This window comes from Geomonas silvestris (assembly GCF_014193515.1).
Classification (GTDB): Bacteria; Desulfobacterota; Desulfuromonadia; order Geobacterales; family Geobacteraceae; genus Geomonas; species Geomonas silvestris.
This window is the reverse complement of record NZ_BLXX01000001.1, coordinates 518497-576167: the sequence shown is the minus strand read 5'-3', so window position 1 is coordinate 576167 and position 57671 is coordinate 518497. Positions and strand designations below refer to the sequence as shown.

Here is a 57671-nt window from a genome sequence, read left to right as displayed (position 1 = left end):
TGCTTACGCCTCGATGTACTACGTCCAGTACTGCCAGGATAACCCGACCGATGAAAACTCCTGGATCGATGGTGTGCAAGGCGACAGTTGTCGTAACCTCGAAATCTCAGGTTTGAAGCCTGGGGAGGTCTACCATTTCAGGGTCCGTTGCTACGGCGGCGGCCATTACAGCCCCTGGTCCCAGATCGTAACCCTCCGGATTCTGTGATTAGCTATTCGAACCTCTCTCCTCGATTTGGGGGGAGAGGTTCTCCCCTAGATCGTCAAGACGCCTCGCTTGGTTGACCGACTCATGGTCACGTAAGAATGCCACCTCCCACCCAAGTTCACCTCCCACCGAAAAGAAGACTTTTCTCCAAAAGAAAGATCAATGTCCCGCCGAACATTTTCATCTTCTTTCTAAAAGATCCACTTTTTTGCCGAGGTGTCACTGTTGCGGAAAAGGCATCACCTTTCTGGCGTATCCATGCCATCGTTCATGCAAAGTAACCACAGCTTGCGGAAAGTTGTCACTTCTCAAGGAATGTTCCAACTTCTGCAGGGAAAGTTCCAACTTCTGCAGGAAAGTTCCAACTTCTGCAGGAAAGTTCCAACTTCTGCAGGAAAGTTCCAACTTCTGCAGGGAAAGTTGCAACTTCTGCGGGAAAGTTCCAACTTCTGCAGGGAAAGTTGCAACTTCTGCGGGAAAGTTCCAACTTCTGCAGGAAAGTTTCAACTTCCGCAGGGAAAGTTCCAACTTCTGCAGAAAAGTTGCCACTTCTGCAGGGAGAGTTCCAACTTCTGCGGGAAAGTTCCAACTTCTGCAGGAAAGTTGCAACTTCTGCAGGGAAAGTTTCAACTTCTGCGGGAAAGTTCCAACTTCTGCAGGGAAAGTTGCAACTTCTGCGGGAAAGTTCCAACTTCTGCAGGAAAGTTTCAACTTCTGCAGGAAAGTTGCAACTTCTGCAGGGAAAGTTGCAACTTCTGCAGGGAAAGTTGCCACTTCCGCAGGGAAAGTTCCAACTTCTGCAGGAAAGTTTCCAACTTTTGAGAGAGTGTTGCAACTTCTGAGGGAAAGTAGTCACATCCTGATGAAAAGTTGCCACTTCTGGGCGGACGTCGTCACTTTCTGCTGGAAAGTTGTAATTTGTTTGAAAAAGTTGCTACTTCTTCGGAGAAGATGCCACCATTCCAGTGAATGGTGATACGTTTTGCCCAAAAGCTATTGACGTCTCGCAGAAAGTTAGCAGATTTTGAGGAAAGTTGTTTATATTCACCAAAAGGTGACAACTTTTGCTGAAATGTGTTCACTGCTCCAGGAAAGATGGCTTCTTCCGTACCGGCCCGATCCGATTCGCCTTCGAAACGTGGTAATACCACCCAAAGATCTGCCGGTTCCTGAGCCAGTCGGGGAAACTCCGCGCTCCTCAGTGGGGTCGCCCGCGGCGGAAGCTTGCCCTCCCGGAAGAAATCGTATAGGGTGGGAGCACGATGCATCATTCCCGCCATTTCAAATCCAGGAGTTTCCTGCTGCCACTGATCGTGGCGCTGACGGTCTTTTTCGTCGCGCAGGGGATAAACCTTCCCGCTTGGAGCGGTGCGTCGGATTTAACCTCCGGGCCCTCGCTGGTTGCCAAACATGCCGAAAGCGCGGCAGTCTTCAAGACCTCCCATAAATCCGCCCACTTCAAACTCGGTAAAGCCTCCACCTCGTTCCTGATTCCCGTCGCGCCGCCGTGCGCCGACTCCCGGTTCCTGCTGGTCCGCGGCGCCGGTCTCCGCAACGACTCTTTCCGTTCCATCTCCCTCGCGTCTCTCCCGGCGCGCGCACCGCCAGCCTAACCGACCCGACTCCCACATCCTGCTTGGTCCGGCGCTGCAACTCTTCGCTGTTCCTGCCGCCGAGGCAACGCTCTATGGTCCTTACCGAGAGTGACGGTCCAGCTCGCGCTGTGATCTGCTCTTCGGCATGCGCAGCGCTGCCGGCCGAGCTCCCTTAATCCCCCTTCTCCCGGCTAATGTCGGTGCACCGGGCCGGGTCTCGTGCGCCCGTGCCCCAAAGGAGACTCATTGTGGAACTTCTCAAAAACACAGCGATTGACTTCATCGGAAAGAGGAAGATCAGTTTCCTCATCTCTGCTATCATAACCATCATAGGTTTAATCGGCGTCGTCCAGATCGCCAGGAACGCCGCCAACATGGGAATCGACTTCTCCGGCGGGACCTCGGTACAATTAAGCTTCCAGGCGCCCGTTCCGCTGGACCAGGCGCGGGCGCTTCTGGGGCGCAGCGGCATCCCCGAGGCCCAGCTGCAGGAGATCGCCGACGGAAACCGGCTGCTCATCAAGGTAGGGAAGGCGCGGCACGAAAGCGGCAACCTCGCCGAACAGATCACGGGGGCGTTCCAGAAGGAGTTCCCGCAGAACGCCTTCGTGGTGGAGAGCTCCAATGAGATTGGACCCGCCATCGGGGACAAGCTGAAAGGGGACACGCTGAAGGCGGTGGGGTTCGCGATGCTGGGGATCGTCGCCTACATCGCCTGGCGCTTCGACGGCAAGTTCGGCATCGGCGCCATCGTCGCCACGCTGCACGACGTCCTGGCCATGGTCGCGCTCTTCTTCGTGCTCGACAAGGAGGTAAACCTCCTGTTCGTGACTGCCGTCCTGACCATCGCCGGCTACTCGCTCACCGACACGGTGGTGGTGTTCGACCGGATCAGGGAGAGCATGCAGCGCACGCATGACCAGCCGCTTGCGGAGGTCTTCAACCGCAGCATCAACGAGGTGCTGCCGCGCACGGTGATCACCTCCCTCACCACCTTCCTGGCGGCCATTTCGCTTTTGCTGTTCGGCGGCGAGGTGATCCACGACTTCGCCCTGGCCCTGGTCACCGGGGTGGTCATCGCCACCTACTCCTCGATCTTCATCGCCGCGCCGATCGTCGCGGAGCTGGAGACCCGCATGGGGAAGCGCACCACCCAGCAGAGGGAGGTGAACGGGATAGATGCATGACCTCAACCTGGTCATGACCGTCACCGGCGGGCTGAGCGCGGCGCTTGTCTTTGGCTACCGAGAATCTATAACTGGTCCATAGAACCATCTATGCCGATCTACTTTGTAGGGGCGAATAATCATTCGCCCCTACAAAGCATCTATCCATACTGGTTGCGGAATATCAGCGGAATTTTTTCTAGATGACCAGCGCAGATCATGTACAATGCTCTGGTAATTTACCGGAGGGATTCACTATGAAACAGACAGTAGCAGCCGTTCTTCTGTCAGTCGTCGTCTTTGCCGCTGGCTGCGCAACTACTGCACCGACTGCGAAAGATCCGTTTACTACGCTGCCGCAGCAGTACAGCCAGTTCGACATGAAACTCGCCTGGGAAACCAAGGTCTCCGACGACGGCGTCCTCGTTTCCGGGGTGATCCGCAGCACGCGCTGGCTCTTTGCCGAGGGGCTCACGGTCTGGGTGTCGGTGGTGGGACCGGACGGCAAGGTGGCTGCCAGCGACGGAGCGTTGATCGCCCCCAGCGTCCTGAACCTGGGCGACCAGGGGAGCTTCGATATCCTGCTCCCCGTGCGTCCGCAGCCCGGCTCGCACCTGACATTTATCTACCGCTACAACGGAGTCGACGACATCGAAGGCTCGGCCTTCTGGATCCAGAGTTTCGACGCCAAGTTGTAACGGGGGGGATGTCAATTGCTTGCGAAAAGGAGTATCCTATAATTCGGATATATGTTCGGCTGGTGCGGCACTTAGCACGGCCTGAGAAGAAAAGGACCGTTTACCTCTGACAGGGCGAGGTGGTCCGTATGGCGCGACCACCTCGAGTATGAACCCCCGCATCTTCGAAACGAAGAGGGCGGGCAGAAGAGGAGAGGGAGGTTAGCCATGAATACCGTCGGCAATATGTATCACGACATGATTCACATGCTCCACCTGGACGAGAAGGGGGTGCATGAGCATCACCAGACACACGTGACGGAAGCTGTAGTACTCTTCGGGCGGGTATTTTTCTCCGCCATCTTCCTATTCTCGGCACCGCGTCACTTCAGCAGCGGGACCATCGATTATGCCGTAGCGCAGGGAGTACCGCTTGCCTCGCTCCTGGTGCCGCTGTCCGGCATCATCGCCTTCGTCGGAGCCCTGAGCGTACTCTTCGGGTACCATGCGAGGATCGGCGGCTGGCTCCTGGTGCTGTTCCTGGTGCCGGTCACGCTGATGATGCACGCGTTCTGGAAGGTGGACGATCCGGTGATGGCGCAGACCCAGATGGTCATGTTTATGAAGAACCTGGCTATGCTGGGTGGGGCGCTGCTTATTACCCAGTTCGGATCGGGACCTTTGAGTCTTGACTCGCGACACCATCAGGATATTTTCTGACTACAGAGGCGATTCCCCCTGTCCCTCCCTTTTTCAACGGGGGGGACGTAGGGGCGTTGCAGCGCTTCGTGGCAACTGAGTGCAGGCTTTCGGCATCTAGCAGCGCCACCAAATAGCAACGCGACCAACAATGAGGGGGCAGGCACACATGGCGCCTGCCCCCTTGGCATTTTACGGTTTGACCGGTCTTACCTGGTGGCTAACCTACGTCTCCTACCTAAGCGGCCCGTCTTCACCCCTCTGCTGTACACCTCCGTTCACCACAATCTCAGGGTTTCGGCTTCGGCGGTGCATGCTGCCGAGTCCGGCGCCATCCCCTTTTTAACCAACTCTTCCACCTCTTTTCTCGCCAGCGCCAGGTCTTTTTGGAATTCATCGTTTGCGTGCAGCCGCGCAACTACGCTGGCTCCCATGATGCGGCCTTGGGCTACGTCGCTTTGCCAGTGCACGTTGCAGACGATACGGCTCTCTCCGAAGGCAAGTCCGCGCCGCAGGATGACATCGCTGCGCTGGGGCGCGACCTCGCTAAGGATCAGGGCCCAGGCCCATCCGATGGCGGAGTGGCCGGATGGATAGGATCCGCTCCCTTTAAGGAACCGCTCGATGTCGGGAGTGCACATGGGCTGGTGGTTGACCAGGAAAGGACGGGGGCGGTTGTACTGCGCCTTGGCGGCGTCGTTCGCATTGGCGGCGTCGGCAAGGGACCTGTGCAAGAGCGTGTAGAGGTGCGGGGTCTGTTTTTCGCTTACCGGGACGTTCAAGGCGCAGGAAAAGGTGTCGGCAGCAGCGGGGAAACTCAGGTCCGCATCGCGGATGGCCAACTCCCAACGCTTGCCGCCTTTAAGCGGCATGGCGTTGAGACTCACTGCTTCGTCTGCGGTCAGGGTGGCGGAGTCTTTGCCGGGAGGAGCGGGAAGCAGCAGCCTGCTGTCGGGCAGCGGGACCATCCCCTGCTGAATGTACCCCACGGTGACGTCGGGAGGGCCTGCGGCAAAGGCCGGGGTGAAGGAAACGATCGCAATCAGCGAGAGGGCCAACAGGGTCTTGCTCATCTTTGCTTCTCCTAGTACGTTGCCGGCGCTGAAAATCGGCCGCGCGGCGACTACCATTGCATGACGATTTTGCCGACGGCGCTCCCCTGTTCCAGGGCCTGGTGCGCGCTGCGCAGGTTGTCTTCGTTGGCGGTCAAGGTCTTGCTGCGCGTGGATTTCACCCTGCCGGTGTCGACCATGGCGGCCACTTTGCGCAGGATGTCGCCCTGGGTTTCCAGGTGGTAGCCGAACACCGACTTGCTGAACATGAACTCCCAGTGCACCGAGAGCGCTTTCCACTTGAAGGGGACGATGTCGAGGGTTGCCGGATCGTCGATGACCATGAGGTGACCGAACGGGCGGAGCAGTTCGGGGAGCACCGCGAGGTAGTCGGCGGTGTGCGTGGTGCTGAAGATGACGTCGAGCCCGGGGCCTCCGCCGGGGAGTCCTTCCTTGAGGTCGCGCCCGATGACGCGGTCGGCTCCCATCTTTTTCACCCAGGCGATGGTCTCGGGCCGGGTTGCCGTGGCGATGACGGTCGCCTGGGTTTCCGCTTTCAACAACTGGATCGCGATGGAGCCGACGCCGCCCGCACCGCCGATGATGAGCGCCTTGGTGGCCCCGGTGTAGTGGACGCCGCGTTCGAGAAGCGCCTCGTAGGCCGTCAGTGCCGTCAGCGGGAGTGCGGCCGCGTCGGCAAAATCGAGCAGCGCAGGTTTTTGTGCCGCGAGTCGATGGTCGACCGTTTGGAGTTCCGCGTAGCTTCCCGGGCGGTTCAGGTCGCCGGCATAGTAGACCTCGTCGCCGACGCTGAAGTCGCGCACCTCGCTACCGACCGCCTCGACGACGCCTGCGGCATCCCAGCCAAGGATCACCGGGGCGTCCTCCGCATGGCGGCTTTGGCGGATCTTGTAGTCGACGGGGTTGCAGGAAAAGGCTTTTACCCGCACCAGGAGATCGAGCGGGCCGGGTTTCGGATCGGGGAGGTCCTGCTGATTCAGTGCGAACTCGTTGAGAGGATGGGCCTTCTGATAGACAAAAGCTTTCATCTTTGTGCTCCTTTCTGGGTCAAAAGGTAGGGTGTGAGGGAAAAGTAGACTATAACACCAAAAAGCTATTACCACAGAGGCGCACAGAGGCACACAGGGGAAAAACGAGAGGCGGGGAGAACCTCAGACACAATCTTTACCACAGAGGTGCACGGAGGGGAAAACGAGGAAGGCGAAACCGGGGAAAACTACAGAGGTCGGTTTTTTCCTCGGTGTACCTCTCGTTTTTCCCCCCGTGGTACTCTGTGGTTAGCGTTTATGGTTTAAGTTTTTTCCTCTGTGTGCCTCTGTGTCCTCTATGGTCATGCTCTTTTAAGGTTGCAGGTTTGTTGGTGTGGTCTAATCTATATCTGTTTTTCATTTTACTCCAGGGGCGGACGTGGACCTGGGCGTGAAAGAGGGGGGGCGTTGGCAACGTATCGAGATCTGCGGGGAAGGGTAATGTTTGTGCGACGGTTCCTGACACTGTCGGTGTTGGCGCTCTGCGCGGGATGCGCCTCGGTCAACGGATGGTGGCAGGGGCGGGGTGCGCACCGCGAGCCTGAGAAGAAATCTCAGCCAGCGGAGCTGAAACAACCTGCGCAGGGAGAGCCGGCCGGGCCGCCCAAGGCGGTCAAGAAGGCCCCTGCGGGTAAAACCGGGACGGCAACCGCGGACCAGGTGCTCTTTCGGCGCGCGCTCCTCGCCTTGAAGCCCAGCCGCGAGACGGTCGTCTCGAAAAGGGGGCGCCAGCTTTTGACCCGTCTGAAGAGGGAGTACCCGGCGAGCCCCTGGAGCGCGGAGGCCGCGCCCATCCTGGAACTTATCGAGATAGCGGACGAACTCTCGCGCGAGAACCGGGAGCTCAAGGCCACCAACGACTCCCTGAGCGCCGAGGTCGAGGAGCTGAACGGCAATATAGAAAAGATGAAGCGGCTCGACATGGAGTTGGAGAAGGCGCGCTGAGGGGGCAGGGGGATCTTCCCTTTAGCAGGGGAAGCCGGAGGGTGTCATGGATAGTGCCAAGATCAGGATACGGGTGGGGAACGAGATCAGTACCCTTGCCTCGGAGCTGGCGAACCGCTGGGACAAGGTCGATATGGACCCGGAGAGCAAGCGGCACCGGTATCTCTCGGCCCAGGTGGCGATCTGCGAGTTCATCGGCAGCACCATGTTGGAACGCACGGACAACTGGGACTGGGTGGAGCCGGTGCTGCGCCGCTACCTCGATGTGACGCTTCTCGAATACCGGGAGGCCAGGGAGGCAGGGAACTACGAATCGGCGTTGGTGAGGTTGGGCCGGATACGCTTTCTGCAAATGGCCAGCCGCAGGATTGCCGACACCCGGCGCATGCAGCTCTTTGCCAATGAAAGAAAAGAATGCCTGTCGGATTACCGGGACCTGGTCGCCCGGGAACTGCAATGCTTCCTTGGAGAGTACAACGGCACCATCCAAAGGCTCGAGGCAGAGGCGGGGGGGGATAACGACATCCGTCAACTCATGGCGCTGGCGCCCGTCTACCTCATCAGGGATATCTCGAAGAAGCTCAGGACGCTGGAGGATGTGAAAACCTTCGACGAATCGCTTACCGACTACATCGAGACGGAGACGGAGCGCTACTGCGAGGCCCGGGCAAGCGGCGACCGACGCTCGGCTTGGGCCATGCTGGCGCGGCTCAGGTTCACCAAGACCCTGATACGGCGCCTCGCCAACCCGCAGCGCAGGGAATGGCTCGCGCTCCTGGAGACCGCGCCGCCGACCAGGCACTGACGGGAAGTTACCTCGACTCCCGTTTCTCCTCTTCGAGGATCCTCCTCACGTTGGAAATGAGCAGGCCGGCGATCAGCAGAAAGAGGGTGTCCTCGACGCTGTTCGAATAGCCAAGGGTTTTGTTGCTGTAGGTGAAGTAGTCGGAGATGCCGCGCGCCAGACCGGAGGCAAGTGCTGTGAATACTACGCCTAAGTCTTCGGCAAACCAACCGCTGACGGCGACGGGGACCGCGTAGAAGATCAGCATGGAGTAATCGGCGACCAGGTAATCGAGGTAGCCAAGAACAGCTATTACCAGGAGCAGGACCCCGATAAGAAACCATTTCGGCAGTTTGTCCAACAGCTGAACGATAGTCATGGTTGGGTGTCCTCGAAGGTTCGCTGCGTTGCGTCGGCGGTTTCTCCGGTGAGGGAGTGCCGCTTTTTTATTGGGTTATTCCGGGTTTATCGGATGGTTCTAGAGGCAAATCCCCCCTGTCCCCCCTTCGCAAAGGGGGGACGTGCGAGCGCTTCTGGCAGCTGAAGATCGGGCAGGTGATCTTGGATGGCGCATCTCGCAAACTTATCGATGACCCTTTGAGAAAAGGGTAGCGCTGAGGCTCACCTTTCCCCCCACTTGAAAAAGGTCCATCCAACAATTTCGGGAAGCCTCAAAAAGGTAGCTGCCCGCCGCCTGCCGGTGCACCCGCGTCCCACCCTTTGCGAAGGGGGGACAGGGGGGATTTCCCTTGTGGGTACCGCTGCCCCGAAACAGCCCGCTACCTGGCGTTTTTGCCGGCGCGGGCTGCCTGCCTCAGCTCTTCACTTGCCTGCTCCAGTAACGCTTTTGCCCTCTCGGCATGACCTTCCGCGTCCCACTGGTCGGCCTTCTCGGCCGCTACGACCTTTTCGTGCGCCTTGAGGCTCAGTCGATAGGCATTGGCGAGGTTCGGACGCTGCGCCTGGATGCTCTCCACGGACACCTCTGCCGCAAAACCGATTCTGGCACTACAAAGCAGGAACAGGGCAACTAGCGATAAACGTACTGGTTTCATCTCGTCCTCCGTCTGGTAAACGCTCTGCACCGGTAAATACTCGACAATTGTGGAAACAATATGAAAGGCAAGAAGAGGTAAGATTTGAGCTTTCCCAACGTAACCGGTCCGAGTTAGCAGGACTTCCTGTCCGGCATACTGTTATTGTTTACGTTAACGAAAAAGAAAGAAGTGTCAGGTGTGGCAGAGAGAGCAAGTAAATGTAGGAATAAAAACTCAAAGAGAGTAAGAAGCTCCCTCAGATACTGTAATAAATTGTAACCCCATTTCTGCGCGCGGTCTGCTATAGTGCGGACGACTTCGCAGCACTCCCCCCGCTTTCCCAGCCGAGTGACCGCCAGATTACCTTTTGCACGTGAGATGAGCCGATGACAAATGCCGATAACGTTCGTGTCCTGTTGGTCGAAACCGACGAGGATGCCTTGGAAATCTTCCAAAAGACCATTGAACGCTCTTTTCCCGATATCGTTTGCCAGGTCGCTTCGAATCCCGCAGATGCGGAACGGCTTTTCAGCACCCACCGCTACGAGATCGTGATCTGCGATTTGCTCCTGCCGACCACCTGCGGCAGGCGCCTGCTCGGCCACGCCCGCTTGCAACCGGAACAGCCGGTGATCTTCATCTCGGGGGAGGTTGCCGCCAAACGGCGCCTGCCGCACCCGGAGGTGCAGAAACTCAATCTGTGCCAGGTGCCGGGGACGCCGATTGTACTCAAGGATTTCATCGCGACTGTCGAAGAGGCGCTGGTGTCGGTACGACGCCCGGCCAGCAGTGTGGACAACTGAAAAACGGGACCCGCGGCGGAGTGGGTTCTCGCATATCGAGCAGAGCTGTTCCACCGGAGGGGACCTGAAGAAATCCGCAGCACAGGTTGCGGTTGATTTGGAGGAAATTGAATGGAGTATTTGGAATGGCAGGATTCTTTCAGCGTCAAGGTTAAGGAACTCGACGATCAGCACAAGAACCTGGTCAAGATGATCAACACGCTGCACAACGCGCTGCAGGCCAACCGCGGACGCGATCTGCAGAAGGAGATCATCATCTCGATGGTGGATTACGCCGCCATCCACTTCGAGACGGAGGAGCGCTACATGCGCCGCTTCCTCTACCCGGGTTTCAACGCCCACAAGCAGGAGCACGAGAAGTTCACCGAGAAGGCGCTGGAGTTGAAGCGGCGCGTGGAGGGGGACGGCTTCGTCCTCACCCTCGAGATCGCCAGCTTTTTGAGGACCTGGCTGCAAAACCACATCCTCAAGTCGGACCAGCACTACGCCGCCCACTTCGCCTTCCTGGACGGGAGCATCTCGTTTGACGGCAGGGGCTAGGGACCAGGAGCCGGGAGCTTCTGGTTCGTGGCAGATGGAGAATGGGAAAGAGATTCCCCCAGGTCGTATAACAAGAAGCGGCGCTTCAGAGTGTTCTGAAGCGCCGCTTTTCTTTTTTACCGGACGTTAGACCCGCTTCCTTCTAGCGCAGGTCGAAGCGGTCCAGGTTCATGACCTTGTTCCAGGCGGCAACGAAATCGTCCTGGAACTTCGCGAGGGAATCCTGGCAGGCGTAGACTTCGGCAAGGGCGCGCAGCTGGGAATTGGAACCGAAGATCAGGTCGACGCGGGTGGCGGTCCACTTCATCTCGCCGCTGCTGCGGTCGCGCCCCTCGAAGAGTTCCCCGGATTCGGAAACCGGCTGCCAACTGGTACCCGTGTCGAGCAGGTTGACGAAGAAGTCGTTGGTGAGCCTGCCGGGGCGCTTGGTGAAGACGCCGTGGGGAGACTGCCCCACGTTGGCATCGAGTACGCGCAGCCCGCCGACAAGAGCGGTCGTCTCGGGAGCGGTAAGGGTCAACAGCTGCGCCCGATCCACCAGGAGCTCTTCGCCGGTAACGGAGAAGGTCGCTCGCTGGTAGTTGCGGAAGCCGTCGGCAACCGGCTCGAGCGGCGCAAAGGAGGGGACGTCGGTCTGCTGCTGGCTCGCATCGCTGCGCCCCGGGGTGAAGGGGACGGAGATCTCGCGACCTGCGTTGCGTGCGGCCTGTTCCACGGCGGAGCACCCCCCAAGGACGATGAGGTCGGAGAGGGATACTTTTTTGCCCCCGCTTTGCGCGCCGTTGAAGCGCTCCTGGATCCCTTCGAGGGTCTCCAGGACCGTTTTTAACTGGTCCGGCTGGTTTACCGCCCAATCTTTCTGCGGGGCGAGCCGGATGCGCGCGCCGTTTGCCCCGCCGCGCTTGTCGGAGCCGCGGAAGGTGGAGGCGGAGGCCCAGGCGGTAACCACCAGCTGGGGGATGGTGAGCCCGGAGGCGAGGATCTCGGCCTTGAGCTTGTCGATGTCGGCCCTATCGATGAGCGCGTGGGTCACCGGCGGGAGCGGATCCTGCCAGATGAGCTCCTCCTTGGGGACCAGCGGCCCCAGGTAGCGCGAGCGGGGCCCCATGTCGCGGTGGGTCAGCTTGAACCAGGCCCGGGCGAAGGCGTCGGCGAGTTCCTCGGGATGCTGGTGGAAGCGCCGGGCGATCGGCGCGTAGATCGGATCGAACTTGAGCGCCAGGTCGCTGGTGAGCATCATCGGCGCATGGCGCCGGGAAGGATCGTGGGCGTCGGGCACGGTGGTCCGGGCTGCGGGATCCTTGGGAATCCACTGGTGGGCGCCGGCGGGACTCTTGGTGAGCTCCCAGTCGTAACCGAACAGGACGTCGAAATAGCCGTTGTCCCAGGAGGTCGGGTTGGTGGTCCAGGCCCCCTCCAGGCCGCTGGTGATGGTGTGCGCCCCCTTGCCGGTGCCGAAGCTGCTCTTCCATCCCAGGCACTGATCCTCGATGGGGGCGCCTTCGGGTTCCGGTCCGACGTGGGTCGCGGGGCCCGCGCCGTGGCATTTGCCGAAGGTGTGTCCGCCCGCGATGAGGGCGACGGTTTCCTCGTCGCTCATCGCCATGCGCGCGAAGGTGTCGCGGATGTCTTTCGCCGAGGCGAGCGGGTCGGGGTTGCCGTTGGGGCCCTCGGGGTTTACGTAGATGAGTCCCATCTGCACGGCGGCCAGGGGATTTTCCAGGAGCCGGTCCGGTGCGTAGCGCTTGTCCCCGAGCCAGGTGTCCTCGGCGCCCCAGTAGATGTCCTCGGGGGGCTCCCAGATGTCGGCGCGCCCGCCGGCGAACCCGAAGGTCTTGAACCCCATCGATTCCAGGGCGCAGTTGCCGGCGAAGATCAAGAGGTCGGCCCAGGAGAGCTTCCTGCCGTACTTCTGCTTGACGGGCCACAACAAAAGGCGCGCCTTGTCGAGGTTCGCGTTGTCGGGCCAGCTGTTCAGGGGGGCGAAACGCTGGGTCCCGGCCCCCGCACCGCCGCGCCCGTCGCCGATGCGGTAGGTTCCCGCGCTGTGCCAGGCCATGCGGATGAAAAGCGGGCCGTAGTGGCCGTAGTCCGCCGGCCACCACTCCTGCGAGGTGGTCATCAGCTCGAAGATGTCTCGTTTGACTGCATCGAGGTCGAGGGTCTGAAACTCCTTGGCGTAGTCGAAGTCCTCGGCCATCGGATTGGACAGGGAAGAGTGCTGGTGCAAAATCTTGAGGTTCAACTGGTTGGGCCACCAGTCACGATTAGTTCTTCCGCCGGCTCTGTTGCGTTCGTTGCCCGTAACAGGACACTTGTTGCTGGTATCCATATGTCGGCTCCTTATGTCGGTTGGAAAGTGAACGGCTATGAGTTGACAAGTATATCGCGCCATGGACACTTGTCTAAGTCCGCTCTTTGTGACAGTTAGGTTAATTCCTGATAGGGTGGCTGCGGGCTGGTAAGAGTTCTGTGACAGCCCGTGCCGCCTTCTGTGAGCATGCCGCGTTTGTGTTATCATGGCACTGTTCAACTAGGCGTGCAGGAATGCCGCGGAGATACGGAGCACAAGGGAGAACTGCGGAAAGCCTGAGGCCGGTTCGGCTGGGGGCAGCGCCCACTGCAAGGCGGATGGACGAGCGGGAGCGCCGGGCGAACGGGGGAGGGGTAGATGGCGGATGAGGTGAAGACGCACCACGATTGGGACCAGGTGGAGCACAAGACGCTCTTTACGATCTATTTCGCGAGCCAACTGGACGAGGCGAACTGCGAATCGATCGAGGTGCTGGCAGAGAGCGTCGAGCGGGTGGACCAGCGCAGCATACGGGCCGACGGGACGCTAGTCCGCTTTGCCGGCGATATCGTCGAGATTACGTCGGTTATTTGAGCAAAGGGGGCATTACTGTAATCGGATCCTCAGGGGGGGGAAGTAGAGGCTCGCCAATGGTGCAGCTTGGCTTCCTGCTGATACGAAGGCGCATCCCCGCTGTCTCCCTTCTCCACGCTTCACCCGGTAGGCCCGGGACGGCAGCTACCGAGCTCCGGACTATGGCGGTACGCCTCGTTTAATGTGACAGCCCGTTTTGGCCCTCAAAGATTCGGGTCGTTCCTCATGTTTTCCTGTGCCTTTTCACACATTTTCCTCTTGCCCGGCACCGGGCCCCCCCACCGACGGCGAGCTTCGCCGAAAACCCAAAAGTATACAGGTATACACCTTTGCACCGGAAAAAGGCTTCCTGTATCATCGCCACTCATCGGTCCGGGACCGGCGCGGGAGTTCCCGCCATCTGCCGGACAAGGCAGGCTTTTAGCCCCGGATCGCCACCTAAAACCACAACCGGAGACCGAGGTTCATGATCGTCAGGGAGCGCCCCAGCGGGCTCAGGCTATTTTTCGTGATCAGGGGGTCGGTGCTGCCGCGCATCGTCTGGCCGTTGTGCATTACGGTCTTGCTCGCCGTCATCGGCACCGTCACCGACGGGACGCTCTTCGGCCTCAAGATCACCATGACGCCGATCCCCTTCACCCTGATCGGGCTGGCGCTCGCCATCTTCCTCGGGTTTCGAAACTCCACCAGTTACGACCGCTACTGGGAGGGGCGCAAACTGTGGGGCGAGCTCATCGTGGTGTGCCGCAGCACGACGCGCCAGATCCTCACCTTCATCTCTTCGGACCGCGCCGGATCGAGCGAGTGGCCCCCCTACGATCCCGAGGACCGGCGCATCACCATGGTGTACCGGCTGATCGCCTTCAGCCACGCCCTTAGGCACCACCTGAGGGGGACCGATCCCTCCGAGGAGATCCGCCAGTACCTGCCTGAGGAGGAAGTGGCCCAGCTGCTTGCCTCGCACAACCGCCCCCAGTACCTCCTGCAGTGCATGGCCCAGGACCTGCGCAGCTGCATCGAGAACAAGCAGCTCTACGACTACTTCGCAGCCGGCATCGACCAGAACCTGACCATGCTGGCGACCGTGGTCGCCGGGTGCGAGCGGATCAACAACACCCCGATCCCGTTCACCTACAACCTGCTGCTGCACCGGACCGCGTACCTTTACTGCTTCCTGCTCCCCTTCGGCCTGGTGGATTCCATCGGCTTCATGACCCCGCTCGTGGTCGGGATCGTCTCCTTCACCTTCTTCGGCCTCGATGCGCTGGGGGACGAGATCGAGGACCCCTTCGGCGTGCGTCCCAACAACCTCGCCCTCGCCTCGATGTGCCGCACCATCGAGCGGGACCTGCGGGCGGCCCTGGGCGAGGAGCAGCTCCCCGAGGTGCTGCAGCCGATGGGGTACGTGCTGCAGTAGCATCCGGGTTTACCGGACTGTTTATGCTCCGGGGAAAACGCCCGGCACCGATTGATCCTCATCGCTTCGCATGCATGCTCCTCCCGCAACGCGGCGCACCCATCTGGCACAGGCGATACCGCAAACGAGGCAGAGCGTTGCCGAATTGCGGCAGGACTCTTCCTGGCGCATGGCGCAATGCCAGAAACGACGGGATCTTTCTTGGTGGCACTGGCTGTGCAGATACACATTCAGCGTTAGGTGAACAGGAAGGTACCTTATGATGAAGAAAATTATCGCCACGATCCTGGGGGTCCTCGCCGCCGTGCTTTTGGCGGCACTGGTTTCGGCGTAACAAGGCAACGGCAGGAAAAACGCGGCGGGTGGCTCACGGTGCGACGGGCGGCGCCGCGAGAGGCTGCCCCACGGGGGAGACCCCAAAGGACGGATGAGATGATCGAGCAGGTGGAACGGATAGTGGCCGATTACGAGGCGAGGGGGCGCGAGCCGCAACGGGTTCTCGAGGTGATCGCCTGCCTGAGCCACGATGCCGAGGACGATGCGGAAGCCGGCACCGGGTTGTTCCAGACGATCGCCCAGATCGTGGCGGGGTGGGAGCAGGGTGCCCGCTCGGCGCTCGAAGCCCTGGAAACCATCGCCGCCTTGATCCGGCAGGAACAGCAGCCCGCCATGTGAGAAGCGCGCTGACCGCGCGGCGCGCCGGCTGCGACCCCGGCGCCCGCCGCGGCTTGCCTGGAACTTGGACAAGGAAAAGGCCGGACCTCATGACGGGGTCCAGCCTTTTTTGCGGCCGGGTTTCGGCGGGCGGAAGGCCTGCAACGTCAGCTCAAAAGCGCCTCGACCCGCCTGGCGAAGCTGCTGATGGCGAAGGGCTTCTGGATCAGGGGGAACCCCGCTTCGGGCCCGTCGGGATGGGGGATCTCCTCCCGGGCGTAGCCGGACATGAAGAGCACCTTCAGGGCGGGATGGCTCTTTTTCAGCGCCGCGTGCAGTTCGGGGCCGGTCATGTTGGGCATGATCACGTCGGTCACCAGCAGGTCGAGCGGCTCCCCCTTGGCAAGCCAGAGCGCCTGGGTCGGCTCGTCGGCCACCAGCACCTGGAAACCGCGCCGGGTCAGGAGCTCCTGAACCAGGGTGCGCACCATGCTGTTGTCCTCGACCAGCAGGATCCTGCGCCGTTTGACGTCGGGGAGCGTCAGCTCCAGGCTGGCGAGCCGCTCGTCCGCCGGGAGCCCGCGCGCCTCCGGGAAGTAACAGGTGAAAGCGGCGCCGCGGCCGGGCTCGCTCTGCACCAGGACGGTGCCGCCGTGCTGCCGGACGATGCCGAAGACGGTGGAGAGCCCAAGGCCGGTCTCTTTGCCTTGCCCCTTGGTGGTGAAGAAGGGCTCGAAGATGTGCGCCAGGGTCTCCCGGTCCATGCCGCAGCCGCTGTCGCTGAAGGCCAGGGTGAGGTAGCGTCCCGGGGCGAGGTCCGGGTTTTTCTCGGCGAACTTCTCGTCGATCTCGACGTGCGCGGTCTCGATGGCGACCACGCCGTGCCCGCCGATGGCATCCTGGGCGTTCACCGCGAGGTTCATGATCACCTGTTCGAGTTGGTGCCGGTCGCCCTGCAGGGGGCAGGGGGTGCCGGAGAGGGTGATCCTGAGCTCGACGCTCTCCCGGATCGCCTGGCGCAGGATCCCGGTGAAGTCGTCGACCACCCGGTTCAGGTCGACGGTCCTGAACTCCAGCACCTGCTTCCTGCTGAAGCTCAAAAGCTGCTGCACCAGTCCCCTGGCGCGGTCGGCTGCCTTGAGGATCTGGTCCAGGCGCTCCTCGGCCTGCCTGGTCGGGTGCTCCAGCTTGAGAAGCTCCGCGTAGCCGATGATGGGTGTGAGCAGGTTGTTGAAGTCGTGGGCCACCCCTCCGGCCAGCCGCCCAACCGACTCCATTTTCTGGGCCTGGAGCAGCTGCTCGCTCAACTGGTCCTTCTCGGCCTCCGCAGCCTTGCGCTCGCTGACGTCGATGGCCACCCCGATGCTACCCATGAAGGCGCCCCGCTCGTCTTTGATCGGGCTGTACCAGGTCTCGAACGCCTTGTCGCCGACGGCGTTCTCGATGGAGAAGGTCTCGCCGGTCAGGGCGCGCTCGAGGCCGGCTACGATGAGGGGATAGTCGCGGTAGCTCTCCAGGGCCGATTGCCCCACCACCTGTCCCGGCAGGAGCCCCAGCGCCGAGAGCCCCTTCCCCTCGGAGAGGGTGAACACCCCGAAGCGGTCGACGGCGTAGAGGATGACCGGGGCGTTGCTGAGAAAGGTGTGCAGCCGCTCCTGGCTGAGGCGCTCGCGGGAGAGCGTCTCGTTGATGGCGTTTCCCAGGATGTCGAATTCGCGCAACCCGGTGGGGGGGACCCGCTCCCCGGCGCTCACGCAGGCGATGATGCGGGTGAGGGGGGCGACCAGGTTCCTCTTGAAGACCAGGACGATGCCGAAACTGGCGAGCGCCCAGCCGAGTGCGGCCAGGGAGATGAAGGTGAGGGCCCCGTTGCGGGCGCTGGGGTGGAAGCTGAGCCACTCCGAGACGATCGGGGGGAAAAACCCGCTCAGGGTGCGTACCAAGGCGAAAGACGTCACGATGATGACCAGGCAGGGGGCCATGAGTCTGAAGCCAATGCTCTTCGTGTCTATGCCCATCGGTCAGCCTTGTAGGTGCGACGCGTCGGTGAGTGTAAGAATTATACTGATGACGGGCGGGGAAGGGAAGGAATTTTTGCTGCACCAGGGTATTCCCTTACAAGGGGATGGTTACTGTGTTAGCATGGGCTGCGCCCGGCTGTTCAATCACCTCTTCCGGAAAAAATGAGTTCATGACCGGTTTCGACCTGCACAACGCAAAGCTCGTAGAGATATTCAAGCTGTTCCTGCTTCCGGTGGGCGGGGGGATCCCCGCGGGGGTGCTTGTGGCCCGCGATAGCGGGGTGGCCTGGCCGGTCACCGCCGCGACCTACCTGGTCTCCGACCTGGTCCTGGCGCTCGCCTTCGAGCCCGTCTTGCGGCTTTTCGCCCTCATCTTCGGCAGGATCCGCCCCCTGTCCCGCTTCGCCGCGGCCCTCAAGGCCGCCAACGCCCGCAGCGCGACCCAGTTGACCGGCACGAGTAGCGGTCCGCTCGCCCTGGTCCTGGTCTCCTTCGGGGTGGACCCGATGACCGGGCGCAGCACGGCTTTGGCGGCCGGGCACGGCTTCCTGGCGGGGTGGGCCTTCGCCATCGCGGGGGACCTGCTCTACTTCGCGGTCATCGCGCTGACCACGCTGAAGCTGAACCGCTACGTGAAGGACCCCGCCACCACCGTCGGGCTGGTGCTCGCCGCGATGCTGCTCGTCCCCATGCTGGTGCGCCGCCTCCGGCGCCCTGCCGGCTCCCCCGCGTTTCGCCCCTAGCCCTTTCACGCGCGCTACCCAGCCGTCGCATCGATCACCAGGTTCACCGCCTCCTTCAGCTTCAGGAAGTCGTAGGGCTTCGCAAGGTAGCCGTCTACCCGGGAAAGGGAGAGGCGCGAGGCGACGTCCACCTCGCCGAAGCCGGTGGTGATCAGGATGGGGAGCCCCGGGGCGAGCCGCTTCAGCTCGTCCACCATCTGGTAGCCGTCCATGACCGGCATGCCGAGGTCGGTGATCACCAGCCTGAAGGGCCCTTCCCGGTGCCGGAAACGGCTGAGTCCCTCCTCCCCGTTGGCCGCCTGAACCACCTCGAAACCGAGCTTCCCCAGCATGGTGGCCGCCAAGGCCCGCACCATCGCCTCGTCCTCCACCAAAAGCACCCGGCCGCTCCCCTGCCAGCGGCTGGCGGTTTCGAGTTGCCGTCCCCCCTGCGCCGCCCGGTCGGCCTCCTCGGGGGCGGGGAGGTAGATGCGGAAGCAGGTCCCGCCCCCCGGGGTACTCGCGAGGTCGAGCGCTCCGCCGTGGGCGTTGATGATGCCGAGCACCGCCGACATCCCGAGCCCCCGGCCCGAGAACTTGGTGCTGAAAAACGGCTCGAAGACCCTGAGCCGGGTCGCTTCGTCCATGCCGCAGCCGTCGTCGGCCACCTCGAGACAGAGGTAGAAGCCGGCGGGGATCTCCTTCCCCAGGTGGTCGCAGCGCGCCTCCTCCTGGGTCAGCGCGGCGCGGTTCAGGGTGACCCGGATCTCACCCTGGCGGGCGCCGATCGCCTCGGAGGCGTTGATGATCAGGTTCATGAGCACCTGCCTGAGCTGGCCTGAGTCTGCGACCAGCACCAGGGGGGCCCTGGGGCGGTCGAGCCGGAGCGCGACGTTCTGGGGGAGGGTGGCCTTGAGCATCCGGACCATCTCGTCGACCAGGGTGGTGAGGTCGACGTGGCTCATGGCGAACTGGGTCTTGCCGGCGTAGGCGAGCATCTGCCGGCAGAGTTCGGCGGCGCGCTCGGTGGCGTTGACGATCTCGGGAAGGTAGTCCGGGACGCGCTCCGGCTCGACCGCCAACAGCGAACAGTACCCCGAGATGATGGCGAGGATGTTGTTGAAGTCGTGGGCCACCCCGCCGGCCAGCACCCCCAGGCTCTCCAGTTTCTGGGCCTGCTGGAACTGCCTCTCCAGGGTGCGGCGCTCCTCCTCGTGGCGCTTGCGCTCGGTGATGTCGCGGTGAAAGCAGATGAGCCGGTGCTCGCCGTCGCACTCCAGGAGGCTCGCCGAGACCTCCAGGGAGAAGGTGTGCCCGTCGCGGTGGTAGTGCTCCACCTCGAAGGTCAGGTGCTCCCCGGCCGAAAGGCGCCCGATCCGCTCCGGGGCCCCCGCGAGGGAGGCGGGGGTGTCCAGGGTGCCAAGCTGCATCCCCGCCATCTCCTCGCACCGGTAGCCGTGCATGTCCGCGAAGGCCTGGTTCACCTCGAGGATGATCCCCCCGGTGGTCATCATGAAGACCCCTTCGCCGGCTTCGGAGAAGAGGGCGCGGTAGAGCCGTTCGCTGCGCTGCTGGGCGAGCACCGAGCTGCGGCGGTCCTCCTCGATGGCGAGGGCCGCGGCGACGATGCTGGCAAAGGAGAGGTCGGCCGGGGTGGGGCGGAACTCGTGGTCGAAAAGGGCACAAAGGACGCCGACGGTGCGGTCTCCCCAGCAGACCGGGACCCCGAGGTAGCTCGTGATGCCGGCCGCCAGCTGCTCCCTGAAGCCGGCGGCGAAGGGGGACGCGGCGAGGTCCGCGATGACCACGGGCTCGGCCGAGCCGGAGCGGATCACCTGGTAGCAGACGGTCCCTTCGGGGCTGCGCCGGCCGGAGAACGCCCCAGGGAGGTTCCAGCGCCCCACCGAGTGAAGCTCCCCCTGCTCGAGGAGGTTGAAGAGGGCGCAGCGGGCCCCGAGGATGCGCCCGGCCACCTCGGTGAGGATGTTTATGTTGGCGTTGAAGTCCGGCCCAAAGCGCAGGAAGCTGTCGGTCAGAAGCTGGAGCCGTTCGGCGTAGAGCTGCTGCTCGGTGATGTCGATCCCCAGTCCCACCACCCCCAGCACCTCGCCGTCGTCGGACCTGACCTGCCCCTTGGTGACCGAGAGGAGGTGCTCCCTGCCGTCGCTGAAGGGGAAGCTCTCCCGGAAGGTGCTGGGGCCCTGCTGGCCCAGGCAGGCTTCATCGGAGACGGAGCAGTTGGCGGCGACCCGGGCCGGGAGGACCTCGGTGAAGTGGCCGGCCTCCAAAAGGCGCTCCTCGGCGATACCGATCTGGCGGCAGAAGGTCTTGTTCACGAAGCGGAAGCGCCCCGCGACGTCCTTGTACCAGATGGCGATGGGGGCGTTGTCGAGGACCGCCTGCAGGTTGCGGCTCTTCTCCAGCATGCGCTCCTCGAGGAGCAGCCGGTCGGTCACGTCCTCGGCAGTCTCGATGACGCTCAATACCTCCCCCCGCGCGTCGAGGACCGGGGTGGCGATCATGCTGAAGTGGCGGATCCCCTCCGGTGTGGGGGTCGCGGTGGTGGCGTGGTGCGACTGGCCGTCCTCGAGAACCTTCACGACGGGGCAGTAGGAGCAGGGGGCATCGAGCGGCGGCGAGTTGAAGCTCTGGTAGCAGAGGGGGCGCTCTCCCGGGTCTACCTGCGGGAACCAGGAGCGGATGGTCGGGTTCATGGAGACGACCCTGAGCGAGCTGTCGATGACGGTGAGACCGATCCCGGTGTGGGCGACGATGGAGGCATAGACCCCGTCGCGGGTGCGCTCTTCGGCCGCGGGGGTGAAAAGGGCGAAGAGGCGCCCCTCCCTCTGGCCGGCGCGCCTTAGGTGCACCGAAAACGGGGTGTGCCCGCCGTCCCGGGGAAGCGTCGCTGCGAACTCGCTCCACTGGTCGCCGGGCGCCGTCAGGAAGGCCTGCCAGGCGGCCGGATCGGCAAAACTCACCAGGTCGGTCAGCCGGGGCGCCGTACGGGTCGCACCGAGCTGGAAGAGTTCCACTCCCTGCCGGTTTATTTCGACCAGCTCGAGTGTCGCTGCATCGACCAGGGCAAGCGGGGAGGGGTGGCAGAAAAAGAGCTCGCGGAAGCTGTGCTCCTCCCCGTCTGGGGGGGCGCTGCGCGGGGCGTCGAGGGGGTGGGTGGGTGCCGCAACGAAGTTCTCGGGCATGGCTTACTTCCTCACCTGGGGAAACGGAAACCGGTCTCCGCAGTATAGGGATCTGTCGGACGTTGTCTAGCGAAATACTGTCAGTTTATTCTCATAAGAAGCTGGGCAGAGCGCCCCTCTCCGGTCCCGGAACCCCCCGGAACCGGTGCTGCAGCGGGGGGCGGAGGGCCCCCGGGGGCGGATCTCCCGCGAGCCCTGGCTCAAGCTTTTACGCTGCGCTGCCGAACAGGGTTCGACGGGGGCGGTGCCCGGTTCCTACAGGGAATCTCGGGGACCCGGGGGGGGGATGTCGGAATGCGTGCCTGGGGGCTCCCGGAATTTAAGGGAGGGGGTGCCGCGAAAAGCCGGGGCTTTGGTCGGACGGCGCCTTCGTGCCGCGCGGCAGGCCGCTCTCGACCCAGGCCGGGCGCGTCTTTGAGGCCTTGAGGAGGGGGAAACGGTCCCCTTTCTTTGTGGTTAATTGTCAACAGCAAGTTTCTTTAAAGGTTGCTATAAAATGGCAGGCCTGACGGGAGGGTAAGTGACCATAGAAGAAGCTTTTGGTGCGGTGATCCGCAGGCTGCGCAGGGAGCGCAATCTGTCGCAAGAACAGTTGTCCCTGGCGAGTTTTCTGGACCGCACGTTCATTTCGCATATCGAGGGGGGGAAGCAGCAGCCGAGCATGGTCTCCCTCTTCGCCCTGGCGGGGGCCTTGAACGTCCTGCCGTCCGACATCATCTCGGAGGTGGAGATCATTTTGAACCTCACCTCGTACCACCGGGTGCAAAAGGGTGCACGCAGTGTCGAGAAACAGTGGATCCGTAACCTGGAGAATCACATGAAAGCTGCACAACCCCCGATGCAGCGCCCCGAGACCGTCCTTGTGGTGGACGACGAAGTGCAGGTGCGCGAGGTGCTCTGCGAGCTGTTGCGCGCCTACGGCTTCCCGGTGCTCGAGGCCGCGGACGGCTGCGCCGCGGTGAAGGTCGTCGAGGAACAGGGGGAGCGGATCAACCTGGTCATCATGGACGTGGCCATGCCCCAGAAAAACGGCATCGAGGCCTACCAGGAGATCAAGAGGATGCGTCCCGGGCTGCACATCATCCTGGTGAGCGGCTACCATTCCGGGATCTTCGACAGCGAGATCACCATCCTGCAGAAACCGTTCTCCCCGGAAACGCTCTTAAAGCAGATGCGGCTCATGCTCGAGGGCGCCCCGCCGGGGTGACCCGTCAAGAGACGCCGGCAGAACAGGTAAGGCCCCGCTTCCTACAGAAGCGGGGCCTTTTTTTGTTGCACGAGCCCCACAACACGGTGGCCGGCGGCTAGGCGCCGCGGGCGCGGCTGCGCGGGCGGCTGATGCCGAGCTTGTCCATGCGCCAGCTGAGGGTGTTCGGGTTCATCCCGAGCAGCTCCGCCGCGCCGCCGGGGCCGTGGATCTTGCCGCCGGTCATCTTGAGGACCTCGGTTATGTGCTGGGCCATGGCCTGGTCCAGGTTGAGCGGGTAGTGCGGGGCGGTACCGGTGGTTTCCGGCACCCGCTCCGAATCGCCCGGGAGCACCGAGTCGAAGCCGAGGGGGCCGCCGCGGTGCCGGATCAATTCGCGCTCCACCAGGTTCTCCAGCTCGCGGACGTTGCCGGGCCAGTTGTACTCCATGAGGCGGGTGAGCGCCCCCGGGGCGATCGCGGGGGGAAACCCCAGGCCGAGCTCCCGGCTCTTCAGGGTGACGAAGTGGCGGATCAGGGCGGGGACGTCCTCCTTGCGCTGGCGCAGCGGCGGGATGATGACCGGGAAGCCGTTCAGCCTGAACCAGAGGTCCTCGCGAAAGCGCCCCTCGGCGGTCATGCTCTCCAGGTTGCGGTGCGTGGCGGCGATGACCCGGATGTTCACCGGGATCGGGCGGTGCCCCCCAACGCGCTCCACCTCGCGGTTTTGCAGGACGCGCAAAAGTCTCACCTGGGCGGTCAGCGGCAACTCGCCGATCTCGTCGAGGAAGATGGTCCCCCCCTCGGCACGCTCGAAGCGGCCGCGGCTCTCGGCGACCGCGCCGGTGAAGGCGCCGCGCTCGTGACCGAAGAGCTCGCTGTCGATCAGGTTCTCGGGGATGGCGCCGCAGTTCACCTTGATGAAGGGCCCTTCCTTGCGCGGCGAGGAGAAGTGGATCAGGTTCGCGATCAGCTCCTTGCCGGTGCCGGTCTCGCCCAAGAGGAGCACCGTGTTGTTGAGAGGGGCCACCTGGCGCACCATGTCGATCACGTTGCGCAGCCCGGAGGCGCCCCCGATGAGCTCCTCGGCGGAGAGCGGGTTCAGCTCGCGGTTTAAAAAGCGCTTGTCGTCGATGAGGACGTCCCGGTACCTGAGCACCGCCTCGTGGGCGAGCGCGTTGGCGAGCGCGATGGCGAAGGGGTGCGTCACCTGGCTCATGAGCTCGAGGTGCTTCGCGGTGTAGCGACCCTCCCCCTTGGTCCGCAGGGAAAGCCCGCCGATGCGCTGCCCTTCGAGCCACAACGGCACCACCAGCTCCGAATGCCCCTCCAGGCGAAACAGCGGGGCCATGCTGCGCACCAGGTCGTCGTGGTGGTCGAGCCCGGCGATGAGCGGCTCCATGAAGTCCCGTGCCATGAGCGTCTTCAGCATCTCGGAGTTGAGCGGGATGATCTCCTGGTGGGCGGTACTTTCCGAGGCGGCCACGTAGGCGACCCGGCGTATCGCGTTCAGGCTGGTGTCGAGGATACTCAGGTAGAGGTCGTCAAGCGGGAGATGCTCGCACAGGTACCGGTAGGTCGTCTCGAGCGACTCTTCAATCTTCAGGCTGCTGCAGATCCGCAAGGTCACCTCGCGGACGAATTCATCCCGGCTCACCATGGCCACTCTCCTTTTCAAACGACAACACCGCTTCACCAAATTCAACGGATGTTACAGCTGAACTTACCTTAGTACCGCCCTAAGAGTGGCTGCCGCGGAGGTGACTGGCCGCTTTGGCCGTGGCGGCTTCCCCCACCCCCCGACCCCCTCCCGCAGGGAGAGGGGGGGATTCCCACAACTTGGGGAATGCGTTGCAGGCAAGCCCGGAGCTTCCCTCTTTTAGAGGGATTCTGTGCTCTTCACGCGAAAAGCGGCAGTGTCGCTTGCATCCCTTACGAGAAATCTCTCGTCGCGCTACCGCCAAACGGAAATCTTGGCTGCGGGGCGACACCAGCAATCACAATATTTCGCAATATACCTTCCGATCACAACATACCGCAATGCTAATCGTGGCATGTTGTGATATTTCTTGGACCCACGCTGCTAACCAGCTGAAACATGGCGGTCTCATTGGCTGGCACGGCGCTGGCAATAGGGAACCTCGTTGTCACCAACAAGGAGACCCGCCATGGCGAACCTGCTCTACATCACCTGCAACCTAAACCCCATCGAACGCTCGCGCAGCCTCACCCTGGGAGCGCTTTTTCTCGATGAGTACCTGCGCTGGAACCCCCGCGACCAGATCTACTCCCTCGACCTGTACCGCGACAACATCCAGCACATCGATGCCGATGTCCTTGCAGCCCGCGAGAAGCTGGCCCAGGGCGCCCGGCTTCCGCAGTTGAGCCCGGAGGAACAGCGCAAGATGGGGCGCATCTGGTGGCTCGCGGACCAGTTCATCGCCTGCGACAAGTACGTCTTCGTCACCCCGAGCTGGAACCTCTTCTTTCCGGCCGAGTTCAAGTACTACATCGACGCGATCTGCGAGGTCGAAAAGACCTATCGGGTGACGGAATTCGGCGCTGAAGGGGTGCTGCACGCCGAGCAGAAGAAATCGCTGCACCTGCACGCCCTGGCGCCGCACCGCCTGGGGAACGAGCGGGACCTGGGGGCCGGCTACCTCGGTTCCGTGCTGAACTTCCTGGGGGTGACGCGGCAGACCACGGTGCTCCTGGAAGGGGGCGACCACCCGGGTGCCGCCAAGGGGCGGGTGCGGGAGGAAGAGCGCAGGAGACTCATCGGGCTTGCCCAGCTTTTCTAGGGGGTGGGCCAAGGACAAGGAAACGAGATGGTCATGAAACTGATAGTGGCGGCCACGCTGGCCGTCTGGGTGCTGGTCGCGCTGGTCGCCTTTTGCTACCGCGGCGACGGCAGATCGAACGACGACTAGGGAACGTCTGCCCGGCAGGTGCGGGGGCGGTCCTGAGAACACGTGCTGCAGAGAAGGGGATGAGGATGAAGATGAGAACTGTGACGATCGCCGCGCTTATGTGGGCGGCGCTGGCGACTTCGGCAGCCGCGGAGAAGCTTACCTTGCCGGAGTGCCTGAAGAGCGCCGCGGCCAACAACCAGGCGCTGAAAGCCGCCTCCTACGACAGCCGGGTGGCCGCGCAGAACGAGCGGGTCGCGGGAAGCGGCTACCTGCCGCGCGTCGACGTAAGTGGCGGCTATACCGCTCAGCTGGACGCCCAGGGGATGTCGGTAGGCGGCTTCTCCGCCCCCACCCAGCAGGCCGACTACGGCTTCTTCTCGTTGGGGATCGAGCAGACCCTCTACGACTTCGGCCGCACGTCCTCGCGCCTGGAACGGGCCCGGGCCGCGAGCGAGGCGACGCGCCAAGGGTACCGCAGCCAAGAACAGGAGGTGTTCCTCGAGGTGGTCCAGGCCTTCTACGGGATCCTCGAGAACGAGAAGTTCCTGGCGGCAGCCGAAGAGGAGGTGCGCCAGATGGCGGGGCACCTAAAAGACGCCGGCAGCAAGTACAGCCAGGGGGTGGTGACCAGAAACGACGTGCTGCAGGCCGAGGTGAAGCTGGCCAACTCGAAACAGCGGCGCCTGGACATCGCGCGCCGGCTGGAGAACGGCTGGCTGCTCCTGAACCACCTGACCGGCCGGGAAGGTGCGGCGCGAGCCACGCTCGAGGACCGGGCCCTAACCCTGGCGACGCCCGCCGCTCAGGGGGAACTCGCCGCACGCCCCGACGTCCTGGCGGCGCGCTCCAACGTCGCGGCAACGAGCGCCGAGGTGACGGAGGCCCGCAGCGGCTTGCGCCCCGAGTTCTACCTGCGCGCCGGCGCCGACTACACCCAGAACCGCTACCTGAACGAACCGGTCATCATGGCCGCCACCGTGGGGCTCCGCTTCAACCTGTTCGACGGCTTTGCCAGCAGCGCGCGGTTGCGCCAGGCGGTGGAATCCCGCTCGCGCAGCGAGGAGAAGCTGCGCCAGACGGAAAAGGAGGCGCTTCTCGAGTACCAGACCGCCCAAAACGACCTGAAGGTCGCCCTGGAGCGGATCGGGACCAGCGAAACGGCCGTGGGGCAGGCCGAGGAGAACCTGCGCCTGAACCGCAGCCGCTACGAGGAACAGATGGGGACCTCCACGGAGGTGGTCGACGCCCAGACCCTGCTCACCCAGGCGAGGAGCGACTTTTTCCAGGCGAGCTTCGACGCCCGCGTGGCCCAGGCGAGGGTGCAGAAGGCGCTCGGGGTGCTTTAGCACCGGCAGAAACAGGATAAACCCAGAGATCACGAAAGGTAACTATAGGAGGAGATGACGATGGAAGAGGTACTCGAGGCGGGAGAAGGGGGCGTCGTGGAGGAAGAGGCGGCGGCGCTGCAGAACAGCAAGAAACTGGTGACCCGGATCCTGGGGGGCGTCGCGCTCCTGGCGGCTGTGATCGGGAGCGGCTGGTACTGGGTGGAGTCCCAGAAGGTGGTGGAGACCGACAACGCCTTCGTCGAGTCGCGCATCCACTCGGTGTCGAGCAGGGTTCCCGGCACCGTCGCGCGGGTGCTGGTGGAGGACAACCAGTTCGTGCACAAGGGGGACCTGCTCGTTACCCTGGACGAGCGCGACTTCGCGGTGCGGCTTTCCGACGCGCGGGCCGGACTCGACATGGCCCGCAACGACACCTCGGGGGACCTGGCCCAGGTGGAAGCGGCCAGGGCCGAACTGCAGCGCACCAAGGCCCAACTGGCCCAGGCGGAGCTCGACCTGAAGCGGGCGAGCGCCCTGGTGGAGCGAGAGGTGATGCCGCGCGAGCAGCTGGACCGGCGCAGTACCGACCGCGAGGTGGCGCTAGCCCAGGTGCGCGAGGCCGAGCAGCGCCTGAAAAAGGCCCAGGCCGCGCTGGGACTCGCCGGGGCCGGCCGGCAGGGGGCGCGCGAGGCGAAGCAGCTGGCACAGGTCGAGGAAGGGGCGCTGAACCTCTCCTACACCAGGGTCTACGCGCCGGCCGACGGCTACGTGACCCGCAAATCGGTCGAGGTGGGGAACCGGGTGCAGGCCGGCCAGGCGCTCCTTGCGGTGGTGCCGCTCTCGGAGGCCTGGATCACCGCGAACCTGAAGGAGAGCCAGCTGGGGCAAGTGCGGGCGGGGCAGAAGGTGCAGATCCGAGTGGACGCCTACCCGGGGCGGACCTTCACCGGCACCGTGACCAGCATCATGTCGGGGACCGGCGCCGCCTTCTCGCTGCTGCCGCCGGAGAACGCCACCGGCAACTACGTGAAGGTGGTGCAGCGCGTACCGGTGAAGATCGCCATCGACCGCTCGAGCGACCCGGAGCACCTCCTGCGCGTCGGGATGAGCGTGGTCCCCAGCATCCAGGTGCCGCGCTCCAGCACCGCGATCGTCAGGGATCTGCTGCACCTCTCCTGAGCGAGCCGCTTTCCGCCATCGGGGCGCGCCCCGCGAGGATTTTATGAAAGAGTCAACAACCAACAAATGGATCATCGCGCTTGCCGTCATGCTGCCGGCGCTCATGGAGGTGATCGACACCTCGGTCGCCAACGTGGCGCTCACCAACATCCAGGGGAGCCTGAACGCGGGCGCGGACGAGGCCACCTGGGTGCTCACCTCGTACATGGTCAGTAACGCCGTGGTGCTCCCGATGACCGGGTGGCTGGCGCGCCGTTTCGGCAGGAAGCGCTTCCTGATGACCTGCATCACGCTCTTCACCCTCTCGTCGTTTCTCTGCGGCGCGGCCCCGAGCCTCGCCACCCTGATCGCCTTCCGGATCCTGCAGGGGGCGGCCGGGGGAGCGCTCATCCCGATGAGCCAGGCGATCCTTTTGGAGAGTTTCCCGGCGGCGGAGCAGGGGATGGCGAACGCCATCTTCGGGGTGGGGGTGATGTTCGGGCCGATCATCGGCCCCGCCCTGGGCGGCTGGATCACCGACAACCTGAGCTGGCGCTGGATCTTCTACATCAACCTCCCGGTGGGGCTCATGGCCCTCGCCATGGTGGGGAGCGTCATCTCCGACCCGGTCTACGCGGCCCGGAAGGCGCGGGAAAAGGTGGACTACTGGGGGCTCAGCTTGCTGGTGCTGGGGATCGGAGCCCTGCAGATCGTGCTGGACAAGGGACAGCAGGACGACTGGTTCAGCTCCCCCTTCATCGTGGCCATGAGTGCGGTGACCGTGATCTCGCTCGTCCTGTTGCTCGTGGTGGAACTCAGGCACCCGCATCCCGTGGTGAACCTGCGGCTCTTCAAGAACCTGGAGTTCTCCGCCGGAAACCTGGTCATGTTCATGGTGGGGTTCGGCCTTTACGGCTCGCTCATGCTGATCCCCCAGTTCCTGCAGTCGCTTCTGGGCTATACCGCCACGCGCGCCGGGATGGTGATGGCGCCGGGGGGTGTCGCGACCCTGGTACTCATGCCGTTTGTGGGGCTCGCGGTCGGCAGGTACGACGGCCGCAAGATCGTTTGCGCCGGGCTCGTGATCTCGGCCTGGTCCATGTTCCTGTGGCAGCGCTTCTCGCTGGGGGTCTCCTACGACGACTTCCTCTGGCCCCGCCTGGTGGCGGGGGTGGGACTCGCCCTCATCTTCGTGCCGCTCACCACGCTCACCCTGAGCAAGATGACCCCCGAGCAGATGGGGGACGCCAGCGGGCTGTTCAGCCTGTTGCGCAACATAGGCGGCAGCGTCGGGATCGCGGCCACCTCGACCCTGCTGGCGCGTGTCAACCAGTTCAACCAGAACACGTTGTCAGCACAGGTGAACAGCTTCAGCCTGCAGTTCCAGCAGACCCTGTCGGGGCTCACCCAAAGCTTCATCGGGCGCGGCATGGAGAGCGAGCTCGCCGGAAAGATGGGGCTTGCCAGCATCTACCGGATGGTGCAGCAGCAGGCGGCGCTTTTGACCTTCAACCGGGTCTTCTGGCTGCTCGGCTTCGCCTTTCTCGCCGTGATCCCCTTCCTTTTGCTGATCAAGCGTCCCAAGCCGGGCGCTGCGGCGGTGGCGGCGCACTAGGGAGCGAAACATTTGCCACGGAGCCACCAAGTGCACGGAGAAAAAACCTGGCGCGAAATAGTGCCGCCGGATGTTCTCCGTTGGAGACAGCTGTTCCCCTGAAGTTCCTGGTGCCTGGCGGCTGTGGGCTGTAACGACCACCGGTAATTCATCACGCCGATCAGATGTCTTCCTGACGACGGTGATCTATCAACCCGACAGCGCACCCGAAAAAAGGACGAGCAACATGCAGATAACACGACCGGTCATCGACCAATTTTTCCAGGAGCTCACCTCACTGACGGATCTCAACGTGCTCTCCCCGGACGGGTTCCGGGCGCTCGCGGACTGGTGCGAGAGGCAGGAGTTCTGGCGGGATTTCGCCCGGAAGCATCGTTTGGTCGACGGCTGGCGCGCGACCCCGATGGGCGATCCCAACGCCTTCGCGCTGGCCGTGTTCCGCCACCAGACCCGGTGGGGGGACTGGTGAACCAGCAGGCGGGATGACGGCGCGGGGAGTGCTGGCTGGGTGCCGGCGCAACGGACCAGTGACCCGCTCTCTCGGAGTAACAGGCAAGTTTTTCCCCTAAACAGGTATTGTGCTTGCAGCGGCGGCTGGCTATGATGCACCAAGCCCGGGTGCCCCCAGTAACGCCCGCGGTTTCGGGGCCGAATGCCCCTATCGCCTTTACAAGGAGCCTGCTATGCAATACCGCACGATGCCTAACGGCGACAGCTTGTCGGTACTTGGTTTCGGCTGCATGCGTTTTCCCATGCAGGACGGCAAGATCGATGAGGCGCGCGCCATCCGCCAGATCCGTTCCGCCATCGATCGCGGGGTGAACTACCTCGACACCGCCTGGCCCTACCACGGCGGCGAGAGCGAAATCATCGTGGGGAAGGCACTCAAGGACGGCTACCGCGACAAGGTGAAGCTCGCCACCAAGCTCCCTTCCTGGCTCATCGAGAGCCCGGCGGACCTGGACCGCTTCCTGGACGCCCAGCTGAAGAAACTGGGGACGGACCGGATCGACTACTACCTGGTGCACGCGCTGGACGGGAATTCCTGGGACAAGATGGTGGGGCACGGTGTGGCGGAGTTTCTGGACCGGGCCAAGGCCGATGGACGTATCGTCAACGCGGGGTTCTCGTTCCACGGTTTGGCCCCTGACTTCAAGCGCATCGTGGATGGCTACCCGTGGGTCTTCTGCCAGATCCAGTTAAACTACCTGGACCAGCAGTTCCAGGCCGGCACCGAGGGGCTCTACTACGCGGCCGAGCGCGGGCTGGGGGTGATCGTCATGGAGCCCCTGCGCGGCGGGAACCTGGGACTTCCGGTCCCCCCGGCGGCAGTTCAGGCGATCTGGGACGAGGCGGGGCTGCGCCGCACGCCGGTGGATTGGGCCCTAAGCTGGGTCCTGAACCATCCCGAGGTGACCCTGCTCTTGTCGGGTATGAACGAAGAGGCGCACATCGAGGAAAATCTGGCGATTGCCGAAAGGGCGCTGCCGGGGTGCTTGAGCGCCGAGGAACTCGCTCTGGTGGAGAGGGTGGGGGAGACCTACCAGGGACTTATGAAGGTGAGCTGTACCGGCTGCGGCTACTGCATGCCCTGCCCGGTGGGGGTGGACATCCCCGGCAGCTTCGACTGTTTTAACAAGTCGCACATGTTCGGCAACGTGCAGGAGGCCCGGTTCATCTACGCGCTCAGGATGAGTAACGAGCTTTTGCGCAGCACGCCGGCCTACGCCTCGAACTGCATCTCCTGCGGCGCCTGCCTCGAGAAGTGCCCCCAGCAGATCCGGATCCCGGAGCTGCTGGCCGAGGTCGCCGCGGAGCTCGAAGGACCCTGGATGAAGGACCTGGTGGCGGCAGGAAAACAGCTCTTCCAAAAACGCCCGGAATAACCCCGGACAATAGGGTACCACCTGATGTGAGCGCCCGCCTCTAGGGAGCTGCCGCCGGTCGCGGATCGGCGGCAGCCTCTGCGCGAGATGCCCCCGCCAGCGCTCCTTACTCCGGAAACCGCCGCTTCCACCGGCGCACCTTCCTGCTAGCGGGTCCTGGTGACCTCTTCCGCCACGCCGGTCTGTTCTTTGACCATCCGCCGCACCTTGCGCCAGTCGATGGGCGCGCCGCCTCCCGCTTCCTCGATGAGGTTGCGCGCCTCCTTTTCCAGGTCCTCGATCTTGCCGTAGATGTCCTTATGTACCTCGAGGTAGGTCTTCCCCGCGCTGACGGCTACCTTGACCGGGCGGTAGACGATTTTTCCCGCCGTGTTCACCGGCACCTCGTTGTAGAGGAGCTCGATGTTCGCGGGAGAGACTCTGATGCAGCCGTGGCTGCTGTAGCTCGAGATGGAGGAGGGACGGTTGGTGCCGTGGATCAGGATGCCTGGGAGCGAGGTGCGCAGGGCGTACTTCCCCAGCGGGTTCGCAGGCCCTGGGGGGATCAGGGTCTTCACCTCCTGGCCCTGTTGTTCCATCTCCTTCTGGATGGAGACGGGGACCCGCCAGCTCGGGTTTTTCACCTTGTCGACCACCTTGAAGCTCCCCAGCGGGGTCTGCCAGGACCGGTTCTGCTTCAGCTCCGCCCTGCCGGCCGCGATCGGCACCGTACGGCTCAGCTTGCCGTCCTTGAAGCAGTACAGGGTGCAGTCGGCGATGTTGATGATGAGCCCCTCGTCCAATGGGTACGGCACGATGCGCCGGTTCACGATGCGCAGCGTCTGTCCCTCGCGCAAAAGCGAGCTGGTGGTGAGGCGATTCAGGCGCGCCAAAAGGTGCGGCCTGATCTTGAAACGGGCGGCGATCTTCAGCAGGGTGTCGTTGGCGCGCACCCGGTAGAGCGTCTCGCCCCCCATGATGCTGCCGGCGACTTGGGGCGCCGGGCGCGAGGCGTCCTCGCCGGTCCCCTCGGCAGCGACGTCGTCCACGACGCCGTCCTCGTCCTCCTCCTGGCTCGCGGCGTTGCCCGGCCAGGAGGCTTCCGGTTGGGCTGCCTGCTGGGCAGCCGCTTGCGGCGCCGGGTGAGCGGCGAGAGGCCTTGCTGGCGGGAGGCTTGGGGCGACGGCAAGGGAGCGCAGGGGCGCTGTAGATCCTGCCGCGGGTTCGGGGGAGGTTTTTGGAGCGGCACCCTCGTGGGGGCGGCTCTCCGGTTGCCCCGGCTGCACCGCGTGTGCTGTCTGGCCGCCAGTTGCCGCTGCGGGAACCACGGGCGCTGCCGGCGGCGTGACGCGCGCTAAGGGTGCCGCAGCAGGCGCGGGAACAATCGGCGCGGGAACAACAGGCGGCGTCAGCGCGGCGGCGGGGGTCGGCAGCTTCGGTGCTGCAGCGAGGCGGGGTGCCGGAGCGGCAGCAGCTTTTGGCGCGTCCGGAGCGGCGTTTGGGACCGGCTCCAAGGCCTGCCGCAAAGCCGCCGCGGCGGCGAGGTCAGCCCCGCTCTCCCGGGCCGCCTGGGGCGCTGCCGGGCCCGGGCTCGGAAAGGCCGGCTGCGCAGGTACTGGTTCTCGCTTGTGCCGCGAGGGGGTGATAAGTTGCTGGCCGGGCTGCAGGGTGAGGAAATAGGGGGCCAGGATCTTTCCGTACTTCTCGACCAGCGCGAAATACTTGGCCGCCAGCTCGGGCTTTTTCTCCTCCAGGCACTTCACCCCCGAGAAATAGGTCTCGATGAGTACCTTGAAGCTTTCCGGGTGCCGGGTGGCGGCACCTTCTTCCATCAGGTTGTTCAGGATGATGAGCGCGTCGGAGCGCGAGGCGGAGAGGGCGGGCGAACTGCCGAGGGCGAGGAAAAGGACGGTTAAAACGATGAGGCGCATCGTGCTTCGGTTCCCACTTGGATGTAGTTGTCCGTTTACCAGCGCGGGGAGAGTGCAGCGGAAGTGCGCACGGCAGCAAGGTTGAGAGAGCGATCCTCTCGCAAAACCGGCCGGTCCCAGTTACTTTGAGACGATTTGGGACAGCAGGCTCAGTCTGAGCTTGGGATCGGTGATGATCAGTTCAAGGGGAACTGTTGTCGTCGGTTTTGCCGGTGTTGTGTTCGGAAGCGTCTCGGTCAGGCTTTGCACGGTAATCCCTCCTAAGCAGAAGTGACAGCTTCGCTTTTCTTTCGGGGCTGTGTTTTCAGGCTGCCTGTACTATCGGCATTGTTCCGACAAACTTGAGCGCTCTTTTATAAGCCGAGATGAAGACTGTGTCAAGCCGCTGTAAAAGGCGCGCTGAAAGAGAGCGGAGCCGCCTGTGCCAGTGTGCAACGGGCCTATGCCAGAAAAGTCGGGAGGGGATGCGGGCTTCATGGGCCTGCGACGGCGGGAGAGTGCTGCGGAGCTTTCCTTACCGGTAAGTTCGTTATTGACCAATAGGCACGTATGAGCGAATGTAGCCCAAACTATTTCAAAAGGGTAGCTTCACATTGAGACATCATCTATCAACAGGAGGAACCGGCGTGAAAGTAGTGGCAATAAACGGCAGTCCCAAGAACGACGGAAACACCTTCCAGGCGCTGAGCCTGGTGGCGGCGGAACTGGCAAACGAGGGGATCGAGACGGAGATCCTCCAGGTGGGCGGGCAGGAGGTGCGCGGCTGCATCGCCTGCGGCCAGTGCGCCAAAAACCGCAACGAGAAGTGCGTGCTTCCCGGCGACAAGGTGAACCAGTGGATCCAGAAGATGAAGGAGGCCGACGGCATCATCCTGGGCTCCCCGGTCTACTACTCGGCCATCGCCGGCACCATGAAGTCGTTTTTAGACCGCGCCTTCTACGTAAGCGGGGCCAACGGGGGGCTGTTCCGCCACAAGGTGGGGGCGGCGCTGGTGGCGGTACGCCGCTCCGGCGGACTCCCGACCTTCCAGCAGCTCAACAACTACCTGCTCTACTCGGAGATGCTGCTCCCCACCTCCAACTACTGGAACGTGATCCACGGCACCCGCCCCGGCGAGGTGCACCAGGACAGCGAAGGGACCCAGATCATGCGGGTCCTCGGGAAGAACATGGCCTGGCTTATGAAACTGGTCGAGCACGGCAAGGGAGCGGTCCCGGCCCCGGAGCAGGAGCCGAAGACCTACTTCAACTTCATCCACTAAAACCCCCGGCGCGGCGGCCGGTGCCGCCCACGCGGCTGGCGCAGGAACGAAAACGGCACGGGCCAAAGACCCGTGCCGTTTTTTTGTTAGCGACCCCGCAACTCTTTAGCAGCGGAACTGCTGCACCATCCCCTTGAGGTCTTCGGCAAGCCGGGCCAGCTGGTTGGCCGCGGCCGCCTCCTCGTGCGAGGATCTGGCCGTCAGGTTGGCGACCTCGGTTATCTGCTGGACGTTCTTGTTGATCTCGAGCGTGGTGGCGGTCTGCTCCTCGGCAGCCACCGCGATCTGGTTTACCTGCAGGGTGACGCAGCCGATCTGCTCCAGGATCTTCTGCAGCGCGGTACCCGACTTCGCGGCCTCCGAGGTTCCCTGCTCGACCTCCTGCACCCCCTCGTCCATGACGTTCACCGCCTCGCGGGTCTCGGTCTGGATGGTCTTGATCATCTCGCCGATCTCCCGGGTGGCGCGGGTGGTCCTTTCCGCCAGCGCCCGCACCTCGTCCGCGACCACCGCGAAACCGCGCCCCTGCTCGCCGGCCCGTGCCGCCTCGATGGCGGCGTTCAAGGCCAAGAGGTTGGTCTGGTCGGCGATGTCCTCGATGGTCTCCACGATCGCGCCGATCTTGTCCGAGCTGGCACCGAGCCCCTCGATGGTCGCGGCGGATGCCTTCACCTTGACCGCGATCCGGTTCATCACCCCCAGGGTCTGCTCTACCACCTGGACCCCTTGCTGCGCCGCGTCGTTGGCGTGGGCCGAGTCCTCGGCGGCCCGGTGGCAGCTGCTCGCGATGTCCTGGGAGGTCGCCGACATCTCCTCGCAGGCGGTGGCGATGGTGGTCGCCTGGCTGGCAAGCTCCTCGTTGCTGGTCGCCATCTGCTCGGCGGTGGAGTGCATCTGCACCGCGGCGGAGGAGACCGAGTGGCTGTTGTCGGAGAGGCGGCGCACGATGCCGGAGAGCTTGTCGCGCATGAGGTTCATCTCCCGCCCGAGCATCCCCATCTCGTCCTTGGAGCGCAGGCCGGGGTCGACGGTGAGATTGCCGTCGGCGATGGCTGCCATGGCGGTGAAGACCTTGGCCACGGCTCCGGTGATCCCACGGCTGATCAGCACCCCGACCGCAAGCGAGACGGCCAGGATGAGCGCGACGATCGCCAGGTTCGTCCCGATGGCGCGCCGCACCGCAGTGCTGCTCGACTGGTAGGCCTGCTCGCTCTCGGCGATGTTGAACTTCTGCAGTGCGTCGATCGCCTCGGCCGGCTTCTGGTAAAGCGGCGCGACCTGCTGGACCCCGAAGGTGATCGCCTCCTTGAGCGCGGCGCTGTCGCCCCCGCGGTGCGCCGACAAAAGGAGCTCGGCGAGTTTCCCCCCCTGCGCGGCGTACGCCTCGGCGCCGTTTTTGTAGTCGGAGAGGAGCCTTTTCTCCTGGTCCGAGAGCTTTCCGCCCTCAAGTTTCCCCACCAGATCGGTGATCCTGGCAAGCTGCAGCTTCATGTCCTGGTGCTTTTCGCTGAGCTTCGCCTCATCCTCCAGGGACATCATGTACACCACGTCCAGCCGCGTGGTCAAAAGGCGGTTCTTCAACTCCGCGAAGTCGACCACCTGGTGTATGCCATCGTTGAGCTCCTGCAGGTGGTGCGTGGTTCGGGTCAGGTTGTTGGTGCTGGTTATCCCGATGATCAGCATCCCCAGGATACCAACTGAACAAAGCAACACGAGTTTCAGGCTCATCTTCAAATCCGCAAACGACATCGGCATCCTCCCTTTGGCACTGTTACAACATTGAAAAACGTACCGTTTGGGTAAACGGTATCCCCACTTGTCGGCGGCCAACGAGAAAAGTTTAGCCATTTTAGCTGGTTGTAGGAATCTGTGAGGCGTTTTATCGGGGATGCCGGAAAACCGCATCACGGGTAAGGGGTGCGGTTCCGGTTTGTCCGATAAGCCGCGTCGGGATTACTCGACCACCAGTCTCCTGCTGCGCAGCCGGATCGCATCCCAGGTAGGGGCGTGTTCCCGCGGTTTAAGGAGCTCCTTCTCTTTTTCGTACATAATGAGCACCTCCTGCTGTGGCTGTCATAAACGGATTGTAATTTTAGGGGAGGCGCCGTGCCGAACTGGCTGAACCGCCGTCGGTGCCCGGCGCCCGCCCGTCCGCTCCGGGAAGAAACATTGATGAAAATGTTCACAACTTCGCCAGTTTTTGCTTCCTATCCCGCGCCAAATTCTGTAAGATCCGGTAAGGAAGCAGGTTCGGCGGGAGACCTGGAGGAGTGGCCGTGGAAACGGAAGAGTCAGTACAGACGGAACAGGCGATGTTGCGCGGGATCCTCGACGCCGCCACCCAGGAGGCGATCTGGCTCTTCGACCGGGAGGGGAAGATCCGGCTGGCGAATCCCGCGGCGCTCAGGCGCTTGGGCAGGTCCGAGGCGGAGATGATCGGCCGGTCCCCCGTGGAGTTCCTCCCTCCCGAGCTCGGCGCTTCCCGCATGGAGAAGATCCGCCAGGTGCTGGAGACTGGGGAACCGCTCGAGTTCGAGGACCAGCGCGAGGGTATCTTCTTCCACCACAGCCTCTCCCCGGTTCGGGACGCCGCGGGGCGGGTGGCCTGGGTGGTCAGCTTCAGCAGGGACGTCACCGCCCAGAGGAGTGTCGAGGCGTCGCTGCGCTTCTCGGAGCAGCGGTATGCCAAGATCTTCGCCACCAACCCCGCCGCCATCGCCTTGACCCTGCTCGAGGACGGCACCTACCTCGATGTCAACGAGGCCTGGTGCTCCATGGTGGGGTACCAGCGCGAGGAGGTGTTGGGGCGCTCCGCCCGGCGCCTGGGTATCTGGCCCGACTCGGCCCAGGCCGCAGCCTTTGTCGCGGAGTTGCGCAAAAGGGGGAAACTAAACGGCTGGCAGCAGGAGTTCTTCAGGAAATCCCGGGAGCCCTTCAGCGCCCAGCTTTCCGCGCAGCTGCTCGAGGTGGGGGGGGAGTTCGTGGTGATCTCCTGCCTGATCGACCTCACCGAGCGCATCCGGATCCAGCAACGCTACGAGCAGCAGGTGCGCCTTTTCGACGGGGTTGCCGCCACCACTCCCGACTTCGTCTACGTCTTCGACCGCCAGGGGCGTTTTCTCTACGCCAACCGCAGGTTTCTCGAGGTCTTGGGGATGCAGCTCCCCGATGTGGTGGGAAAGACCTGCCTTGAGTTGGGGTACCAGCAGTGGCACCACGACATGCACATGAACGAGATCCGGGAGATCATCCGGATACGGCGCCCCATCAAGGGGGAGGTCCCGTTCAAGGCGCCGCTTACCGGGGTCTACGGCATCTACGAGTACATCTTTACCCCGGTGATCGGACCCGACGGGGAGGTCGAGCTGATCGCCGGGATCACCCGGGACGTCACCGAGCGCAAGAACGCCGAGGACCAGTTGCGCCAGGCGCACGAGCTTTTGGAGCATCGCGTGCTGGAGCGGACGGCGCAGCTCGAAAACACCCTGGGGGAGCTCCACGAAAAGGAGCACCTCCTCTTGCAGCAGAGCCGGCTTGCGGCCATGGGGGAGATGCTCAGCAACATCTCGCACCAGTGGCGCCAGCCCCTCAACCTGCTGGGGCTCAACATCCAGGGGCTCGCCCTCATTGAGGACGGCGGGGAAGTGACCCAGGAGGCGACCCGGGAGGCGATCCGTGAGACCAGCGAGCGCTGCATGGAGCTCATCCTCTACATGTCGCGCACCATCGACGACTTCCGCAACTTCTTCAAGCCGGACAAGGAAAAGAGCCACTTCAGGCTGAGCGAGGTGGTGGCCGCCGCCACCAAGCTCATGGAGGGGGCCTTCAAGAGCCGCTGCGCTCAGGTCGAGGTGAGCCAGCGGGCGGACAGCGTGGTGTACGGCTATCCCGGCGAGTATTCCCAGGTAGTGGTGAACATCCTCAGTAACGCAAAGGACGCCTTCGAGGCGCGGGAGATCGCGGAACCCCGGGTGCTGATCACCATCGACGTGCGCGAGGGGAGGTCGCTGCTCACCATCGAGGACAACGCCGGCGGCATCCCCGACGAGCACCTCGGCAAGATCTTCGAACCGCATTTCAGCACCAAGGGGCCCCAGGGAAGCGGGATCGGGCTCTTCATGTCCAAGAACATCATCGAGAAGAACATGAACGGCAGGCTCACCGTCTGCAACACCGCAGCCGGCGCGCAGTTCTCCATCGAGGTCTGAAACAAGGGGGGACGCGCCGTACCAGGCAAACTCCGGGTGGGGGGTGCCGCAGAAAAAACGAGAGGGTTGCCGGCGTGGAGCTGGCAACCCTTTCTTTTTATCCGGGCAGCGCCCGAGGGAGTCGCGAACTAGTTGAGCGGGCAGGAGAGGTTGTTGTACCCCTCGAGGGTCGCGGCCAGCGGATCGTAGCTCCCCGCCGCGACGGCGGCCGCCACCGCCCCCTTGAGCTCGCTTGCCGAAAGCGGGAACCCCTTGAGCCTGCCGTCCCCGGCATTGAGCAGCGCCGCAGTTGCCTGGCGCGCCAGGTTGTAGAGCCCGCCACCCCCAAGGCTCAGCGCCTGCAAGAGGGTGATGTCGGGGCTAAAGGCGTTCACCCCGAAGACGCTGTCGAAGTTGTCGTAGCCGTGGCTTGCCGCAGGCCAGTTGGCGCTGTGGGTTTTCCAGTAGCCGAGGCTGCACCCCTGGCTCTGCCCCGGTTTGGGCTGCGGGACTTTCCAGAAGCCGAAGTCGACGCTCAGGTCGGAGCCGCGGTTGTCGCCGAAGCTTACCGCGCTCGGGGTCGGATTACTGTCCGAGGCGCGGCTTCCCCCCTTAAGGGTGGGGGAGGGGAGATACCCCTCGGGGGTCACGACGCTCACCGTGTAGCTTCCGGCACAAAGGCCGGTGAACAGGTAGTGTCCGTCGGCATCGGTGACGGCGCTCTGGCCGCTGCTGAGCCTCAGCACCACCCCGGCGATCCCCTTTTCGCTGCAGTCCTGCAGGCCGTTTTTGTTGGTGTCGTTCCAGACGTAGTTGCCGATCACCCCGGTGCAGGAAGGGGCCGCGCTCTTGTAGAAGCCGTAGTCGAGGTTCTGCACCGAACTCGTGTTGCTGGTCAGGGACACCTTGGTGGGGCTTGCCTTGCTGTCCTTGGTGCTGTTGCTCCCTTGGGAGGCCGGGCTCGGGGTGTAGCCGGTCGGGGTACCGACGCTTACCTGGTACTCGCCGGCGCACAGCCCGGTGAACTGGTAGTATCCGTTGGCGTCGCTGGTCGTGGAGGCGCCGTTACCGAGGGAGACGGTGACGCCGGGGAGCCCCGGCTCGCCCCAGTCCTGGATCCCGCTTTTGTTGAGGTCCTTCCAGATGAAGTCGCCGATCTTGCCGCTGCAGGAAACGCTCGGCCTGGCCATCCCGAAGTCGGCGGAGAGGTTCGTCGAGGCGCTGCCGGACAGGGTGACGCTCACCGTCGAGGCGCTGGTCGGCTGGAAGCCGCAGGGCGGGAAGACCTTCACCTGGTAGCTCCCGGCGCAAAGGCCGGTGAACTGGTAGTGACCGGTCGCGTCGGTCGTCGTGCTCTTGCCGTTACTGAGGGTGACCTTCACCCCGGAAAGCCCAGGCTCGCCGGTGTTGTAGGCGGCGTTTCTGTTGAGGTCGTTCCAGACGAAATCCCCGATCACCCCGGTGCACCCCGGGGGCTGGGTCTCGCCGCAGTGGCTCGGACCGCCGGGGTAGCTGCCGTTGTTGTAGCTGTCCAGCGTCTGCACCAAGGCGCTGGTCTGGGGGCTGGGGAGGCTGCCGCTCCCAACCGGGGGGACCGCCAGCGACCCGATCATCTGGTCGGCGCTTGCCATCGCCTGCTGCAGCGCGGCGGGGAGCTGGGTGCCGTTGGCCAGGTTCAGCTTGGCCGCGGCGAGCTGCTGGGCCAGCATGATCAGCCCGTTGCCGCTAACCGGGGTCTCGAAGATGGACAGCAGCTGGCTCTGGGTGTAGCTCACGCTCCCCAGCTTGAGGCTCGTCACCGGCCAGTTCCCCGGGTGGTTCTTCCAGTACCCCAGGGTGAAGCTGCAGTTCTTGGTGTTGCACAAGACGAAGGCGTCGTCGCTCGCGCTCGCGCTGCGCCCGAAGAGGTCGCTGCCTGTCACCCACGCCGTGTTCACGAAGGAGCTGGTGCAGGTGAAATCGGGCTGCGAGAGCTTCGCTATGGCGTCGGAGCCGATGGTGATGCTGGCACCGGCCGCGAGTGCCCCCACCTCATAGCCGGAGATCCCGAGCCGGGCGTCGTTAAGGGTGACCTGGGTCAATTCGCTGGTGCCGCAGTTCTCCACGATGAAGCGGAAGGCGAGCCCGGACTGGCGCTGGTGCCCCTGGTAGTACTCGGAGCTGTCGCATTTAAGGGAGGCGGTCGCCTCGCTGTCGGTTGCCTCTCTCAGGTCGGCCTGGTCGCTGTCGTCGCGCGACAGGGCCTGCAGGATCTTGGCGAGCCAGCCGGGGATGCTGTCGGCAAGCGAGCCGCCGGAGAGCTTGCTCAAGAGGTCATCCCCGCTGTCCGTCCCGGTTTTCACTACCGGTACTACCGGGGCGCCGCTCTCCGGGGTGTCGGCATCGAGCCAGACCGGCACGCAGACCGGGACCGCCGGGATCTTGCAGTAGTCGTCCTTGTCCAGGTCGGGGCGCTCGCAGTAGCTCTTGTCGCAGTCGGTCTTGGCGCAGTGGCTTGCCTTGGTCTCGGAACCCGCGCAGTGGGCCTGTTTGCGGGAGACCTCGTGGCAGTAGCCGGTCTTGGTCGAAGCCGAGTCCCGGCAGTAGCGGGGATCGGCGTCGTGGCGCCTGCAGTGCTCGTCCTTGATCTCGTCGGATTTGCAGTGCTTGTCCTTGCCGCCGGTCACCGTGCAGGTGGTGCTCACCTGTTTCTTGACCCGGAGGCAGAGCGTGCCGTCGGTGCCGCAGCTGGCGCTGGATTCGGCGCTTACCGTGACCCCGTTGATGGTGCCGCGCGCGTTGCAGCTTATGGTGTCGCTCGAGGTGGCGCTTGCCGGGAGGTAGCTGCCGGAAACCGTCGCGCTCCCCCCCGGCAGAAGCAGGGTGGGGACGCCGGAGAGGGGAGCCCCCTGGCCGTCCGTGCAGGTAAACCCTGCCAGGGGCTCGTTGCCGCTGTTGGTCAAAACCGCGCTCACGGTGACGGGGAGTCCCGGGGCCGGGGCGTTCGTGCAGCTCGCCGTGAGGGTCAAGGCGGGTGCGCTGACGATGCCGCAGCTCGCACTCGAGGAGGCCGAGACGCTCCCCTGGTCCAGGGCCCCCGTGGCACTGCAGGTCACCGTGTCGCTGGAGCCGCTTCCCGCCGGGAGGTAGCTCCCGGTCAGGGTGAGGCCGAGGCCGGGGGCGAGGGTGGTCGGGACGCCGGCTAACTGGCTCCCCTGGCTGTCCGAGCAGCTGAGCCCGGTGAGGGGCTCGTTGCCGGTGTTGGTGACGGTCGCCGAGATGGTGATCGGCAGGCCGGGTGCCGGGGCGTTCAGGCAGGAAGCCGTCACGCCGAGACCCGGGACCGCGCGGAAGAAGCCGAAGTCGAGGGTGAGGTCAAAGGCGTTGTCCTGCGGGAGGGTCACCGCCGCCGGGTTCGGGTTGCTGTCCAGGGCGGGGTTTCCTCCCGCCGCGACCGGCGAGGCCGCAAGGCCTGCCGGCGGCACCACCTCGACCCGGTACTCCCCGGCGCACAGGCCGAGGAAGCGGTAGGAGCCGTCTCCCAGGGTCTGGGTGGTGCGCAAAAGGGTGTTGAGCCCGTCGCGCAGGTTTACCACCACCCCGGCGATCCCCGGTTCGGCCGCGTCCTGTATGCCGTCTCCGTTCAGGTCGTTCCAGACGAAATCGCCGAGCGCCCCGGTACAGGGGGTGTTGAAGCCGAAGTCGGTATCGAGGTTCTGGCTCGCGTCGTCGGCGAGGAAGACCGGCGCCGGAACTGGGTTGCTGTCCAGGCCGCGGTCGTTCCCCTGCAGGGTGGGCGAGGGGGCGAAGCCGGCGGGTGTCGCCACCTCGACCGTGTAGCTCCCCCGGCACAGGCCGCCGAACCGGTAGCCGCCCGAGGCGTTGCTGCTGGTCGCGGCGATCACGGTCCCCTGCTCGTTTTTCAGGGTGACCTGGGCGCCGGCGATCCCCGGCTCGCTCGACCCCTGGATGCCGTCGCGGTTGGTGTCGTGCCAGACCAGGTCACCGATCGCGCCGCTGCAGGGGGTGTTGAAGCCGAAGTCGACGCTCAGGTCCGAGCCGAAATCGTCGGCCAAGAGCACCGGGGCCGGGTTCGGGTTGCTGTCCAGGTTCCGGTCGCTCCCGGCCAGGGTCGGGGAGGGGGCGCGCCCGGCGGGGGGGATCACCTCGACCAGGTAGCTGCCGGCGCAGAGCCCCGAGAACAGGTAGAGCCCGCCCCCGGCCGTGGTGGTGGAGCTCACCAGGACGCCGGAGTCGTCGCGCAGGTTCACGGTGGCGCCGTCGATCCCGGCTTCGCCTGCCTCCTGGATCCCGTTCCGGTTGGCGTCGTCCCAGACCAGGTTGCCGACCGTCCCCGAACAGGGGGGATTGAAGGCGAAGTCGATGGTGGGCTCCACCGCGTTGTCGGCCGGGAGGTAGACGGCGGCGGGGCTGCCGTTACTGTCCACGCTGCGGTCCGCACCGGCGAGGCTCGGCGAGGGCTCGAGGTTCACCGGGGTGATCACCTCGACCGTGTAGCTGCCGGCGCACAGCCCGGAGAAACCGTAGTAACCCTGCTGCCCCACCGGTCCGGTTCCGGTGCTGGTCGTCTGGATGGTCGTGTTGGCGGCGTCCTTCAAGAGGACCGTGACGCCGTTTATCCCGCTCTCGCCGGGGTTCTGGATGCCGTCGCGGTTGGCGTCCAGCCAGACCAGGTCACCGATGTACCCGGAGCAGGGGGTGTTGAAGCCGAAGTCGATGGTGGCGTCCTGGCTCGCGTCGCTGTCGAGGACCACGGGTGCGGGACTTTTGTTGCTGTCGGCGCCGCGGTCGCTCCCCTGCTCGACCGGCGAGGGGACCAGGCCGGCGGGGAGGGTCGCGGTGTCAACCTCGACCCGGTAGTTGCCGGCGCACAGCCCGGTGAACTGGTAGAAGCCGTTGCCGGTGGTGCTCGCGCTGGCGACCAGGTTCGAGAAGCTGTCCTTTAAAAAGACCCGCACCCCGTTCAGGCCGGGCTCCCCCGCGTCCTGGATACCGTTTCGGTTCAGGTCCTGCCAGACGAAGTCGCCGATCGACCCGGTGCAGGGGGTATTGAACCCGAAGTCCACCGTGGGGTCGCTGGTGACGTCGTCGGGGAGGGTGACCTCGGCGGGGTTCGGGTTACTGTCGGCCGCCCGGTTCGCCCCGGCAAGCGCGGGGGAGGGGGCGAAACCGGCGGGGGGGAGCACCTCGACCCGGTAGCCCCCGGCACACAGCCCGGTGAACTGGTAGTTGCCGCTGCCGTTGGTCGTGGTGGCGCCGAGGAGGTTGCCGGAGGCCGGGTCGCGCAGGTTCACGAGCACCCCGTTGATCCCCGGCTCCCCCGGGTCCTGGAAGCCGTTTCGGTTCTGGTCGTGCCAGACCAGGTCGCCGATCGCGCCGGTGCAGGGGGAGTTGTAGCCGAAGTCGATGCTGCGCTCCGACGAGGTCCCGGTGGCAAGGGTCACCTGGCTGCCGCTCGGGTTCGAGTCGCGGGTGGCGTCACCCCCCTGGTAGAGGGGGGAGGGGACGAACCCGGCGGGGAGGGTCGCCTGGTCGACGTTCACGGTGTAGCTCCCGGCGCACAGCCCGGTGAAAAGGTAGGCGCCGTTGGGGCCGCTCAGCGTGCTCGTGAGCTCGCTGCCGCCGGGGTCTTTCAGGATGAGGCGCACGTTGTCGATCCCCGGCTCGCCGGCGTCCTGGATGCCGTTGCGGTTCTGGTCGTTCCAGACGAAGTCGCCGATGACGCCGTTGCAGACCGGTTTCTGCGGGATGGGACCCATGGGGGCGCGGTATGTCGGATTACTTGACAGTGTTTTCCCTAGGTAAATGCGCAAAAGGCGCCGGGGGACCGCAGGCCTCCGCTTCCCCGGCCGGGTAGCGCCGCAGGATCTTGCTGCCAAACGGCCCGCCAGATGGTATGGTTACCCCGTAGCGCGGACGGCGCCGGCAGCCGCCCGCAAGGAGGAGACATGACGCGTAAGGTGCCGCGCCCCACGGCCACGCTGAGCTTCACCGTGCAGCGCAGGTCGCATTGCGGCAAACTCTTCATCACGGTGACTACCCGCAATCAGAAGCCCTTCGAGGTCTTCATCCGCTTCGGCAAGGCGGGAGGCTGCAGTTCCGCCATGGCCGACGGGGTGGCCCGGCTGGTATCCTACGGCCTGCGCTCGGGTCTCGACCCCCGCGAGGCGGTGAAGGCCCTGGCCGGCATCGCCTGCCACCACGGCCCCAAGACCTGTCTGAACGAGGTCTCCGTCGCACTCAGGCTGGTGTTGCGCCACCTGGAAACCGGCACCGATTTGAACCTGCTTATCTCCGAGGAGGAGCGCAGCTGACCCTGGTGCGGTCGCCCCTGAACTCGCTTCCCGGTGCACGTTTCCCGCCCCGCTGTCCCCCGCCTTCCGGCTTATTCCCGCGTTCCTCATTGTCAGAAGTTCACCTCTGACTGTTTTAAAAAGCGCTTCAGCGCTCTTTGCCTATTGCCGATAGCGAATAAAGAGATCCGCGGGCCCTGGAAATTCTCCTGGTGTCTGTGCGCCTTTGGAGGCGCCTGTCAAAAACGGTGACTTTTGATCGCCTTGTGACTGTCGCTGCGCCGGGATTGTGTTAGAGTAAGAGCAATTCCGGTAGTCGGAAAGGGGGCAGTCATGGAACGCAGGCTTTCTACAAGGATTCCTTTCAAGGCGCCGGCTTTTGTGGTACAAAACGGCAGCGCCTTCTCCAGTGAGGTGCGCGATATCAGCAGGCACGGGCTTTTCGTGGCCATGCCGGCCCCCGGGGAAGCTGGCGGAACCGCTTCGGTCTCCATCATCCTGAAGCACGCCGGGCGCTCCCTGTCGTTCACGGTGCCGTGCTCGGTGGCGCGGGTTACCGGCTCCGGCATCGGCTGCAGCTGCGGCGAGCTCGATCCGGAGACCCTGCTGTTTTTCAGTAACCTGTTGCACGGCTCAGGGAGGCACCCCGCCGAGTTCATGCGGGCTTTTTACAGCTTCCTCGACGAGCAGCAGGCCGATATGGGCTAGTTTCGGGACGAATTTACCGAAAGCCGCGGTACCGTTGGGGGTCTGTGGTGAAAGAGGGGGAACATGCGGGAGCGTGATGAAGAAAACCCGGGGGGGATGGGGACCTTGGTGAGCTGCGCGCTGGGAGGGGGCATCTGGTTTTTTCTGGCCAGCGAGCCGTCGCCCCTTGCTCTGGTCATCGCCGGGCTGTTGCTGAGCTATCTCTTCCTGGGCTACTGCGCCCTGGCCATCCTGCTTCCCGACCCAAATGAAGAGCCCGCCCCCTCCTCGGAAAGGTTCGCACCGCTGCGCACCGAGTACGACCGGCCCAAGGCGCTCACGCTGTAACCCTTCTCAAGCCTCTCGGCAAAAACGAAGCGGGGCACGCCATCACGGCGGCCCCGCTTTTTTCTTCCCTAAGCTCCCCGAATTTTCCGATCACTTGGGGGCGGACCAGGAATCTTCCGCCTCGATGCCGCTTGGCTCCCAGGTCCACTTGATCTTTTTGTAGGTGAAGGAGACCTTCTCCATGTGGCGGTAGGGGTCGTTCTCGGAGAGAAGCGTGGTCGGCATGAACGGGCTCACCGCGACCACGATGGCGTCCTCGAGGGTGTGGGTGAAGTAGTGCTCCTCGGTCCCCTGCTTGGTGATCCGGTACCACTTGAGGGTGACCCTCTTCAGGTGCTCCCCGGTGCAGAGCGCCTGGTAGAGCTTGGGCGAACTCTTGTCGTACTCCTTGACCACCGAGAGCGGTCCGTGCACCCTTTTGCCGGTGGCAAGGCCGTCGGTCGGGCTGCGCGGGATGTTGACCGCGTGATCCATCCCGAAGACCAGGATGCTCCCTTCCCGCCCCTGCATGTCGCAGGAACCCTCGATCTTTCCCTGTTTTTCCCCCTCCAGGGTGAGGTGTGCCGGCATCGCCATGGCGCTTCCTCCTTTTCGGTTTTTATGAGTGTTTCTCCCGGTCCAGGCGTCCCACCAGGGACAGGGTGAAGTAGGCCCCCAGGTACTTGAAGTGCGGGCGGACCTGAAGCGAGACCCGGTACCACCCGGCCTCCCCGGGGACCTCCTGCACCGAGACCTCGGCCTGGCGCAGCGGCCGCCGGCTGCGCACCCCCGGCATCGGGCTGTCCATGTCCGAGACGTACTGCCTGATCCAGGTGTTCAACTCCTGTTCCAGATCCTCGCGCTCCTTGAAGGTGCCGATCTGCTCGCGCTGGATCACCTTGAGGTAGTGGGCGAGCCGGCTCACCACGAAGAGGTAGGGGAGCTGCATCCCGAGCCGGTAGTTCAGCTCGGCCTCCTTCCCCGCGGCGGAAACGCCGAAGTGCTTTGGCTTCTGCACCGAGTTGGCGGAGAAGAAGGCCGCGTTGTCGCTCCCCTTGCGCATGGTGAGGGCGATGAAACCCTCCTCCGCCAGCTCGAACTCGCGGCGCTCCGAGACCAGCACCTCGGTGGGGATCTTGGTCTGCAGGGAGCCCAGCGCCTGGTAGTGGTGCAGCGGCAGGTCCTCGACCGCACCGCCCCCCTGGGGCCCTATGATGTTGGCGCACCAGCGGTAGCGCGCGAAGCTTTCGGCGAGGCAGGACGCGAAGGCGAAGGCCGCGTTGCCCCACAGGTAGTTGGCGTGCTCGACCCCCGCCATTTCCTGGTAGTCGAAGTTGCGCACCGGGATCCCGTCCGGGCCGTAGGGGAGGCGCAGCAGAAAACGCGGCAGGGTGAGCCCGACGTAACGGGCCGGCTCGGTCTCCCTGAAGGCCTGCCATTTCTGGTACTGGGGCCCCTCCAGGGTCGAGGAGAGGTCCTTCAAGAGGGGGAGCGCGCCGAAATCCGCCAACCCGAAGAACTGGGGCGCCGCGGCGGCGATGAAGGGGGTGTGGCTTAAGGCGGCCACCTGCGCTACCTGCTGCAAAAGCCGCACGTCCGCCGCGGCGGCGCCGAACTGGTAGTTGCCGATCAGGCAGCCGTAGGGGGTGCCGCCGAACTGGCCGTACTCCGCGCTGTAGACCGTCTTGTAGAGCCCGGACTGCACCACCTCGGGCGCGTCCTCGAAGTCCTCCGCAAGCTCTTCCTTGGTCACCTGCAGGATCTCGACCTTGATGTTCTCGCGGAAGTCGACCCGCTGCACCAGGAACTCGAGCGAGCGCCAGGCGCTCTCCAGCTTCTGGAAATCCGGGTGGTGCAGGATCTCGTCGAGCTGCCGCCCCAGCTTCAGATCGAGTTCGGCGATCAGATGGTCGAGGCTTTGGCTGGAGACCCGGACGCTCTGTTCCCCCTTTGCCGCGAGCTCGGTGATCAGGGTCTCGACCCCGCGGCAGGTAAGCGCATAGGCCTCGTCGGCGGGCTCGATGCGGGTGGACTGGACGATCTCCTGGATCAGGTCTACCCCGAGGGTCGGGAGTTCGACGCTCTGCGTCGGGAAATGATGGTCGTTGTTCATGGTGCCCCCCCTAGTCCGACGCGGCGACGCTCAGCACTCTCTGGCGCGCCGCCTCGTCGCCGATAGCCTCCTGGAGCTTCCTGCGGAATTCCGGGAGGTTCGCCAGCGGCCCCTTGAGCGCCCGCAGCGCCTCGCGCAACTCGACGAGCCGCCTTAGCTCGGGAACCTGCTCGACGATCGCCTGCGGGGTGAAGTCCCGCATCGACTCGATGGAAAGCGTAACCGCGAGCCCGCCGCCGAGGCATCCGATCCGGTCCTCCACCGCGATGGCGAGGGTGACACCCTGCGCCTTTAACACCTCGTCAAGCGAAGTGCGCTCCACGCTGACCGGGGTGCGCATTTCGACGGGGCGCTGGTCGCCCGAGCCGGTGAAGTCGCCCAAGACCAGCATCTTGAGGGGGAGTTCCACCTCTTCGCGGGCGTCTTCAAGCGACGGCCGGTAGACGATGTTGACCCGTTCCCGTGGTGCTACCGTTGCCTCTTTGGTCATAAAAACCTCCTGGCCGCCTGGGGCGGCCGGTTTGCCGCTTCTCTAGCGGTTGGTGAGCCTCAGCATCTCGGGGAGGTCGAGCCGCCCGATCCTGAGCAAAAGGGCGCTGGCCGTCTCCCGGGCCTGGGGCTCGGGCTGTTCCCGGTAGGCACGCCAGGCGAGCTCCAGGGCGTTCAGTGCGAGTTCCGGTTCGTACTCCTCAAGGTGGTGCCGGTCCAACTCCTCGAGGACCTGTTCGAGGTAGGGGAGGGCGACCCGCCCCTGGCCCGCCGCCATGAGCATCCCGGCCATGGTGACCCTCCAGAGCAGCCGCTCCCTGCCGCAGCCGCACTCCTTCAGCTTTTGCTGGCTCTGTTCGATCGCTTCCTTGAGCCTCCCCGACTGGACCAGGTGCCGGACCTGCTCTGCGCCCGGGGCTGGATCTTGCCGGGTTTCCGCAGGCCCCTGCTCCCCGCAGGGGAGGGGGAGCGACTGGGCACTTTGGGCGAGCCAGCATCCGGTCGCGCTCGAGGCGAAGGGGGTGCCGTCGGCGAAGCAGAGCTCCTCGAGGCCGGGGAGGCGCCGCACGAAAAAAGCGGTCTCCTGGCGCACCGCCTCGCGGGCCCGAGCGTACCCGTCCCCCAGGCGCAAAAGGGCCTGGTAGGCGAAGAAGCTCAGGTCCAGCCAGAAAAGGTACTCACCCAGCCGGGTCTCGGCGGCCTTGAGCAGGACCTCCGGCTCGTCCGAGCACTGCAGCTCCTCCAAAAGCGCCACGAGCGCCTGGGGCGGGGGCGGGATCCTGGTGAGCCGCCCCTCGGCCGGCGGCAACTCCTCGAGCGGCGACCAGGCGAGCTGGCGCCTCATGCGGTAGAGGTGCGGGGGGGCGGGGTCCCGCTGCCAGGAGTCGAAGACGGCACGGCTCACTGCCCCGAGCGCCGCCTCGAGGGAGCCGGTCCCCTCGAGCTGCGCCCCTTCCGCGGAAGAGGCCGGCCCCTCGGGCGCTGGGGGCGCAGCCTCCAAAACCTGTTCCGCCCGGCCGATCTGTTGCGGCGCCGGCTCTAAAGCCGTCACCAGCTCGACGCTGCAGAAATAGTCGATGAGCGGGGCCAGCGAGGGAGGGGCTTCCAGCTGGTCGTGCAGCAGGCGCTCCAGCCGGGTCAGTTCGTCGAGGACCCCGTCGCGCAGGGGAGCGGGCCAGCTTACCGCGCCCAGCTGTTCCAGCGCCGCCAGGGTCTTCTCCACCCACCACTCGAGTGCCCGCAGCCGGGCGCGCAGCCGCGTTTTCTGCGGGTAGAGCTTCTCCCAGAAATGCTCCAGGAGCTCCCGGTAAAAGGTAAGTCCCCTCGCGCATCCGGCGCACCCCTCGGTGTGCACCAGCGCCACGGCGAGGTAGCTCGCCACCAGGAGGTCCTTGGTCTTCTCCGCAAGAAGCGCCCCGGAAAGGCGCGCCACCCCGGGCCAATCCACCGGTCCCGCCGCGGCGGGCGCCGAGAGTTTCTCCACTTCGGCCTGCAGTGCCTCGAAGCCGGGGTCCTCGCGGACCTCGAAACCCGCCGGGGCGTCGGGCCGGATCGGGTGGCAGCTTAGTTGGGAGAGTTCCAGCTCCATGGCATATCCCTCGTGCGCCGGTCTACCAACCCTGCGCGATGACCCGCGGCGCCTGTCCGCTCAGGGCCACCGCCTGCTTGAGGAGCGGCGCGCTCCCGGTTATCTGGTAGTTCACGGTGACCGTCTTCACCCCCAGGCGTTCGAGCCCCTGCTGCTCGCGCGGGAAGTCGCGGGGGGTGAAACTGCGCCTCCCCCCCTTGAGCTCCTTCAAAAACTCGGGCATCCCCTGCGACCCCGGGTAGTGCCGGGTCAGCACCAGGTCCCCGACCTCGATCTGCAGCGTCACCTCGCTGCAGCTCTCCGGCGACCACTGGAAGGTCTTGGCCACCGGGTAGTTGTGGTTCACCAGCTCCTGGCTCGACCCGCTGCAAAGCAGCTCGAGGCGCGTGGCGTGCGGCTTCACCCGCGCGTCCTTGTTGCTGTCGGTGGGGAGCCCCCTGATCCCGACCGGGTAGCTCTGGGGCCTGGCGCTCGCCGCAAGGGTCGCCCGGGTCTGCACCCCCTTGCCGAGGTAGTGCAGCAGCGCGCCGTCGATCGGGAGGGGCGTCCCGGCGAATTCCCGGGGACGGAACCCGCCGAGGGTCTGGGTCAGGAAGGGGGCGACGGGCCCTTTGACGAAGCGCCACACCGCCCCCTCCGGCCCCAAAAGCTGCGCTGCCGCCTGCTGCTCGGAGAGGCCGAGCCCCGCCGCGAGCACCTGTTCCTCCCAGAGCTCCTGCAGCTGGGCGCCCCCCTCCCGGCGCAGGTAGCCCATGAGAAAGTCGAGCGGTCCGTCGACGAGTGCCGCCAGGGCACTCCCGCTCCCCTCCGGCAAGGCCCGTTTGAGCCGCGCCGCGCCCCTGAGGGCGGCTGCGCACGGGGAGCTTCCGGTGGCGGGGTCTTCCTGGTAGGCCTGGGCGAGGAGCTTGAAGGTCTCGCCGCGGCTGGAACTCGCCGCGGCCAGTGCCGCCAGTGCCTCGAGATACTCCCGCCCCGCGCGGGCGTTGGCGGCTTCCGTTTCGAGGCGTTCGGCGCCGGCGCGCTGTCCCGCACTCTTTCGTACCGTGGTCAGCACGAGCTTTCCGGTTTCCGCCATCCGGTTCACCCCGGCCGCCGCCTCGTGCCGGATGCGCTTAAGCTCGCGCAGAGCCGGAAGCCACCCCGGGGGCTCGCCTCCCGCACCCGCTGCCTCGCGCTCGAGGCGGTCCAGGAGGGCGAAGTAGGGAGACTGGTCCGAGGCCATGCGTGCGGCGACCTGCTGCCATTCCCCCCTCCCGACCAGTCGCCTGCTCCCCTGGCTGAACTGGGCGGCGAAGCGCTGCCAGGCCTCAAAGCTCTTCGCCCGGTGCCAGCTGAGGAAGGCGCCCCGGGTCGCCGCGAACCCCTGCCGGTCGGGGAGGGCCGCCGCCAGTTCGTCAAGGAGCGCCTCGACGGCCTGGCGCCCCTGCGCGGTGCAGGGGGCCGGTACGGTGGGGGCGCCCGGGAGTTCGCGGCTGCCGCCCCAGAACTCCTTCAGGGTCAAGGCCGGCAACCCGCCGCACTCTTCCAGGTAGCCGAGGCACCACTCCAGCCTGCCACCCCGCGCGGCAAGCTCGCGCTTGAGCGCGTCCTGCAGCCGGGCGATCTCCTCCTCCCGGCCGGCTCTCTCCCGGTTCCAGGCCAGATAGGAGCGGTACAGGGTGGCAAGCCGCGCCGCAGAGCCGGGTTCGGCATCCTGAGGCTGAGGGAAATCCGGCTGGGGGAGGTGGGCGAGCCGCTCCGGCGCCGGCTCCTTGAGGGCGAGCCGTGCCAGGTTTAGGCGCCGCACCAGGTACATCACCCGGCGCCCGTAGTCCTTGTCGGAGAGGGGACTCGCCGGGAGCGCCCCAGCGGCCTGGAGCCCCTGGTCGGCGGGGGCGAGCACCGCCTGCCGGAACTCCCTGCAGTAGCGGGCCTTTACGTCCTTTTCGACCTGGAGGCTCGCGTTCAGCCCGAGTCGCGGCAGCCACCAATCCCGGTTCTGCGCCTCGACCTTGACGACCTCCTGCCGGAAGCGCTCCAGCGCCTGGGTGGTGCCAGGCGTCCCCCCCGGTGTGGTGAGGGAGGTCGTCAGCCGTCCGAAGGAGCGCAGCACCTCGAGGTTCTTCGCAAACGAGAAGGTCAGCAGGCCGCTCAGCGCAAGGCTCAGCGCCAGGGCGCCCCCCAGGGCGAGCCGCCAGGTCCCCCGGCGCCAGCGCAGCCAACCCTCCGTGTGCCTGAGCGTGGCCTGATCTCCGGGAACGATCGATCCCACAAGGTCGTGGAGGAAGAGCCCGCAGCGCCGCTCGTCGCCCAAGGGGTCCCGGCTCGGTGCGGCGCCCGCCTGAGCTGACTCGGGCGGCGCGGCCGCAAAGAAGATCCCTCGTAACAGCGGGGTTTCCCGGTAGGGGCTTGTGCCGAAGCAACGACCGGCGAAGGTCAGCAGCCCCGGTTGCAAGCGGCCGAAGGCCTCGGGAAGTTCGAGCATTCCGGCACGCGCCGGGCCTGTCGCGCCCCGAGCCAGCAACTGGAGGCGCAGGCTCCTCAGGCGCTCCTGCAGGGCTTCCACGAGCCCCGCCACCACGAGGTTCGGTGCCGCGGCAGGTTCCCCTATCAGCTCCCCCATCGGTTCCGCGAGGCGGCCGGCCGGCAAAAGGCGCGCCAGGGCGCCGAACCCGGGGATGGAGTCGCACCCGGTCACCAGGAGGTACACCGGGATCCGCAGCGCGCTCGATCCCATCAGCTCGTCGACGCGCTGGCGGAGCGTCAGGGCGTCCTCTTCCAGCTGCTCCGTCGGGGCGTTCTGCAGGCGGTCCGCTCCCACGACCAGCAGCACACCGTTCACCGGCTTGCCGCGGTGCCGGGCCAGGAGCGCGACCAGGCGACGCCACTTGTGCCGGTGCGCGGCGCTTTCCGTCGCACTCGCGTAACATCCCGGCAGGTCGAGAAATACCGCCCGGTCCAGAAAACTCCAGTTCCAGGGGGGCGTCCCCTCCTCCTCCCAGGGCGGCTCCGGAATCTGCGCCGCGAGCCGGGCACCCTTGAGGGCCGCACTCTTCCCCGAGCCGCTGGGACCGAGCACCAGGTACCAGGGGAGGAGGTCGAGCGGGTTCCCCTGGCGCCCGAGCCGGGAGCGGCGCAGCGCCGCCACGCCGGCCGCGAAACAGCGCTCGACGCAGCGCAGGTCGGCATCCTTCGCCTCGACCGCCTCCCGCGCCGCGGCGCAGTCCGGCTCTTGCGCGACCGGGGCGCCGCACCGGCGCAGCCAAAGCCGCCAAAAGCTCGCCACGGCGAGCGCCAGACCGAGACAGGCGAGCCCTAAAGCGGCACCGACCCACCAGGGCCAGGCGGCGCTGAGGGCAACCGCGCAACCGGCCAGGAAAAGCGCCGTGCCGGCAAGGTACCAGATGAGGGTAGTGCGGAAGCTGCGTACCGGCGCGTTCATGGTCAGGTCCCCGTCGTTTTCAGGAAGTTCTTGCCGATACCGCTTAGGGTGAGGAAGTAGATGAGGTACAGGACCGCAAAGAGCACCAACGAGGCGGCGATACAGATCGGACCGAGGGAAAAGAGTGCCGCGAGCGGGCGCCTTGGAGCGGGCGAGGCTCCGGAGGCGGGCCGTGGTGCCGAGAACAGCCCGGGAACCTCCGGGTCGATCGGGGCCAGGTGCCCATTCCGGAGGAGTTTCAGGGTGGATGCCTGGACCTGTTCCAGCTGCCAGGCGTCCTCTTCCTGGCAGAAGCGCCCCGAGAAGCCGAGGGCCAGGCAGAGGTAGAAGACCTCGCGCACTTCCTGCTGCACCTTTTCGAGCTCCTTGAGCCGGCTGAAGAAGAGTTCCCCCGCGTCGCTGGTGCCGTAGTAGACCCGCTGCAGTTGCGCGGCGAGCCAGGGTTCCTTGTGCTGCCAGCCCGAGTTGAGGATCCCCTCGTCAATCCAGGCGCAGACCGCGAAGCGCGCCTCGGCGTACTCCTTTTGGCTCACCACCGTGCGCGCCGGATGCCCGTCGCTCAACCGGATCAGCTCTTCGACCTCGGCGCGCACCTCGGGATAGGGGGGCTGGTCGCGTGCGATCCGCTCCAAAAGGCGGAGTTGGTAGAGAAAAAGCGGCAGGAAACTTTCCACCAGGTGCATGGCCGGTCACCTCCCCAGTACCATCAGCTCGACTGCCACCCCGTCGGGAGCCCCGGCCCAGTGCAGGGCGAGGCTGCGCTCCTTGCGGACCCCGTCCCACTGGGGGTCGCTGTGGTCGATGGCGAGGTACAGCGTGTCGGCCCGCCGCGGGAGTTCCTGCGGCGGGACCTGCAGGTACTGTAGCGGGATCCCCGGCAGCGAGCGGTTCACCAGAAGTTCCAGGTGCACCGGCGAGCTAACCTTGGCCCCCTGTTCCAGCTCTTTCAAGACGCTCGGGCGCTCCTGGTCCGAGGTGACCGCGAGGAAGAACCGGTTGCGCCCTTCGAAGATGGCGGGCTTCAGATCGCAGCAAAAGTTCCTGCCGTCGAACTCGAGTCCGATCACGTACTCCGGCCCGGCGCTCACCTCGTCCAGGAGTTTGAGGATCAGGCGCTGCGCCGCGGCAAAGCAGCCCCAGAGGTCGCCGTGCCGGTAGCCCGGCACCCCCTGGTCCCCGGCACCCTGGCCCAGCACGTCGATGGTGTCGGAAAACGCACTCAGCTCCCCGATCAGTTGGCGCAGTACCCCGAAGACCTGCCACGGGTGGAGCCGGGGCGTCTCCACGAAGTGAAAGAGCAGCGGCAGGTAGCGGTTCACCGCGCCCAGGGCGAGGATGAAGACCATGTCGCGCGAGCCGAATTCGGCGCCGTGGATGCGGCGCCTGGTTTTGTACTCCTCGAGCTGGCGGGCGCGCGCCATGACCTGGTCCCGGATCTCGCGGATCAGGTGGTAAAGCGCCGCTGAGGCCGAACAGCAAAGGCTCGGCGGCACGAAGCGCTCCGACAAGACGATCTCCGCGCCGTTTCGCTCCACCTGGGCCAGGGGGATCAGCTCGTACTCACCCACCTGGTCCAGCTCGTCTTCCCAAAAGATGCGCAGCACGAGCTCGAGCCGCTGCACCTCCGCCTCGGGCCCGCCGGCATGGAGGTCGGCGACCTTGACCCCTGCGGCCCCTGCTGCGTACCGGGTCGGGAGCGGCGCCGGGTCGGCCGCCGCGACCACGCTCACGTTCGCTGCGTGCTGCTGCCACTTCTTGAGACCCAGGTACACCGTGTAGGGCTTGCCGTCCTCGAGCAGGTGCGGATCGAAGCTGCGCGGGGCGAGCCGGGCGTTTTCCGGGAGGGATGCGAAGCTTCCGTCGGGGAACAGGAACTCCCCCTCGGTCACCTCGAAACTCCCCAGGGTCAGGGCAGCTTTGCCGATCTTCAGGGCACCGACCCCCCAGAGGTAGGGCTGCAGGTAGTTCTGGTAGGGGAACAGGCGCTCCGCGGCACTGCGCTCCAAAAGCTGGAAGTGCTGCGGTTGCAGCAGGGTTCCCTGTTGCCAAAATAGCGGCTTTTCCATCGGTATCTCCGGATAGGCTAGGGAGCGCTCGTTTTTTGGGGGGCCGTCTCGATCTGCTGGGCTCCGAGGGTGAGGTCGATGGCGAGTTTCGCCGGCCGCTGCACGAGCTGTGAGCCCTGTTCCGTTTCCGAAAGCGGGATGGCGAAGGAGCGCAGCGAGGTTTCCGGGTGCAGGTTGTAGTAGCCGGCCACCACCCCGACGAAGCGTGCCCCCTCGCTGCGGTCGAGTTGCTCGTGAAGGCTTTGGCTCGGTTGCAGCACCAGGCGTCGGGAATAGGTGACGGTGTGATCGAAGGGGGAGCACTGCAGGAGTTTCGCCAGGCCGTCCTGCTCGCCGGCGACCTGGTTGAACGCGGTGGGATCTTTCAGAAGGTACAGGCAGACAAGGAGAGAGTGCGGGTTTTTCTGGAACAGGTTGAGCTGCGAGGTGCTGGCGAGGTGCAGATCGATGGCACCCTGCTCGAAGTTCCAGTTCGGAGGCACCACGGTACGTGAAGTCGTAGAGCATCCGACAAGTACCGAGAAGGTGATCAGTAACGAGGATAGTGTTTTAGTCATCGCATCACACCTCTACTGTCGGATTCGCCTGTACTAGGCAAATGTTACTCAAGGGAGATTGTGTAAATAATGAACACTATCCGTCAATAAAACGTACGAATGATGAGATTAATAGGTATTTATAAGTTTGCAACATCTTGCACAAAATATTTTCTTTCATTATTGATCCGGTGCAATGTGTATTATGAGATCCCTTTCCGGTGTTATTTCATTATTGAACCTGCCAAACGTTCCCCGCAGCCGCTTTTCGGGTAGGGAAGGCGGATCTTTCGTCGCCATTTCCGGTTCGGCGTCACCCAAAACAACTTTGTCGTCTCTTGCGGGATTTTGGAGCTCCAAAAATGCAAAGTGCCACTACCTTTTGCAATTTTGGAGCTACCAAAAACAATTATCTACTCCTACATTTGTTTTTTGGAGCTCTGAAAAACGACAATGCCCTGCCTTGCTGTTTTTTGGAGCTCCGAAAAACAATTATCTAGTCCTACATTTGTTTTTTGGAGCTCTGAAAAACAACTATCTACTCCTACATTTGTTTTTTGGGGGTACCTTTTGCAATTTTGCCGTCTCAAAAAAACATTTTGGGGTTACCTCGTGCAATTATCTCGCTAGATAATTGCAGCGGGGCAAATGGCATGGCGAATGAGATCGTCGTGGTGGGGGGCGGGACCCAGCGTTACGAGAAAGGCACCACAAAAAAACCCCGGAACGGAGACCGCTTGGGTCTCGACGATACCGGGGCAGTGCTAGACAGGTAAGCTGTGGCAACGTGGGCAGGTGAATCAGGTCACCATGATGGTGATGGTATGCGACCAAGGGCCGGGGATGTTATCCCTTCCGATTATCCTGCAGCGGAGTGAGATTTCCTTTCCCGGTTGAAAGCCTGAGATCTCCATATTCGTGCAGTCTCCGAAAGTTTGTTTGAAGAACCATCCCTCCTCGATCCTCGGGTCCCCTTCGGTAATCCAGATTTCGTAGGAGTAGCGCCGCCGATCCCGTGAACAGCTGGCCCGCAGGTACCCCTTTTTATCGATATTTACCACGGCGAAGTCGGTCATCTCGGGCACGCTCGGAGTGCTGGTCCAGGTGCGCGGAGATTTCTTCTTGGTAACCCCCATTCTCTCCAGCATCTCGGAGTGATCCTCTTTGGTGGAGTAGGCATAATTAACGATCTTCTGCCAGGTGGTGCTGACCTCGTTGGCGGCGGCGATCCGTGCTGCGATGGCGCGG

The 57671-nt window shown here is 64.4% G+C and carries 48 protein-coding genes (2 of these 48 only partly in view); 25 read left to right on the top strand and 23 right to left on the bottom strand.

From position 1 onward, the window contains the following. On the top strand, positions 1-208 hold the 3' portion of the coding sequence (locus GMST_RS02420; protein ID WP_183353006.1) for a fibronectin type III domain-containing protein. Its footprint begins 467 nt before the window's first position; the window shows 208 of its 675 coding nt (coding positions 468-675); the start codon falls outside the window, past its left edge; its stop codon occupies positions 206-208. 219 nt (positions 209-427) lie between these two features. Here the strand turns inward: GMST_RS02420 and GMST_RS02415 are convergent, their stop codons facing one another. Continuing rightward, positions 428-982: a hypothetical protein gene (locus tag GMST_RS02415; protein ID WP_183353005.1), complete on the bottom strand. Its 555-nt coding sequence runs from the start codon at positions 980-982 to the stop codon at positions 428-430. A gap of 119 nt (positions 983-1101) precedes the next feature. Next, a complete protein-coding gene (locus GMST_RS02410; RefSeq protein ID WP_183353004.1) occupies positions 1102-1488 on the bottom strand; it encodes a hypothetical protein in 387 nt (128 codons plus the stop codon). Between GMST_RS02410 and GMST_RS02405 the strand changes: the two genes are divergently transcribed. From GMST_RS02405 to GMST_RS02390, 4 genes are all read left to right on the top strand, one after another. Further along, positions 1471-1821, top strand: coding sequence for a hypothetical protein (locus GMST_RS02405; RefSeq protein WP_183353003.1), 351 nt, complete (start codon positions 1471-1473; stop codon positions 1819-1821). The two genes, GMST_RS02410 and GMST_RS02405, sit on opposite strands and share 18 nt — an antisense overlap. A gap of 230 nt (positions 1822-2051) precedes the next feature. Next, positions 2052-2990 carry a protein translocase subunit SecF gene (gene secF / locus GMST_RS02400; RefSeq protein WP_183353002.1) on the top strand — a complete coding sequence of 313 codons (939 nt, stop codon included), beginning with the start codon at positions 2052-2054 and terminating at the stop codon, positions 2988-2990. Positions 2991-3226: 236 nt separating this feature from the next. Beyond that, the gene (locus tag GMST_RS02395; RefSeq protein WP_183353001.1) at positions 3227-3667 is read left to right on the top strand and encodes a hypothetical protein; all 441 of its coding nucleotides are present in this window, start codon (positions 3227-3229) and stop codon (positions 3665-3667) included. Positions 3668-3874: 207 nt separating this feature from the next. Further along, complete coding sequence (locus tag GMST_RS02390) at positions 3875-4366, top strand: DoxX family protein (RefSeq protein ID WP_198424527.1); 492 nt, start codon at positions 3875-3877, stop codon at positions 4364-4366. Between the two features lie 257 nt (positions 4367-4623). Here the strand turns inward: GMST_RS02390 and GMST_RS02385 are convergent, their stop codons facing one another. Both GMST_RS02385 and GMST_RS02380 read right to left on the bottom strand, forming a co-directional pair. Beyond that, positions 4624-5418 (bottom strand): acid phosphatase, encoded by a 795-nt coding sequence (locus tag GMST_RS02385; RefSeq protein WP_183353000.1) that lies wholly within the window; start codon positions 5416-5418, stop codon positions 4624-4626. A gap of 50 nt (positions 5419-5468) precedes the next feature. Then, positions 5469-6446, bottom strand: a complete 978-nt coding sequence (locus tag GMST_RS02380) for a zinc-binding alcohol dehydrogenase family protein (protein WP_183352999.1) — start codon at positions 6444-6446, stop codon at positions 5469-5471. A gap of 441 nt (positions 6447-6887) precedes the next feature. Here GMST_RS02380 and GMST_RS02375 point away from each other — a divergent pair, with 441 nt between their 5' ends. Beyond that, on the top strand, positions 6888-7391 hold the full coding sequence (locus tag GMST_RS02375) for a hypothetical protein (protein ID WP_183352998.1): 504 nt from the start codon (positions 6888-6890) through the stop codon (positions 7389-7391). 46 nt (positions 7392-7437) lie between these two features. Further along, the gene (locus GMST_RS02370; protein ID WP_183352997.1) at positions 7438-8196 is read left to right on the top strand and encodes a hypothetical protein; all 759 of its coding nucleotides are present in this window, start codon (positions 7438-7440) and stop codon (positions 8194-8196) included. A gap of 7 nt (positions 8197-8203) precedes the next feature. On the opposite strand, the gene GMST_RS02365 is transcribed toward GMST_RS02370, so the two are convergent. Then, entirely contained in the window at positions 8204-8554 is a 351-nt protein-coding gene (locus tag GMST_RS02365; RefSeq protein ID WP_183352996.1) for a hypothetical protein, read from the bottom strand. A gap of 400 nt (positions 8555-8954) precedes the next feature. Beyond that, positions 8955-9230 carry a hypothetical protein gene (locus GMST_RS02360; RefSeq protein ID WP_183352995.1) on the bottom strand — a complete coding sequence of 92 codons (276 nt, stop codon included), beginning with the start codon at positions 9228-9230 and terminating at the stop codon, positions 8955-8957. 368 nt (positions 9231-9598) lie between these two features. Here GMST_RS02360 and GMST_RS02355 point away from each other — a divergent pair, with 368 nt between their 5' ends. Both GMST_RS02355 and GMST_RS02350 read left to right on the top strand, forming a co-directional pair. Then, entirely contained in the window at positions 9599-10015 is a 417-nt protein-coding gene (locus tag GMST_RS02355; RefSeq protein WP_183352994.1) for a response regulator, read from the top strand. 111 nt (positions 10016-10126) lie between these two features. Next, positions 10127-10555, top strand: a complete 429-nt coding sequence (locus tag GMST_RS02350) for a bacteriohemerythrin (RefSeq protein ID WP_183352993.1) — start codon at positions 10127-10129, stop codon at positions 10553-10555. 142 nt (positions 10556-10697) lie between these two features. Here the strand turns inward: GMST_RS02350 and katG are convergent, their stop codons facing one another. After that, the gene (gene katG / locus GMST_RS02345) at positions 10698-12887 is read right to left on the bottom strand and encodes a catalase/peroxidase HPI (protein ID WP_183352992.1); all 2190 of its coding nucleotides are present in this window, start codon (positions 12885-12887) and stop codon (positions 10698-10700) included. A gap of 351 nt (positions 12888-13238) precedes the next feature. Between katG and GMST_RS02340 the strand changes: the two genes are divergently transcribed. The 3 genes from GMST_RS02340 to GMST_RS02330 all read left to right on the top strand — a co-directional run bounded on the left by GMST_RS02340 (position 13239) and on the right by GMST_RS02330 (position 15534). Then, positions 13239-13442 (top strand): hypothetical protein, encoded by a 204-nt coding sequence (locus tag GMST_RS02340; protein WP_183352991.1) that lies wholly within the window; start codon positions 13239-13241, stop codon positions 13440-13442. A gap of 466 nt (positions 13443-13908) precedes the next feature. Next, positions 13909-14859 carry a bestrophin family protein gene (locus GMST_RS02335; protein WP_183352990.1) on the top strand — a complete coding sequence of 317 codons (951 nt, stop codon included), beginning with the start codon at positions 13909-13911 and terminating at the stop codon, positions 14857-14859. 432 nt (positions 14860-15291) lie between these two features. Further along, entirely contained in the window at positions 15292-15534 is a 243-nt protein-coding gene (locus tag GMST_RS02330) for a hypothetical protein (RefSeq protein ID WP_183352989.1), read from the top strand. 146 nt (positions 15535-15680) lie between these two features. Here GMST_RS02330 and GMST_RS02325 read toward each other — a convergent pair whose 3' ends face one another. Beyond that, positions 15681-17531, bottom strand: coding sequence for an ATP-binding protein (locus GMST_RS02325; RefSeq protein WP_183352988.1), 1851 nt, complete (start codon positions 17529-17531; stop codon positions 15681-15683). 173 nt (positions 17532-17704) lie between these two features. Between GMST_RS02325 and GMST_RS02320 the strand changes: the two genes are divergently transcribed. Further along, on the top strand, positions 17705-18277 hold the full coding sequence (locus tag GMST_RS02320) for a hypothetical protein (RefSeq protein ID WP_183352987.1): 573 nt from the start codon (positions 17705-17707) through the stop codon (positions 18275-18277). A 14-nt stretch (positions 18278-18291) separates the two neighbouring features. Here the strand turns inward: GMST_RS02320 and GMST_RS02315 are convergent, their stop codons facing one another. Further along, the gene (locus tag GMST_RS02315; protein WP_183352986.1) at positions 18292-21459 is read right to left on the bottom strand and encodes a hybrid sensor histidine kinase/response regulator; all 3168 of its coding nucleotides are present in this window, start codon (positions 21457-21459) and stop codon (positions 18292-18294) included. Positions 21460-21979: 520 nt separating this feature from the next. On the opposite strand from GMST_RS02315, the gene GMST_RS02310 reads away from it, so the two are divergent. Then, complete coding sequence (locus tag GMST_RS02310) at positions 21980-22666, top strand: helix-turn-helix domain-containing protein (RefSeq protein ID WP_183352985.1); 687 nt, start codon at positions 21980-21982, stop codon at positions 22664-22666. Positions 22667-22763: 97 nt separating this feature from the next. Here the strand turns inward: GMST_RS02310 and GMST_RS02305 are convergent, their stop codons facing one another. Continuing rightward, on the bottom strand, positions 22764-24305 hold the full coding sequence (locus GMST_RS02305) for a sigma 54-interacting transcriptional regulator (protein WP_183352984.1): 1542 nt from the start codon (positions 24303-24305) through the stop codon (positions 22764-22766). A gap of 508 nt (positions 24306-24813) precedes the next feature. On the opposite strand from GMST_RS02305, the gene GMST_RS02300 reads away from it, so the two are divergent. From GMST_RS02300 to GMST_RS02275, 6 genes are all read left to right on the top strand, one after another. Further along, positions 24814-25446, top strand: a complete 633-nt coding sequence (locus tag GMST_RS02300; protein ID WP_183352983.1) for an NAD(P)H-dependent oxidoreductase — start codon at positions 24814-24816, stop codon at positions 25444-25446. A 194-nt stretch (positions 25447-25640) separates the two neighbouring features. Continuing rightward, the gene (locus tag GMST_RS02295; protein WP_246399165.1) at positions 25641-26903 is read left to right on the top strand and encodes a TolC family protein; all 1263 of its coding nucleotides are present in this window, start codon (positions 25641-25643) and stop codon (positions 26901-26903) included. A 60-nt stretch (positions 26904-26963) separates the two neighbouring features. Next, positions 26964-28064, top strand: coding sequence for an HlyD family secretion protein (locus GMST_RS02290; protein WP_308936480.1), 1101 nt, complete (start codon positions 26964-26966; stop codon positions 28062-28064). A gap of 43 nt (positions 28065-28107) precedes the next feature. Further along, complete coding sequence (locus tag GMST_RS02285; RefSeq protein ID WP_183352981.1) at positions 28108-29658, top strand: DHA2 family efflux MFS transporter permease subunit; 1551 nt, start codon at positions 28108-28110, stop codon at positions 29656-29658. 226 nt (positions 29659-29884) lie between these two features. Beyond that, on the top strand, positions 29885-30127 hold the full coding sequence (locus GMST_RS02280; protein WP_183352980.1) for a hypothetical protein: 243 nt from the start codon (positions 29885-29887) through the stop codon (positions 30125-30127). Between the two features lie 214 nt (positions 30128-30341). Further along, entirely contained in the window at positions 30342-31544 is a 1203-nt protein-coding gene (locus GMST_RS02275; protein WP_183352979.1) for an aldo/keto reductase, read from the top strand. A gap of 146 nt (positions 31545-31690) precedes the next feature. Here GMST_RS02275 and GMST_RS02270 read toward each other — a convergent pair whose 3' ends face one another. Both GMST_RS02270 and GMST_RS22375 read right to left on the bottom strand, forming a co-directional pair. Further along, positions 31691-33454 (bottom strand): L,D-transpeptidase family protein, encoded by a 1764-nt coding sequence (locus tag GMST_RS02270; protein ID WP_183352978.1) that lies wholly within the window; start codon positions 33452-33454, stop codon positions 31691-31693. A gap of 120 nt (positions 33455-33574) precedes the next feature. Beyond that, positions 33575-33703 (bottom strand): hypothetical protein, encoded by a 129-nt coding sequence (locus tag GMST_RS22375; RefSeq protein WP_281379871.1) that lies wholly within the window; start codon positions 33701-33703, stop codon positions 33575-33577. Between the two features lie 377 nt (positions 33704-34080). Between GMST_RS22375 and GMST_RS02265 the strand changes: the two genes are divergently transcribed. Further along, entirely contained in the window at positions 34081-34716 is a 636-nt protein-coding gene (locus GMST_RS02265) for a flavodoxin family protein (RefSeq protein WP_183352977.1), read from the top strand. A gap of 105 nt (positions 34717-34821) precedes the next feature. Here GMST_RS02265 and GMST_RS02260 read toward each other — a convergent pair whose 3' ends face one another. Continuing rightward, on the bottom strand, positions 34822-36465 hold the full coding sequence (locus tag GMST_RS02260; protein ID WP_183352976.1) for a methyl-accepting chemotaxis protein: 1644 nt from the start codon (positions 36463-36465) through the stop codon (positions 34822-34824). A 527-nt stretch (positions 36466-36992) separates the two neighbouring features. On the opposite strand from GMST_RS02260, the gene GMST_RS02255 reads away from it, so the two are divergent. After that, positions 36993-38924 (top strand): PAS domain-containing sensor histidine kinase, encoded by a 1932-nt coding sequence (locus GMST_RS02255; protein ID WP_183352975.1) that lies wholly within the window; start codon positions 36993-36995, stop codon positions 38922-38924. Positions 38925-39052: 128 nt separating this feature from the next. Here GMST_RS02255 and GMST_RS02250 read toward each other — a convergent pair whose 3' ends face one another. After that, positions 39053-44662 carry an SdrD B-like domain-containing protein gene (locus GMST_RS02250; RefSeq protein ID WP_183352974.1) on the bottom strand — a complete coding sequence of 1870 codons (5610 nt, stop codon included), beginning with the start codon at positions 44660-44662 and terminating at the stop codon, positions 39053-39055. Positions 44663-44851: 189 nt separating this feature from the next. Here GMST_RS02250 and GMST_RS02245 point away from each other — a divergent pair, with 189 nt between their 5' ends. From GMST_RS02245 to GMST_RS02235, 3 genes are all read left to right on the top strand, one after another. Next, complete coding sequence (locus GMST_RS02245; protein ID WP_183352973.1) at positions 44852-45217, top strand: TSCPD domain-containing protein; 366 nt, start codon at positions 44852-44854, stop codon at positions 45215-45217. A 312-nt stretch (positions 45218-45529) separates the two neighbouring features. Continuing rightward, positions 45530-45904 (top strand): PilZ domain-containing protein, encoded by a 375-nt coding sequence (locus GMST_RS02240; RefSeq protein WP_183352972.1) that lies wholly within the window; start codon positions 45530-45532, stop codon positions 45902-45904. Between the two features lie 63 nt (positions 45905-45967). Then, the gene (locus tag GMST_RS02235; RefSeq protein ID WP_183352971.1) at positions 45968-46231 is read left to right on the top strand and encodes a hypothetical protein; all 264 of its coding nucleotides are present in this window, start codon (positions 45968-45970) and stop codon (positions 46229-46231) included. Between the two features lie 90 nt (positions 46232-46321). Here GMST_RS02235 and GMST_RS02230 read toward each other — a convergent pair whose 3' ends face one another. From GMST_RS02230 to GMST_RS02190, 9 genes are all read right to left on the bottom strand, one after another. Continuing rightward, positions 46322-46807, bottom strand: a complete 486-nt coding sequence (locus GMST_RS02230) for an Hcp family type VI secretion system effector (protein ID WP_183352970.1) — start codon at positions 46805-46807, stop codon at positions 46322-46324. A gap of 22 nt (positions 46808-46829) precedes the next feature. After that, positions 46830-48323 carry a type VI secretion system contractile sheath large subunit gene (tssC, locus tag GMST_RS02225; protein WP_183352969.1) on the bottom strand — a complete coding sequence of 498 codons (1494 nt, stop codon included), beginning with the start codon at positions 48321-48323 and terminating at the stop codon, positions 46830-46832. Positions 48324-48333: 10 nt separating this feature from the next. Then, positions 48334-48813 carry a type VI secretion system contractile sheath small subunit gene (gene tssB, locus GMST_RS02220; RefSeq protein ID WP_183352968.1) on the bottom strand — a complete coding sequence of 160 codons (480 nt, stop codon included), beginning with the start codon at positions 48811-48813 and terminating at the stop codon, positions 48334-48336. 42 nt (positions 48814-48855) lie between these two features. Continuing rightward, on the bottom strand, positions 48856-50400 hold the full coding sequence (gene tssA / locus GMST_RS02215) for a type VI secretion system protein TssA (RefSeq protein ID WP_183352967.1): 1545 nt from the start codon (positions 50398-50400) through the stop codon (positions 48856-48858). A gap of 22 nt (positions 50401-50422) precedes the next feature. Beyond that, positions 50423-53821, bottom strand: a complete 3399-nt coding sequence (locus GMST_RS02210; protein WP_183352966.1) for a type VI secretion protein IcmF/TssM N-terminal domain-containing protein — start codon at positions 53819-53821, stop codon at positions 50423-50425. 2 nt (positions 53822-53823) lie between these two features. After that, a complete protein-coding gene (locus GMST_RS02205) occupies positions 53824-54504 on the bottom strand; it encodes a DotU family type IV/VI secretion system protein (RefSeq protein ID WP_183352965.1) in 681 nt (226 codons plus the stop codon). Positions 54505-54510: 6 nt separating this feature from the next. Next, on the bottom strand, positions 54511-55887 hold the full coding sequence (gene tssK / locus GMST_RS02200) for a type VI secretion system baseplate subunit TssK (RefSeq protein ID WP_183352964.1): 1377 nt from the start codon (positions 55885-55887) through the stop codon (positions 54511-54513). 17 nt (positions 55888-55904) lie between these two features. Continuing rightward, a complete protein-coding gene (tssJ, locus tag GMST_RS02195; protein WP_183352963.1) occupies positions 55905-56444 on the bottom strand; it encodes a type VI secretion system lipoprotein TssJ in 540 nt (179 codons plus the stop codon). A gap of 779 nt (positions 56445-57223) precedes the next feature. Next, positions 57224-57671: the 3' portion of a hypothetical protein gene (locus GMST_RS02190; RefSeq protein WP_183352962.1), read on the bottom strand. It continues 194 nt past the right edge of the window; the window shows 448 of its 642 coding nt (coding positions 195-642); the start codon falls outside the window, past its right edge; the stop codon is at positions 57224-57226.

Bases quoted from the DNA above. Each gene is read 5' to 3' on its own strand.
- GMST_RS02375 (WP_183352998.1), top strand. From the start codon at position 6,888: ATGTTTGTGCGACGGTTCCTGACACTGTCGGTGTTGGCGCTCTGCGCG.
- GMST_RS02270 (WP_183352978.1), bottom strand. From the start codon at position 33,454: ATGCGCCTCATCGTTTTAACCGTCCTTTTCCTCGCCCTCGGCAGTTCG.
- GMST_RS02290 (WP_308936480.1), top strand. From the start codon at position 26,964: ATGGAAGAGGTACTCGAGGCGGGAGAAGGGGGCGTCGTGGAGGAAGAG.
- tssK (WP_183352964.1), bottom strand. From the start codon at position 55,887: ATGGAAAAGCCGCTATTTTGGCAACAGGGAACCCTGCTGCAACCGCAG.
- GMST_RS02305 (WP_183352984.1), bottom strand. From the start codon at position 24,305: ATGGTGAGCCGGGATGAATTCGTCCGCGAGGTGACCTTGCGGATCTGC.
- GMST_RS02300 (WP_183352983.1), top strand. From the start codon at position 24,814: ATGGCGAACCTGCTCTACATCACCTGCAACCTAAACCCCATCGAACGC.
- GMST_RS02210 (WP_183352966.1), bottom strand. From the start codon at position 53,821: ATGAACGCGCCGGTACGCAGCTTCCGCACTACCCTCATCTGGTACCTT.
- GMST_RS02355 (WP_183352994.1), top strand. From the start codon at position 9,599: ATGACAAATGCCGATAACGTTCGTGTCCTGTTGGTCGAAACCGACGAG.
- GMST_RS02235 (WP_183352971.1), top strand. From the start codon at position 45,968: ATGCGGGAGCGTGATGAAGAAAACCCGGGGGGGATGGGGACCTTGGTG.
- GMST_RS02260 (WP_183352976.1), bottom strand. From the start codon at position 36,465: ATGTCGTTTGCGGATTTGAAGATGAGCCTGAAACTCGTGTTGCTTTGT.
- GMST_RS02365 (WP_183352996.1), bottom strand. From the start codon at position 8,554: ATGACTATCGTTCAGCTGTTGGACAAACTGCCGAAATGGTTTCTTATC.
- GMST_RS02245 (WP_183352973.1), top strand. From the start codon at position 44,852: ATGACGCGTAAGGTGCCGCGCCCCACGGCCACGCTGAGCTTCACCGTG.
- GMST_RS02395 (WP_183353001.1), top strand. From the start codon at position 3,227: ATGAAACAGACAGTAGCAGCCGTTCTTCTGTCAGTCGTCGTCTTTGCC.
- GMST_RS02295 (WP_246399165.1), top strand. From the start codon at position 25,641: ATGAAGATGAGAACTGTGACGATCGCCGCGCTTATGTGGGCGGCGCTG.
- tssJ (WP_183352963.1), bottom strand. From the start codon at position 56,444: ATGACTAAAACACTATCCTCGTTACTGATCACCTTCTCGGTACTTGTC.
- GMST_RS02230 (WP_183352970.1), bottom strand. From the start codon at position 46,807: ATGGCGATGCCGGCACACCTCACCCTGGAGGGGGAAAAACAGGGAAAG.
- GMST_RS02240 (WP_183352972.1), top strand. From the start codon at position 45,530: ATGGAACGCAGGCTTTCTACAAGGATTCCTTTCAAGGCGCCGGCTTTT.
- GMST_RS02325 (WP_183352988.1), bottom strand. From the start codon at position 17,531: ATGGGCATAGACACGAAGAGCATTGGCTTCAGACTCATGGCCCCCTGC.
- tssB (WP_183352968.1), bottom strand. From the start codon at position 48,813: ATGACCAAAGAGGCAACGGTAGCACCACGGGAACGGGTCAACATCGTC.
- GMST_RS02410 (WP_183353004.1), bottom strand. From the start codon at position 1,488: ATGGCGGGAATGATGCATCGTGCTCCCACCCTATACGATTTCTTCCGG.
- GMST_RS02320 (WP_183352987.1), top strand. From the start codon at position 17,705: ATGACCGGTTTCGACCTGCACAACGCAAAGCTCGTAGAGATATTCAAG.
- GMST_RS02280 (WP_183352980.1), top strand. From the start codon at position 29,885: ATGCAGATAACACGACCGGTCATCGACCAATTTTTCCAGGAGCTCACC.
- GMST_RS02315 (WP_183352986.1), bottom strand. From the start codon at position 21,459: ATGCCCGAGAACTTCGTTGCGGCACCCACCCACCCCCTCGACGCCCCG.
- GMST_RS02360 (WP_183352995.1), bottom strand. From the start codon at position 9,230: ATGAAACCAGTACGTTTATCGCTAGTTGCCCTGTTCCTGCTTTGTAGT.
- GMST_RS02385 (WP_183353000.1), bottom strand. From the start codon at position 5,418: ATGAGCAAGACCCTGTTGGCCCTCTCGCTGATTGCGATCGTTTCCTTC.
- tssC (WP_183352969.1), bottom strand. From the start codon at position 48,323: ATGAACAACGACCATCATTTCCCGACGCAGAGCGTCGAACTCCCGACC.
- GMST_RS02405 (WP_183353003.1), top strand. From the start codon at position 1,471: ATGCATCATTCCCGCCATTTCAAATCCAGGAGTTTCCTGCTGCCACTG.
- katG (WP_183352992.1), bottom strand. From the start codon at position 12,887: ATGGATACCAGCAACAAGTGTCCTGTTACGGGCAACGAACGCAACAGA.
- GMST_RS02390 (WP_198424527.1), top strand. From the start codon at position 3,875: ATGAATACCGTCGGCAATATGTATCACGACATGATTCACATGCTCCAC.
- GMST_RS02205 (WP_183352965.1), bottom strand. From the start codon at position 54,504: ATGCACCTGGTGGAAAGTTTCCTGCCGCTTTTTCTCTACCAACTCCGC.
- tssA (WP_183352967.1), bottom strand. From the start codon at position 50,400: ATGGAGCTGGAACTCTCCCAACTAAGCTGCCACCCGATCCGGCCCGAC.
- GMST_RS02335 (WP_183352990.1), top strand. From the start codon at position 13,909: ATGATCGTCAGGGAGCGCCCCAGCGGGCTCAGGCTATTTTTCGTGATC.
- GMST_RS02380 (WP_183352999.1), bottom strand. From the start codon at position 6,446: ATGAAAGCTTTTGTCTATCAGAAGGCCCATCCTCTCAACGAGTTCGCA.
- GMST_RS02285 (WP_183352981.1), top strand. From the start codon at position 28,108: ATGAAAGAGTCAACAACCAACAAATGGATCATCGCGCTTGCCGTCATG.
- GMST_RS02250 (WP_183352974.1), bottom strand. From the start codon at position 44,662: ATGGGTCCCATCCCGCAGAAACCGGTCTGCAACGGCGTCATCGGCGAC.
- GMST_RS02370 (WP_183352997.1), top strand. From the start codon at position 7,438: ATGGATAGTGCCAAGATCAGGATACGGGTGGGGAACGAGATCAGTACC.
- GMST_RS02350 (WP_183352993.1), top strand. From the start codon at position 10,127: ATGGAGTATTTGGAATGGCAGGATTCTTTCAGCGTCAAGGTTAAGGAA.
- GMST_RS02275 (WP_183352979.1), top strand. From the start codon at position 30,342: ATGCAATACCGCACGATGCCTAACGGCGACAGCTTGTCGGTACTTGGT.
- GMST_RS02330 (WP_183352989.1), top strand. From the start codon at position 15,292: ATGATCGAGCAGGTGGAACGGATAGTGGCCGATTACGAGGCGAGGGGG.